The sequence below is a fragment of the Marinobacterium jannaschii DSM 6295 genome (assembly GCF_000620085.1).
Lineage (GTDB): Bacteria > Pseudomonadota > Gammaproteobacteria > Pseudomonadales > Balneatricaceae > Pontibacterium > Pontibacterium jannaschii.
The window spans coordinates 1-57,671 of record NZ_KK211064.1 but is presented as its reverse complement, the minus strand read 5'-3'; the positions used below and the strand labels follow the sequence as shown (position 1 = coordinate 57,671).

Annotated in this window: 47 protein-coding genes (1 of these 47 running past the window's edge); 39 read left to right on the top strand and 8 right to left on the bottom strand. The window is 51.8% G+C overall.

What is annotated here, in order from left to right; translation table 11 throughout:
• From rsmB to glyS, 6 genes are all read left to right on the top strand, one after another.
• On the top strand, positions 1 to 468 hold the 3' portion of the coding sequence (gene rsmB, locus Q354_RS0116230; RefSeq protein ID WP_027858518.1) for a 16S rRNA (cytosine(967)-C(5))-methyltransferase RsmB. 843 nt of this gene lie to the left of the window's left edge; only the last 468 of its 1,311 coding nucleotides appear in the window; its start codon lies beyond the left edge, outside the window; it ends in the stop codon at positions 466 to 468.
• A gap of 13 nt (positions 469 to 481) precedes the next feature.
• Complete coding sequence (gene trkA / locus Q354_RS0116225) at positions 482 to 1,858, top strand: Trk system potassium transporter TrkA (protein WP_027858517.1); 1,377 nt, start codon at positions 482 to 484, stop codon at positions 1,856 to 1,858.
• Positions 1,859 to 1,873: 15 nt separating this feature from the next.
• A complete protein-coding gene (locus Q354_RS0116220; RefSeq protein WP_027858516.1) occupies positions 1,874 to 3,322 on the top strand; it encodes a TrkH family potassium uptake protein in 1,449 nt (482 codons plus the stop codon).
• 162 nt (positions 3,323 to 3,484) lie between these two features.
• Positions 3,485 to 3,931 carry a YtoQ family protein gene (locus Q354_RS0116215; protein ID WP_027858515.1) on the top strand — a complete coding sequence of 149 codons (447 nt, stop codon included), beginning with the start codon at positions 3,485 to 3,487 and terminating at the stop codon, positions 3,929 to 3,931.
• A 247-nt stretch (positions 3,932 to 4,178) separates the two neighbouring features.
• Positions 4,179 to 5,153, top strand: coding sequence for a glycine--tRNA ligase subunit alpha (glyQ, locus tag Q354_RS0116205; RefSeq protein ID WP_027858514.1), 975 nt, complete (start codon positions 4,179 to 4,181; stop codon positions 5,151 to 5,153).
• Complete coding sequence (gene glyS, locus Q354_RS0116200) at positions 5,153 to 7,231, top strand: glycine--tRNA ligase subunit beta (protein WP_027858513.1); 2,079 nt, start codon at positions 5,153 to 5,155, stop codon at positions 7,229 to 7,231. Before glyQ ends, glyS begins: the two co-directional genes overlap by 1 nt.
• Before the next feature lie 2,627 nt (positions 7,232 to 9,858).
• Here the strand turns inward: glyS and gyrB are convergent.
• The 4 genes from gyrB to dnaA are packed head-to-tail and all read right to left on the bottom strand — an operon-like array spanning position 9,859 to position 16,143.
• The gene (gyrB, locus tag Q354_RS0116195; protein ID WP_027858512.1) at positions 9,859 to 12,279 is read right to left on the bottom strand and encodes a DNA topoisomerase (ATP-hydrolyzing) subunit B; all 2,421 of its coding nucleotides are present in this window, start codon (positions 12,277 to 12,279) and stop codon (positions 9,859 to 9,861) included.
• An 18-nt stretch (positions 12,280 to 12,297) separates the two neighbouring features.
• Positions 12,298 to 13,380 carry a DNA replication/repair protein RecF gene (gene recF, locus Q354_RS0116190; RefSeq protein WP_027858511.1) on the bottom strand — a complete coding sequence of 361 codons (1,083 nt, stop codon included), beginning with the start codon at positions 13,378 to 13,380 and terminating at the stop codon, positions 12,298 to 12,300.
• Positions 13,381 to 13,437: 57 nt separating this feature from the next.
• The gene (dnaN, locus tag Q354_RS0116185) at positions 13,438 to 14,541 is read right to left on the bottom strand and encodes a DNA polymerase III subunit beta (RefSeq protein ID WP_027858510.1); all 1,104 of its coding nucleotides are present in this window, start codon (positions 14,539 to 14,541) and stop codon (positions 13,438 to 13,440) included.
• Between the two features lie 27 nt (positions 14,542 to 14,568).
• The gene (gene dnaA / locus Q354_RS0116180) at positions 14,569 to 16,143 is read right to left on the bottom strand and encodes a chromosomal replication initiator protein DnaA (protein ID WP_027858509.1); all 1,575 of its coding nucleotides are present in this window, start codon (positions 16,141 to 16,143) and stop codon (positions 14,569 to 14,571) included.
• A 466-nt stretch (positions 16,144 to 16,609) separates the two neighbouring features.
• Here dnaA and rpmH point away from each other — a divergent pair, with 466 nt between their 5' ends.
• The 5 genes from rpmH (at position 16,610) to trxC (ending at position 20,719) form a co-directional block, all read left to right on the top strand.
• Entirely contained in the window at positions 16,610 to 16,744 is a 135-nt protein-coding gene (gene rpmH, locus Q354_RS27995; protein ID WP_084332633.1) for a 50S ribosomal protein L34, read from the top strand.
• A 27-nt stretch (positions 16,745 to 16,771) separates the two neighbouring features.
• Positions 16,772 to 17,146 (top strand): ribonuclease P protein component, encoded by a 375-nt coding sequence (gene rnpA / locus Q354_RS27990; RefSeq protein WP_084332632.1) that lies wholly within the window; start codon positions 16,772 to 16,774, stop codon positions 17,144 to 17,146.
• A 13-nt stretch (positions 17,147 to 17,159) separates the two neighbouring features.
• A complete protein-coding gene (gene yidC / locus Q354_RS0116170; RefSeq protein WP_027858507.1) occupies positions 17,160 to 18,833 on the top strand; it encodes a membrane protein insertase YidC in 1,674 nt (557 codons plus the stop codon).
• Positions 18,834 to 18,902: 69 nt separating this feature from the next.
• The gene (gene mnmE, locus Q354_RS0116165; protein ID WP_027858506.1) at positions 18,903 to 20,270 is read left to right on the top strand and encodes a tRNA uridine-5-carboxymethylaminomethyl(34) synthesis GTPase MnmE; all 1,368 of its coding nucleotides are present in this window, start codon (positions 18,903 to 18,905) and stop codon (positions 20,268 to 20,270) included.
• A gap of 11 nt (positions 20,271 to 20,281) precedes the next feature.
• On the top strand, positions 20,282 to 20,719 hold the full coding sequence (gene trxC, locus Q354_RS0116160) for a thioredoxin TrxC (RefSeq protein WP_027858505.1): 438 nt from the start codon (positions 20,282 to 20,284) through the stop codon (positions 20,717 to 20,719).
• 692 nt (positions 20,720 to 21,411) lie between these two features.
• Here trxC and Q354_RS0116155 read toward each other — a convergent pair.
• A complete protein-coding gene (locus tag Q354_RS0116155) occupies positions 21,412 to 22,179 on the bottom strand; it encodes a hypothetical protein (protein ID WP_027858504.1) in 768 nt (255 codons plus the stop codon).
• An 851-nt stretch (positions 22,180 to 23,030) separates the two neighbouring features.
• Here Q354_RS0116155 and mnmG point away from each other — a divergent pair.
• The 13 genes from mnmG to Q354_RS0116085 all read left to right on the top strand — a co-directional run bounded on the left by mnmG (position 23,031) and on the right by Q354_RS0116085 (position 34,509).
• Positions 23,031 to 24,926 (top strand): tRNA uridine-5-carboxymethylaminomethyl(34) synthesis enzyme MnmG, encoded by a 1,896-nt coding sequence (mnmG, locus tag Q354_RS0116145; protein ID WP_027858503.1) that lies wholly within the window; start codon positions 23,031 to 23,033, stop codon positions 24,924 to 24,926.
• Positions 24,926 to 25,558 carry a 16S rRNA (guanine(527)-N(7))-methyltransferase RsmG gene (rsmG, locus tag Q354_RS0116140; protein WP_036230285.1) on the top strand — a complete coding sequence of 211 codons (633 nt, stop codon included), beginning with the start codon at positions 24,926 to 24,928 and terminating at the stop codon, positions 25,556 to 25,558. Before mnmG ends, rsmG begins: the two co-directional genes overlap by 1 nt.
• A 2-nt stretch (positions 25,559 to 25,560) precedes the next feature.
• Complete coding sequence (locus Q354_RS0116135; RefSeq protein ID WP_027858501.1) at positions 25,561 to 26,355, top strand: ParA family protein; 795 nt, start codon at positions 25,561 to 25,563, stop codon at positions 26,353 to 26,355.
• Position 26,356: 1 nt separating this feature from the next.
• Positions 26,357 to 27,250, top strand: coding sequence for a ParB/RepB/Spo0J family partition protein (locus Q354_RS0116130; RefSeq protein ID WP_027858500.1), 894 nt, complete (start codon positions 26,357 to 26,359; stop codon positions 27,248 to 27,250).
• Between the two features lie 209 nt (positions 27,251 to 27,459).
• Positions 27,460 to 27,873 carry an ATP synthase subunit I gene (locus tag Q354_RS27535; RefSeq protein ID WP_051560205.1) on the top strand — a complete coding sequence of 138 codons (414 nt, stop codon included), beginning with the start codon at positions 27,460 to 27,462 and terminating at the stop codon, positions 27,871 to 27,873.
• A 16-nt stretch (positions 27,874 to 27,889) separates the two neighbouring features.
• Positions 27,890 to 28,717, top strand: a complete 828-nt coding sequence (gene atpB, locus Q354_RS0116120; protein WP_027858499.1) for a F0F1 ATP synthase subunit A — start codon at positions 27,890 to 27,892, stop codon at positions 28,715 to 28,717.
• A 79-nt stretch (positions 28,718 to 28,796) separates the two neighbouring features.
• A complete protein-coding gene (gene atpE / locus Q354_RS0116115) occupies positions 28,797 to 29,036 on the top strand; it encodes a F0F1 ATP synthase subunit C (protein WP_027858498.1) in 240 nt (79 codons plus the stop codon).
• Positions 29,037 to 29,111: 75 nt separating this feature from the next.
• On the top strand, positions 29,112 to 29,582 hold the full coding sequence (locus Q354_RS0116110) for a F0F1 ATP synthase subunit B (RefSeq protein ID WP_027858497.1): 471 nt from the start codon (positions 29,112 to 29,114) through the stop codon (positions 29,580 to 29,582).
• A gap of 14 nt (positions 29,583 to 29,596) precedes the next feature.
• Positions 29,597 to 30,133, top strand: coding sequence for a F0F1 ATP synthase subunit delta (locus tag Q354_RS0116105; protein ID WP_027858496.1), 537 nt, complete (start codon positions 29,597 to 29,599; stop codon positions 30,131 to 30,133).
• A gap of 14 nt (positions 30,134 to 30,147) precedes the next feature.
• Positions 30,148 to 31,692: a F0F1 ATP synthase subunit alpha gene (gene atpA, locus Q354_RS0116100; RefSeq protein ID WP_027858495.1), complete on the top strand. Its 1,545-nt coding sequence runs from the start codon at positions 30,148 to 30,150 to the stop codon at positions 31,690 to 31,692.
• Between the two features lie 79 nt (positions 31,693 to 31,771).
• Positions 31,772 to 32,635, top strand: coding sequence for a F0F1 ATP synthase subunit gamma (atpG, locus tag Q354_RS0116095; RefSeq protein WP_027858494.1), 864 nt, complete (start codon positions 31,772 to 31,774; stop codon positions 32,633 to 32,635).
• 36 nt (positions 32,636 to 32,671) lie between these two features.
• Positions 32,672 to 34,048: a F0F1 ATP synthase subunit beta gene (atpD, locus tag Q354_RS0116090; protein ID WP_027858493.1), complete on the top strand. Its 1,377-nt coding sequence runs from the start codon at positions 32,672 to 32,674 to the stop codon at positions 34,046 to 34,048.
• Positions 34,049 to 34,083: 35 nt separating this feature from the next.
• Positions 34,084 to 34,509 (top strand): F0F1 ATP synthase subunit epsilon, encoded by a 426-nt coding sequence (locus tag Q354_RS0116085; RefSeq protein WP_027858492.1) that lies wholly within the window; start codon positions 34,084 to 34,086, stop codon positions 34,507 to 34,509.
• Positions 34,510 to 34,597: 88 nt separating this feature from the next.
• Here Q354_RS0116085 and Q354_RS0116080 read toward each other — a convergent pair whose 3' ends face one another.
• Positions 34,598 to 35,338, bottom strand: coding sequence for a TrmB family transcriptional regulator (locus Q354_RS0116080; RefSeq protein WP_027858491.1), 741 nt, complete (start codon positions 35,336 to 35,338; stop codon positions 34,598 to 34,600).
• Between the two features lie 132 nt (positions 35,339 to 35,470).
• Here Q354_RS0116080 and glmU point away from each other — a divergent pair, with 132 nt between their 5' ends.
• The 13 genes from glmU (at position 35,471) to Q354_RS0116015 (ending at position 54,604) form a co-directional block, all read left to right on the top strand.
• Positions 35,471 to 36,838 (top strand): bifunctional UDP-N-acetylglucosamine diphosphorylase/glucosamine-1-phosphate N-acetyltransferase GlmU, encoded by a 1,368-nt coding sequence (glmU, locus tag Q354_RS0116075; protein ID WP_027858490.1) that lies wholly within the window; start codon positions 35,471 to 35,473, stop codon positions 36,836 to 36,838.
• An 18-nt stretch (positions 36,839 to 36,856) separates the two neighbouring features.
• Positions 36,857 to 38,683: a glutamine--fructose-6-phosphate transaminase (isomerizing) gene (gene glmS / locus Q354_RS0116070; RefSeq protein WP_027858489.1), complete on the top strand. Its 1,827-nt coding sequence runs from the start codon at positions 36,857 to 36,859 to the stop codon at positions 38,681 to 38,683.
• 143 nt (positions 38,684 to 38,826) lie between these two features.
• Positions 38,827 to 39,657 carry a heteromeric transposase endonuclease subunit TnsA gene (locus Q354_RS0116065; protein WP_027858488.1) on the top strand — a complete coding sequence of 277 codons (831 nt, stop codon included), beginning with the start codon at positions 38,827 to 38,829 and terminating at the stop codon, positions 39,655 to 39,657.
• Entirely contained in the window at positions 39,641 to 41,722 is a 2,082-nt protein-coding gene (locus Q354_RS0116060; RefSeq protein ID WP_027858487.1) for a Mu transposase C-terminal domain-containing protein, read from the top strand. The genes Q354_RS0116065 and Q354_RS0116060 overlap by 17 nt, the downstream gene beginning before the upstream one ends.
• Positions 41,722 to 43,377, top strand: coding sequence for an AAA family ATPase (locus Q354_RS0116055; protein WP_027858486.1), 1,656 nt, complete (start codon positions 41,722 to 41,724; stop codon positions 43,375 to 43,377). Before Q354_RS0116060 ends, Q354_RS0116055 begins: the two co-directional genes overlap by 1 nt.
• 1 nt (position 43,378) lies before the next feature.
• Entirely contained in the window at positions 43,379 to 44,887 is a 1,509-nt protein-coding gene (locus tag Q354_RS0116050; protein WP_027858485.1) for a TnsD family Tn7-like transposition protein, read from the top strand.
• Positions 44,884 to 46,482, top strand: coding sequence for a Tn7-like element transposition protein TnsE (locus Q354_RS0116045; RefSeq protein ID WP_027858484.1), 1,599 nt, complete (start codon positions 44,884 to 44,886; stop codon positions 46,480 to 46,482). The genes Q354_RS0116050 and Q354_RS0116045 overlap by 4 nt, the downstream gene beginning before the upstream one ends.
• 190 nt (positions 46,483 to 46,672) lie before the next feature.
• Entirely contained in the window at positions 46,673 to 47,998 is a 1,326-nt protein-coding gene (locus Q354_RS0116040; RefSeq protein ID WP_027858483.1) for a DNA methyltransferase, read from the top strand.
• Between the two features lie 83 nt (positions 47,999 to 48,081).
• Complete coding sequence (locus Q354_RS28325) at positions 48,082 to 50,148, top strand: ATP-binding protein (protein WP_084332631.1); 2,067 nt, start codon at positions 48,082 to 48,084, stop codon at positions 50,146 to 50,148.
• A 376-nt stretch (positions 50,149 to 50,524) separates the two neighbouring features.
• On the top strand, positions 50,525 to 51,349 hold the full coding sequence (locus tag Q354_RS0116025; RefSeq protein WP_051560204.1) for a phosphate/phosphite/phosphonate ABC transporter substrate-binding protein: 825 nt from the start codon (positions 50,525 to 50,527) through the stop codon (positions 51,347 to 51,349).
• A 17-nt stretch (positions 51,350 to 51,366) separates the two neighbouring features.
• Positions 51,367 to 51,981, top strand: a complete 615-nt coding sequence (locus Q354_RS28760; protein WP_245601068.1) for a hypothetical protein — start codon at positions 51,367 to 51,369, stop codon at positions 51,979 to 51,981.
• A gap of 4 nt (positions 51,982 to 51,985) precedes the next feature.
• Positions 51,986 to 53,032 (top strand): sensor histidine kinase, encoded by a 1,047-nt coding sequence (locus Q354_RS28755; RefSeq protein WP_245601067.1) that lies wholly within the window; start codon positions 51,986 to 51,988, stop codon positions 53,030 to 53,032.
• An 81-nt stretch (positions 53,033 to 53,113) separates the two neighbouring features.
• Positions 53,114 to 54,604: an FMN-binding glutamate synthase family protein gene (locus Q354_RS0116015; protein WP_027858481.1), complete on the top strand. Its 1,491-nt coding sequence runs from the start codon at positions 53,114 to 53,116 to the stop codon at positions 54,602 to 54,604.
• 69 nt (positions 54,605 to 54,673) lie between these two features.
• Here Q354_RS0116015 and Q354_RS0116010 read toward each other — a convergent pair whose 3' ends face one another.
• A complete protein-coding gene (locus Q354_RS0116010) occupies positions 54,674 to 54,883 on the bottom strand; it encodes a PA3496 family putative envelope integrity protein (protein ID WP_027858480.1) in 210 nt (69 codons plus the stop codon).
• A 282-nt stretch (positions 54,884 to 55,165) separates the two neighbouring features.
• Positions 55,166 to 56,062 (bottom strand): MurR/RpiR family transcriptional regulator, encoded by an 897-nt coding sequence (locus Q354_RS0116005; RefSeq protein ID WP_027858479.1) that lies wholly within the window; start codon positions 56,060 to 56,062, stop codon positions 55,166 to 55,168.
• A 142-nt stretch (positions 56,063 to 56,204) separates the two neighbouring features.
• Here Q354_RS0116005 and Q354_RS0116000 point away from each other — a divergent pair, with 142 nt between their 5' ends.
• Positions 56,205 to 57,284, top strand: a complete 1,080-nt coding sequence (locus tag Q354_RS0116000) for a TRAP transporter substrate-binding protein (RefSeq protein WP_027858478.1) — start codon at positions 56,205 to 56,207, stop codon at positions 57,282 to 57,284.
• 112 nt (positions 57,285 to 57,396) lie between these two features.
• Positions 57,397 to 57,671 (top strand): transposase domain-containing protein (locus Q354_RS0115995; protein ID WP_027858477.1); only part of this gene is annotated, 275 nt, incomplete at its 3' end.

The following is a 57,671-nucleotide window of genomic DNA, read 5'->3' as shown; positions in this document are numbered from 1 at the left end:
CTGCCGCGCATCGAAGAGAACCTGCAGCGCCTCAGCCTGACGGCCACACTGCATCAGGCCGATGCCGCATCGCAGGACTGGTGGGATGGGCAGGCTTATGACCGCATACTGCTGGATGCCCCCTGTTCAGCCACCGGTGTTATTCGCCGTAACCCGGATATAAAATACCTGCGAAAAGGTGAGGATATTCAGCAGCTGAGTCAGATTCAGTGGGCGATTCTGAACAACTGCTGGCAGATGCTGAAACCGGGCGGTCGCCTGGTTTATGCCACCTGCTCGATCTTCCCGCAGGAAAATGAGCGCCTGATCAAGCGCTTTATGGCCGCCACAGCGGACGCCGTACATTGTGAGATCGACGCAGAGTGGGGAGAGCCGCGGCCATTCGGACGTCAGCTGTTCCCGCAGGATGGCGGCCATGACGGCTTCTTTTACGCAGTACTGGAGAAATCAGCGGATCAGGCTGAATAATTAAAGTGCAAGCATGAAAATCATCATTCTGGGTGCTGGCCAGGTAGGCGGCACGCTGGCAGAAAACCTCGCCAGCGAAGCAAACGATATTACCATCGTCGATACCGACACCAGCCGACTGCGCGAACTGCAGGACCGGCTCGATATCCGCACGGTGGAAGGCAAGGCCTCCTATCCCTCCGTGCTGGACCAGGCGGCCGCCCAGGATGCTGATATGCTGATCGCGGTGACCAACTCTGACGAAGTCAATATGATCGCCTGTCAGCTGGCCCAGACGCTGTACCATACCCCGACCAAGATCGCCCGCGTACGCGAGCATGACTACCTGAAGAAGAACCTCTCCATCTTCAATGACAAGGCGATCCCGGTCGACGTCCTGATCAGCCCGGAAGAGCTGGTAACACGGCATATCAAGCGTCTGATAGAACATCCGGGCGCACTGCAGGTACTCGACTTTGCCGAGGGCCAGGCCCAGCTGGTTGCGGTCCGCGCCTACTACGGTGGCCCGCTGGTGGGACGCGAGATCTCCTACCTGCGCGCCCATATGCCGGCGGTCGACACCCGCGTGGCAGCCATATTCAGGCGCGGCTCGCCGATCATCCCGAAAGGGGATACGGTGATCGAAGCCGATGACGAGGTGTTCTTTATCGCTGCGCGTAAGGATATCCGCGCCGTGATGTCGGAGATGCGCCGCCTCGACCGCCCCTACAAACGCATCATTATCGCCGGCGGCGGTAATATCGGAGCCCGCCTCGCCAGCTCGATCGAGAATGACTTTCAGGTCAAGATCATCGAGCGCAGCATGAGCCGCTGCGAGGGCCTGGCCCGACGCCTCAACAACACCATCGTGCTGCACGGCAGCGCTTCCGACAAGGACCTGCTGCTGGAAGAGAACATCGAAGACACTGATGTTTTCTGCGCCCTGACCAATGACGACGAAGCCAATATCATGGCGTCGATGCTGGCCAAGCGACTCGGCGTGCGCACGGTGATGACACTGATTAACAACCCGGCCTATGTCGATCTGGTGCAGGGTGGGGCGATCGATATCGCTATCTCGCCGCAACAGACCACCATCGGCGCGCTGCTGACCCATGTCCGCCGTGGCGACGTGGCGGCGGTACACAGCCTGCGTCGCGGTGCAGCCGAAGCCCTGGAAGCCGTGGCACACGGTGACGAGCGTTCCTCCAAGGTGGTCGGGCGGGCGATCGAGGAGATCAATCTGCCGCCGGGCTGTACCATCGGTGCCATTATCCGGAACGATGAGGTACTGATCGCCCACGATGATGTGGTGGTGGAAAACGGCGACCATGTGATCCTGTTCCTGGTCGACAAGAAACGGATCACCGATGTAGAGCGGTTGTTCCAGGTTGGACTGGCATTCTTCTAAGGCAGGACGCATCCGATGCACTACAAAGTGATCCTTCGTATTCTTGGCATCCTGCTGATGATCTTCAGCATCACCATGCTGCCACCGGTGGCAATCTCAGTTTCCTATGATGACGGCGCCACACTGGCCTTCCTGTCCGCCTTCCTGATTACCCTGATGACCGGCTTCTTTATGTGGATTCCGGTCTACCGGGTGCGGGATGACCTGCGCACCCGGGACGGCTTCCTGATCACCGTACTGTTCTGGGCCGTACTGGGACTCTTCGGGGCCTTCCCGCTGATGCTGTCGGATAACCCCCACCTCAGCGTGGTGGATGCGGTATTCGAGTCCCTGTCGGGACTGACCACCACCGGGGCCACGGTGATTACCGGTATCGACGACCTGCCGGAGTCGATCCTGTTCTACCGCCAGCAGCTGCAGTGGCTCGGCGGTATGGGGATTATCGTCCTGGCGGTGGCGATCCTGCCGATGCTGGGGATAGGGGGGATGCAGCTGTACCGCGCCGAAACGCCAGGGCCGGTGAAAGACTCCAAGCTGACACCACGTATTACCGAGACGGCCAAGGCGCTGTGGTATATCTACCTGGCCCTCACGGTGGCCTGTGCCATCGGCTACTACCTGGCGGGCATGAGCTGGTTTGATGCGATCAGTCACTCCTTTTCCACCGTGGCAATCGGCGGCTTTTCCACCCATGATGCCAGTATCGGCTACTTCGACAACCCGATGATCGAAGCGATCTGCGTGTTCTTTATGGTGATCTCGGCGGTCAACTTCAGCCTGCACTTCTTCGCCTGGCGGATGCGCTCGCTGAGTCACTACCTGCATGACCCGGAGTTTAAGTTCTATATCAGCTCGCTGCTGGCGATCTCGCTGCTGGCGGTGTTTGCCCTGATCCAGACCGATACCTACGCGCCGCTGGAGTCCGTCCGCAAAGCGGTGTTTATGGTGGTCTCGGTCGCCACTACTACCGGCTTCGCCACCGCCGACTTTGCCCACTGGCCGGTAATGCTGCCGTTCCTGCTGTTTGTCGCCGCCTTTGCCGGCGGTTGTGCCGGCTCCACCGGCGGCGGTATGAAGGTGATCAGGATCGTGCTGATCCTGAAGCAGGGCTACCGTGAGATCAAACGCCTGGTACACCCCAACGCCGTGATCCCGGTCAAGCTGGGCCGCAAGCCGATCTCGGACAAGGTACTGGAAGCGGTCTGGGGCTTCTTCTCAGTCTACCTGATTGTCTTCGTCGTAATGCTGATCATCCTGCTCGCCACCGGGCTGGATCAGGTCACCGCCTGGTCGGCGGTCGGCGCTACGCTGAATAACCTCGGCCCGGGCCTGGGTGATGTTGCCGCCCACTATGGGGATATCAATGACACTGCCAAGTGGGTGCTCTGCTTCGCCATGCTGCTGGGACGACTTGAGGTATTTACCCTGCTGGTACTGTTTACGCCGATCTTCTGGAAGCGTTAAGCTGTTCTCCGGGCGGCCTTCTGCGATGCGATTCAAGCAATGCAGCAGGCCGCCTGCACAAGCCAAGGCACCACAGAGTGCTAATTTCATCCATCGGTAAACGGCAAGCCTGTGCCAGTGCAGAGCCTTCCGGCCGATATTTTTCTGCCAAGAGATTTAACTATGCGTTATACCGTCTACCTGTCCGGCGAGATCCACACCGAATGGCGCGATCAGATCAAGCGTGCCGTGCACCAGAACGGCCTGCCGGTCGATATCCTGACGCCCAACACCGATCATGAATCCAGTGATAACTGCGGCGACGAACTGCTGGGCGCCGAACAGAGCAACTTCTGGAAGGATCACAAGGCCGCTAAGATCAACAGTATCCGCCACCTGACGGCGATCAAGCGGGCCGATATCGTGATCGTCCGTTTCGGCGATAAGTACCGTCAGTGGAATGCCGCCTTTGATGCCGGTATGGCGATCGCCCACGGCAAGTCCCTGATCGTCGAGCATGCCCCGGAGCTGACCCATCCGCTGAAAGAGATCGATGCCTGCGCCCAGGCCGTGGCCTCCAACACGGAAGAGGTGATCGAGGTACTGAAATACCTCTGCCTGGATTACTGATCCCTTACCCTGACTCAGTCAGGATAAGACGCCTCAAACGGACAGCCTCGGCTGTCCGTTTCTGTTTCTGTCAGCAGGCTTTCGGAGCAGTCCGAGCGGGCTGGCTTATCCACCTATCAAGCCGCTACAGCCCCCCGCTTGTGGCCAATTTTGGTGTATACTTTCGCTCTTATTTTCCGGAGGCTCTGCTGCATATTCTTAACACCCTGGCGGTGATGCAGCGTCTCTATCCGGCCAATTTCGTTAAATGGTGAATTCCGTGACTGACAAGGTGACTCCAGACGTAGGTACATTTCAGGGACTGATCCTTGCACTGCAGCAGTATTGGGCAGAGCAGGGTTGTGTAATCGTGCAACCACTGGATATGGAAGTAGGGGCGGGGACATTCCACCCGGCGACTTTCCTGCGTTCCATCGGCCCGGAATCCTGGCGCTCAGCTTACGTGCAGCCAAGCCGCCGTCCAACCGACGGCCGTTACGGTGAGAACCCCAACCGCCTGCAGCACTACTACCAGTTCCAGGTGGTACTGAAACCCAATCCGGACAACTTCCAGGAGCTATACCTGGGCTCTATGGCCCATATCGGTATCGATCCGCTGGTACATGATATCCGCTTCGTCGAAGACAACTGGGAATCGCCGACGCTGGGTGCCTGGGGGCTGGGTTGGGAAGTCTGGCTCAACGGCATGGAAGTGACTCAGTTCACCTACTTCCAGCAGGCCGGTGGCCTGGAATGCTACCCGGTAACCGGCGAAATCACCTACGGTCTGGAACGTATCGCCATGTATATCCAGCAGGTCGACAGCGTCTATGACCTGGTCTGGGCCCGTCACCCGGACGGTTCCGAAGTCAGCTACGGCGACGTGTTCCACCAGAATGAAGTAGAGCAGTCCACCTACAACTTCGAACATGCCGATGTCGACACCCTGTTCGGCAACTTCGACTTCCATGAGCGTGAATGTAACAAGCTGCTGGCGCTGGAAACACCGCTGCCACTGCCTGCCTACGAACAGGTTCTGAAAGCTTCACACACCTTTAACCTGCTGGATGCCCGCCACGCCATCTCTGTCACTGAACGCCAGCGCTATATCCTGCGCGTTCGTACACTGGCCCGCGATGTCGCCCAGGCTTATTTCAATGCCCGTAAAGCACTTGGCTTCCCTCTGGCAGAAGAATCAATCCGCCAGGAAGTACTGGCTGCCTGCGAGGAGGAAAACAAGTAATGGCTGCTAAAGATTTTCTGTTTGAACTGGGTACCGAAGAGCTGCCACCTAAGGCCCTGCTGACCCTGTCCAACGCACTGCAAAAAGAGATCCTGGCCGGTATCGAATCCGCACTGGGTAAAGATGCCAAAGCGCTGCTAAAAGACTCTGCGGTTAAATCCTACGCCGCACCACGTCGTCTGGCTGTACTGATCGAAAGCCTGGCCACGGAAGTTCCCGCCAGCACCTTCTTTATGCAGGGCCCACCGGCACGTATCGCCTACGATGCCGACGGTAACCCGACCAAGGCACTGGAAGGTTTCGCCAGGAAGTGCGGCACCAGCGTCGATCAGTTGGAAGAACAGGATGGAAAACTCTGCTTCCGTCAGGAAACTGCAGCCAAGCCGCTGGCCGATGCACTGCCCGCTATCATCCAGAATGCGCTGGACAAGTTGCCGATCGCCAAGCGTATGCGCTGGGGCGCCTCCCGAGCCGAGTTCGTCCGCCCGGTTAAATGGGTCGTGATGATGCTGGGTGACGAAGTGATCGAATGCGAGATCATGAGCCTGAAGGCCGGCCGTAAAACCCGCGGTCATCGCTTCCACTACAATCAGGAGATCGAGCTGATCGCACCTGCTGACTACGCGACAACGCTGAAAGAGCGTGGTTACGTGCTGGCCGACTTTGCCGAGCGCCGCGAGCTGATCCGTAGCCAGGCGCTGGCCGAAGCGGAGAAGGTCGGTGCCGAAGTAGTGATCGATTCCGGTCTGCTGGATGAAGTGACCGCCCTGAACGAGTGGCCGGTTGCACTGCTGGGTCGCTTCGAAGAGCGCTTCCTGGATGTACCTGCCCAGGCCCTGATCTCCTCTATGGCGGACCACCAGAAATACTTCCACCTGCTGAATAAGGAAGGCGAGCTGGCACCGTTCTTTATCACCATCTCCAACATCGAGTCGAAAGAGCCGCAGCAGGTGATCGAAGGTAACGAGAAGGTGATCCGTCCGCGTCTGGCCGATGCCGCCTTCTTCTTCGAGACGGATAAGAAGACCTCGCTGGAAACCCGTACCGAACAGCTGAAGAAGATCGTGTTCCAGAAAGACCTTGGAACCGTTCACGAGAAGACTGAGCGTATCGCCAAGCTGGCAGGTCTGATCGCCGAGAAAATCGGCTCCGACAAAGGCTGGGCCGAGCGTGCCGGTCTGCTGTGTAAGGCGGACCTGGTCTCTGACATGGTTCTGGAATTCCCAGAACTGCAGGGCCTGATGGGTTACCACTACGCCACCAACGATGGCGAAGCGGAAGAAGTGGCTAAGGCGCAGGACGAGCATTATATGCCTCGTTTTGCCGGCGACCAGCTGCCAACTACACAGACCGGTATGGCTGTCGCCATCGCCGACCGTCTGGATACCCTGGTCGGCCTGTTCGGTATCAACCAGCCACCAACAGGTTCTAAAGACCCGTTCGCCCTGCGTCGCGCGACGCTGGGCACCCTGCGTATCATCGTAGAGAGCGGCCTGGACCTGGACCTGCGCGAACTGTTGAAGATCGCTGCCGACAACCACAACGACCTGCCGGCGCGCGAAGGCCTGGAAGAGAAAGTCCTCGACTTTATGCTGGAGCGTTTCCGTGCCTGGTACGAAGACGCCGGCATCTCTGCCGAGGTTTTCCTAGCGGTTCTGGCCGTTAAGCCAACCAGCCCACTGGACTTCGACAAGCGCGTTAAGGCCGTTAACCACTTCCGCAGCCTGAGCGAAGCGGAAGCGCTGGCAGCCGCCAACAAGCGTGTCTCCAACATCCTCAGCAAGCAGGAAGTCAAAGGCACCCCAGCGGTCTCTGAGAGCCTGCTGCAGGATGCTGCCGAGCAGGCACTGGCCGCGGAGCTGCAGAATATCCAGCCGGGTATCGAAGCGCTGTTTGAAGCCGGTGACTACCAGGCCGCGCTGGAGAAACTGTCCGCACTGCGCAGCAGCGTCGACAACTTCTTCGAAGACGTAATGGTCATGGCCGACGACGAAGCGGTCCGCAATAACCGCCTGGCGCTGCTGAGCCAGCTGCGCAGCCTGTTCCTCGGTGTCGCCGATATCTCCATCCTGGGCTAATTAACCTTAGCTGTAGGAAGCAAAAAGCCGCTCTTCGGAGCGGCTTTTTAGTGCCTGTTTCTCGGAGGACACACCGGAGAAGCTTTTAGCTTTTAGCTTTTAGCTTTTAGCTTTTAGCTTTTAGCTTTTAGCTTCTGGCTTCTGGCTTCTGGCTTCTGGCTTCTGGCTTCTGGCTTCTGGCTTCTGGCTTCTGGCTTCTGGCTTCTGGCTTCTGGCTTCTGGCTTACCATGTTCCACGTGAAACACCTCCGGCACTATCCGAGGAGTTTTCGGAGTAGGTTGGGATAAGCCTGCGCATCCCAACACAGCATTTCCAGAATAGCTTCCGCTTACTACAGCCCCAACAATGTCTTCCAGGAAGGCCTACCAGACTCCCCAAATACATCTCGACGACGGTCAGTCCTAGGGAATCTATCTGTCATTAAAAATGACATTACCGAGTATTCGGTCAACGATCGTCCATACCGCTAGCTCAGAGACCCAACCAATCGGTAAAGGACTAGGCAGAATTCGAAGAGCCAATAGAGCAGCTAGAAGCCGGCAATCCAGCAGACCATACACGCTGCCAACCACCTATTAACCGTTGTTGGCAGCTGTACTTATAAGGAATACAAAGCGACCTGCTTACTGCGTTATATACCTGTAAAAGGATGCCTGGATTACGGAGAAGGGTAGATGGTTGCATCAAACCAAGCCTTAAAAACCTCAGGCTCATCGTTCACGATTACTAGCTGGAGGTAACGGTTTCACGTGAAACATCCATTAGATAGGTCAGCAGCAGATAAGCTCCAGGGGTCGCTTCAGGGGCGAAGGCCCAGGGGATCAAACAACATATATCCATCTAGGCTCTAGAGAACAAATTAGCCAAGCGGCTCTGGTAAAGATATTCGGCTCAGCTCTAAGTGAAGTCAGTAATGGGGGATAAGTAAAAGGAAGGGGGGAAGTTGATCTATCTTAGATCCACTGCATTAAACTAATGACAACAGAGGGGAGTTGGTCAGGTAGGTGTTTCACATGAAGCAGCGATCACGATTACCAGTTTAAGATCTATCGCTGCCATACACAGTAGCTTCAGTTAGCGTTAGACCGAGGCACTTTGACAATACCCATCTAGAGCTAACTGCACAGATCCAGAGCTCAGACTTCCCCATCGTCTACTCCGCTCCTTTACCGATCCCATAATCAGACAGCACGCTTCCCGCTCAGATAGAAGCACATAGCAGGCTCTCTCACTGCTTAGGTAGCAATCTGAACATTGCTTTAGCCAGAAGGTCGCTGTACTGATAGCACTGCCGATACCCCTCCCAACAGAAACCAGCTTCGATACTTGGCAATTAAGCCCATAACGTACCCAACCGCCAGACCTTACTCTATGGTGACTTCCTCTTCTGCATAGCCTCACTAAGTACACTAAGGCTTGGCATAGCTAGTGGCAGTACTAACCATCAGACATCGCTCGCCACAGCTTAGTCATCAGCCATATCACAGTAGGATAACTCGAACAGATAGCAGGTTAGTGCCAAAACAAATCTGTGAACCGATCAATAGGGAAAGCTTGATACGCTGCCTTGCCAGTATTGGTTTCACCTGAAACCCAACAGAGCCATCTTGAATTTTTGCTGGTCTGCCGATAGCAACAACAAGGGCCACTAAAGAGCCTTCAACGACTGAGCAATCTGTTACACCGTCGAGGTCCGTATTTTAATGATCTGAGGTGAAGGTAGTCGGGCCTGAATACGATCGCTAAGCACAGATAGAAACCGAAATAACGTGACAATCTCGTCTTCCCAAAAGAGAGGAGTTACCGCCCAACCTAACTAATAAAGCTTTCAGATCAAGCTGCCTCTCAAGTGTTTCCCAGAGATCTACTGCCCCCAAAGTGCCATCTGAAACAGACCAACAACCACAACTCTCAAACATGGCTCTTTAGCCGACGGCAACGAAGCACAGACCAAACTAAAACTGCGACATGCGCCTGTCACCAGCATTCGCCAACGTGGGAAAGCCGCATCTACCAAAACACAAAAAGCCGTCAATCTACCTAAGCGATCGATCGATTGGCACAGCTCTTTAAAGTTCTTTCAGTAAGTCTGCCAGTGTGAGCAAAGTGAGCCTGATCCAGACTAAAAGTGTCGAGCGAGGAAACTCCCTTCAAGTAGTCCCAGTATTAATGGAATTATTTTTGTAGCGCGAATTTACCTGAGAAAAGCTTGGCGAAGAACGCAGGTTAAAATCCTGGTAGGAAACCCCGAACCGCGAAAGTCCATTTTCACACTATTATTCCCACATCACAGCACTGGCTTTCAGAAAAAATTTCTGCGGCTGAGCCACCGAAAACATGCTAGAACTGCAAAGTGTTTCACGTGAAACAGCAGCAGGGAAATCGATCCTGCGGATCAAAGTAGACGGCAATAAAATCGAATCTCGCTGCTAACTAAGTTGGGATATCAGTCATCACTAGTGCGACCAACGAGCGAATAGTTAGACAAGAGGCAGGCTGAAAGCTGAGAGGAAAAGAGGGATAGGCAGGGACCAAAAGAAGGAACAACAAAAAGTAAAAAGGCGAGCCCGCTGAGGCTCGCCTTTTCAAACTCTACTGCTCCGAATATCCGAAGCGAGCTAGCGGATCAAACGTCCAGGTTAGCAACGTTCAGGGCGTTGGACTCGATGAAGTTACGGCGCGGCTCGACCTCATCACCCATCAGGGTGGTGAAGAGCTGGTCGGCGGCGATCGCGTCTTCGATAGTCACCTGCAGCATGCGACGATGCTCCGGTTCCATGGTGGTTTCGGCCAGCTGGTCAGCGTTCATCTCACCCAGTCCTTTATAGCGCTGGATAGAGTGGCCGCGACGGGACAGGCCCAGCAGCCAGTTCAGGCCATCCTCAAAGTCGTTCAGCGGCAGCGTACGCTCGCCACGCTTAAGATAAGCACCTTCTTCAAGCAGTCCACTCAACAGCTCGGACATATCGGCCATGCTGCTGTACTCTTTGGAACCGAAGAAGTCGCCACCCAGTGTGTAGTCATGCTCGACACCGTGCTGGGTCATCACGACTTTAGGTACGAACTGGCTGTGTTCTTTGTCTTCGGCCACTGCACAGCGATACTGCACGGCGTTGTCGCTCAGTTCTGCCAGAACATCATCCAGCTGGTCGCTCCACCCGGTGACAGCATCTTCGTCGCTCAGCATCGCGCTATTCATCCGGGAGATGGAGAGCAGTGACTTAAGCACCGGTGCCGGGTAGAGGCGGGAGAGGCGGTTTACCGTGGCGATGACCGTGCGGTATTGCTGTACGATCTTCTCCAGCTCAACGCCGGTGATGCCCGGGGCATCCGGATTGACATGCAGGGTGGTGCCTTCCAGCGCGCCCTGCAGCAGGTAGTTATCCAGCGCATCGTCGTCTTTCAGGTACTGCTCCTGCTTTCCTTTCTTGATCTTGTACAGCGGTGGCTGGGCAATATAGATATAGCCGCGCTCGATCAGTTCAGGCATCTGACGGAAGAAGAAGGTCAGCAGCAGGGTACGGATATGCGATCCATCCACATCCGCATCGGTCATGATGATGATGCTGTGGTAACGCAGTTTGTCCGGGTTATATTCTTCACGGCCGATACCACAGCCCAGTGCGGTGATCAGGGTGCCGACTTCTGCCGAGGAGAGCATCTTATCGAAGCGCGCTTTCTCGACGTTGAGGATCTTACCCTTCAACGGCAGGATCGCCTGGGTACGACGGTCACGTCCCTGCTTGGCAGAACCGCCAGCGGAGTCACCCTCCACTATGAACAGTTCGGACAACGCAGGATCTTTCTCCTGACAGTCGGCCAGCTTGCCGGGAAGGCCGGCGATATCCAGCGCACCTTTACGGCGCGTCATTTCACGCGCCTTACGGGCCGCTTCACGGGCACGGGCGGCATCGATCATCTTGGCGACAACCGACTTGGAGTCCTGCGGATTCTCCTGCAGGTACTCCGCCAGTTTCTCACCCATGCACTGTTCGACCGCGGTCTTCACTTCGGAAGAGACCAGCTTGTCCTTAGTCTGGGAAGAGAATTTAGGGTCCGGCACTTTGACCGAGATAATTGCCGTCAGGCCTTCACGGCAGTCGTCACCACTGGTGGCGATCTTACCGTTCTTATTGAGGCCTTCGGATTCGATGTAGTTATTCAGGCAGCGGGTCAGGGCGGTACGGAATCCGGACAGGTGGGTACCACCGTCACGCTGCGGGATATTGTTGGTAAAGCAGTGAATGCTTTCCTGGAAGCTGTCGTTCCACTGCATCGCCACTTCGACACCGACACCGTTTTCATGCATCACGGTAAAGTGAAACATGTTATTCACGGTGGTCTTATTGGTGTTGAGGAAGCCAACGAATGCACTCAGACCGCCTTCATATTCGAAGACCTCTTCACGACCGGCACGCTCATCCTTCAATACGATACGTACACCGGAGTTGAGGAAAGAGAGTTCGCGCAGGCGCTTAGCCAGCAGGTCGAACTGGAACGTCGTATTGGTGAACGTTTCTGTCGAAGGGAAGAAACGGACATGGGTACCGCTGCTTTCGGTTTCGCCGATCACTTTCAGCGGCTCGCGCGGTACACCGTGCTCATAGACCTGTTCATGTACCTTGCCATTGCGTCGCACCGTCAGGCGCAACTCGGTAGACAGCGCATTTACAACGGATACCCCGACACCGTGCAGGCCACCGGAGACCTTGTAGGAGTTGTCGTCAAACTTACCGCCGGCATGCAGTACGGTCATGATCACTTCGGCAGCGGAAACACCTTCCTCCTCGTGGATATCGGTTGGGATACCACGGCCGTTATCAGAAACCGATACGCTGTCATCCGGATGGATAACGACTTTGATTTCACTACAGTAACCAGCGAGCGCCTCATCAATAGAGTTGTCGACGATCTCGAACACCATATGGTGGAGACCCGTACCGTCATCGGTATCACCGATATACATACCCGGGCGCTTACGAACCGCGTCCAGGCCTTTCAGAACCTTAATGCTTGAGGAGTCATAATTCTGGTTGTCGTCGCTCATCAAAGTCTCCTAACTCATTTATACTCGCGACAGAGCGCCGGATTCGATTGAGAACCGAGCGACATCCGTTTGTGTCGACCATGGATACGCCAATGCGTCAGCATCGACACAGGTAATAAAACACTGATTGGAGGATTCCTCCAAAAACTCGCAGAACAGCCGGCTATGGTGGCTGTCCAGTTCGGACGGCAGGTCATCGATCAGATAGATACAGGGCCTGGAACTCATCTGATTGAACAGCGCTCCCTGGGCCAGCTTCAAGGCGCTGACCACAAGTTTCTTCTGTCCCCTGGAGAGGCGTTCGCTGGCACTGTGGCCATTGGCCTTAATACGCAGATCGGCGCGCTGCGGTCCGGCATTGGTAAAACCCTGCTGCAGCTCTCGCTGAAAAGCCTTCTCCAGAACCACGTCCAGATCCGCTTTGCGATCCCATCCCCGATAGAAGCCAAGGGCTATTTCAACGTCGGGCAGGAGGCGCTTGATGATCGCCTCGAAATGGGGTTGAAGCTGCCGCAGATAGTCGATTCTGGATGCCGTTAACTGCTCGGAATAGCTAACAAATTCACGGTCCCAAACCTGCCGCATGCGATGGTCAATTTTACCATATTTCAGCAGGCTATTCCTTTGTTTAAGTACCCGTTTAAAACTCCGCCAGCACTGAATAAAGCGGCGATCAGCATGGAACACACCCCAGTCGACAAACTGGCGCCGGATCGAGGGCGATCCCTCCAGCAACTGGAAGGTATCGGAGTTGATCACCTGTAGCGGCAACAGTCCGGCCAGGGTGGAAAGGTCGATGTTCTCACCGGCAAATCGGATATTAAGATCGCCATCCAGACGCCGTTCTACACCCAGTGGCTGTCGGTGACCGGCACTGTCCACCTGGGCATGCGCCACACACCCCGGCTGACCGGACTGGATCAGATGGCGAACCTGGCTGGTACGGAAAGAGCGGGCCAGTCCAAGCAGGTGAATCGCCTCCAGTACACTGGTTTTACCACTGCCGTTTTCACCGCAGATAATATTGATACGGGTGGAAGGCTGCATGGCGACTGCTGACAGGTTACGGACTGTCTGAATACGCAGATCGAGAATAGACATTCAGGTGGGAAGTATCGAAGGGCGGGTCACTGCGCAGCCGCAGCGACCCGGAAGAAATTACATACGCATTGGCATAACAACGTAAAGTGCACCTTCCTCATCGAAACCTTCGATCAGGGCACTGCTGTTCTGATCGCTCAGTTTGAAGCGCACCACATCGGAGTTGAGGATAGACAGTACATCCAGCAGGTAATTTACGTTGAAGCCGATCTCCAGGCTGTCGCCTTCATAATCCACTGCCACCGTTTCTTCTGCTTCTTCCTGCTCCGGGTTATTCGCCATCACCTGCAGGAAGCCATTGGACAGGGTCAGACGTACGCCGCGGTACTTCTCATTAGAGAGGATCGCAATACGGCTGAAGACCTGACGCAGTTCCTGACGATCACCCAGCATAAACTTGTCGCCGTTACGCGGGATTACACGCTGATAGTCAGGGAATTTACCGTCCACCAGTTTAGAGGTGAAGATAAAGTCTCCCACATGCGCCCGGACATGGTTGGCACCAATCACCAGGCGTACCGGGTCATCGCCCCCCTGCAGCAGTCGCGCCAGCTCAAGGATACCCTTACGCGGCACAATCACCTGGTGGTTCAGGCTGTTATCGGCCTGCACTTCGCTGACACAGGTCGCAAGACGGTGACCGTCCGTCGACACTGAGCGCAGCTGGCCATTGGCAATTTCCAGCAGCATACCATTGAGGTAGTAGCGCACATCCTGCTGTGCCATAGAGAAGCCGGTCTTATCGATCAGCTGACGCAGCTGGCTCTGCAGCATGCTCAGTTCCAGCGTCTCAGGGCTCTCCTCGACATTCGGGAACTCGGCCGCCGGCAGCGTTGACAGGGAAAAGCGGCTGCGGCCGGATTTGATGATCGCCTTCTGACCGGAAAGGGTCAGCTCGATCCGGCTCTCGTCCGGCAGAGACTTACAGATATCCATCAGCTTACGCGCTGGCACTGTCACAGAGCCTGCTTCAGCCGGCTCATCCAGCTGCACGCGCCCCACCAGTTCGACCTCCAGGTCTGTACCGGTCATCGAAAGCTGATCGCCTTCAGCCGTTAACAGGATGTTAGACAGTACCGGCAACGTCTGACGACGCTCGACGACACCAGCCACAAGCTGTAGAGGTTTGATTAGCGCTTCGCGCGAAATGACAAATCTCATCGGTTACCCACCTTTTGACCGAAACGGCTACGCTGTCAAATGACGTAGCAGGTTCTGATAATCTTCTCTGATATCCGTATCACTCTCACGTAGCTCTTTAATCTTACGACAAGCATGGAGTACTGTGGTGTGATCTCTACCGCCGAAGGCATCGCCGATTTCTGGCAGACTATGGTTAGTCAGCTCCTTCGACAAACTCATTGCCACCTGGCGTGGACGGGCAACGGAACGGCTGCGACGTTTAGACAGTAGATCGGAAACTTTTATTTTGTAGTAATCAGCAACTACCCGCTGAATGTTATCAATACTAACCTGTTTGTCCTGCAAAGCCAGCAGGTCTTTCAGGGACTCTTTGATAAACGGCGTGGTAATCGGATTACCGGTGAAATGTGCGTTGGCGATCACGCGCTTAAGGGCGCCTTCCAGCTCACGTACATTGGATCGAATTTTCTGTGCCAGGAAGAAAGCAGCATCATCCGGCAGCATTACCTGGGCCTCGTCGGCCTTCTTCATCAGGATCGCAACCCGCGTTTCCAGCTCCGGAGGCTCGATGGCCACGGTGAGTCCCCAGCCAAAACGGGATTTCAGACGTTCTTCTACACCATTAATCTCTTTCGGGTAGCGATCAGATGTCAGGATCATCTGCTGGCCGCCCTCCAGCAAGGCATTAAAGGTGTGGAAAAACTCCTCCTGGGAACGTTCTTTACCGGCAAAGAACTGAATGTCATCGATCAGCAGCGCATCGACGGAACGGTAATAGCGCTTGAAGTCGTTGATCGCATTCAGCTGTAATGCCTTAACCATGTCCGCCACAAAGCGTTCGGAATGCAGATAGACAATCTTGGCATTCGGGTTACGCTTCAGCATCTCCATACCCACCGCGTGCATCAGGTGGGTTTTACCGAGGCCAACACCACCGTATATAAACAGTGGGTTGTAAGAGCTGCCAGGATTGTCGGCAACCTGACGTGCCGCCGCCAGTGCCAACTGGTTAGACTTACCCTGAACGAAAGACTCAAAGGTAAAGGAGGCATTCAGATTGGACTGATGTCTCAGGCCACCTTCAACATCGACGGTGCGCTCCGGCATCCGCACTGCGGAGCTGGGCATCAGCACCTCGGGTTCAAGCGGCAACTGCGCCTGCGGTTCCGGCTCGGCCGGAAGCACAGAAACCTGTTCACCGGGTTGCGATGGAGTCTGGAACGGTGCCGCAGCAGCCATCCGGGCCGGCTCAGGCGCTGCCTGATGCGACATGTGCGGAGCAGCTGGCGGTGCCATCGGAGCAGGGCGGGGGGCAGGCCTTGGTGGAACCGTCCGGGGAGCAGTGCGGCTGCGAGCCGCCATTGAGCCACTGGTAACCTGTGCCACTTCAAGCCTGACGTCGGCACTGATATCGCCGCTGACCTGACAGACAATCTCCCGAATACGGGAAAGAAACTTGCCACTCACCCAGTCACGCACAAAGCGGTTGGGGGCCAGCAGGATCAGGCTGCCCTGAGAATCCGGAGATACTTTTAATGGTCGAATCCAGGTGTTGTATTGCTGAGCCGGAAACTCTTCCTGCAGACTCTGCAAACAACGATCCCAAAGTTCCATCGACATAATATAACCGGTCCTCAATTGGCAGCTGTGACTATCGGGCCAAACAAATAATTGCAGTGATTCTACCTGCTAAAACCCCACTTATCCACAATGTTTGTTAATTAATTGAAAGCTGTTTACAACTCAGGAAAGCACTGTGATTGCAGGCATAGGGAGACGAAAAAAAGCGCCCTGAAACCGACTAATTCACAGTAGCAACAGCTCATCAACCTATTATCAATAGAGTTACCAACACCCTAATCAGTTGTTATAAATAATATTAACTAACTTTTCCACAGAAAAAACAGAGCCAATAGGGCGTCCCAAGGGGCTGTTGTGCTGGAAAAATATTCAGGTTCTTTTTTCACCGAAAGTAAGAATAAGGCTTGATCAGTGCCGATATATTCCCTAGAATTTCGCGTCTATTTTTTACACACGTGGATACTCAGCCACCTAACTCAAACGTTAGACACGACTGGACTGACCAATGAAAAGAACATTTCAACCAAGCGTTCTGAAACGCAAACGTACTCACGGTTTCCGTGCCCGCATGGCTACCAAAAATGGCCGTCAGGTTCTGAACCGTCGTCGCGCTAAAGGCCGTAAGAGCCTGTCTGCCTGATCTCAGGCAGCAGGACCGGTTTTTTACATGACCGATTATGGATACCCTCGTCAGTTACGCATACTAACTGGCGGGGGTTTTCAGCGTGTATTTGATGATGTCACGCTGAAAGTCCCCGATCAGCAGATCCTCATTCTCGCCAATCACAACGGACTCGACCACCCCCGGCTCGGGTTTGTGATCTCCAAAAAAAATGTACGACGAGCGGTGCAACGTAACCGTGTTCGGCGTATCATTCGCGAGTCTTTTCGCCTTAATCAGCACGACCTTCCACCGGTGGATATAGTTATTCTGGCCCGCAAAGGCCTGGATAGTCTCGATAACGAGCAAGTTCATCGTCTGGCAAATAAGTGCTGGTCACGTATGCGAAAGAAAGCAAAGCGAGCCCATCAGCAAAAATAACGGTTATCCCGCCATGGATGTACAGCGAGTCATATTGGTTGCCGCCCTGGCACTGATCTCTTATATGCTTGTACTGCAGTGGAACGAAGATTACGGTCAGGAGCCTGCAGTGGCCCAGACCGTATCCTCAACCTCTGCCTACAGCACTTCGTCTACCGATTCTGAACTGCCTCAGTCCGATGAGGAGCAGAAAAACGCGGATATTCCCGCGGCCGGTGACAACAAAGCCCCGACAACAACTGCCCAGCTGATCACAGTACGTACTGACGTTCTGGACGTGATCATCGACCGTAAGGGCGGTGACATTATTCAGGTTGCACTGCCGGCGCATAAAGCAGTTCAGGGTGCTGAACAACCTTTCGTCCTGCTAGAACAGACACCGAACCGTACCTATGTATCACAGAGCGGTCTGGTGGGTGCAAACGGGCCGGATGCCAGCAAAGATGGCCGTCCAGCCTACAGCGTCGCGAAAAAAGAGTTCCTGCTCGACGGCCAGGAAAGCGTACAGGTTGATCTGAAACTCACCACTAAAGACGGTGTACAGATCACTAAACGCTATACCTTTAATAAAGGTTCCTACAATGTCGGCCTGGATTACATCGTCGACAACCAGTCAGGCAACAGCTGGCAGGCACGCCTGTTCGGTCAGATTAAGCGCGACCAGAGCGCCGACCCGACCTCGACAACCGATATGGGCATGCAGTCCTATCTGGGTGCCGTATTCTCTACCGCCGAAGACAACTACCAGAAAGTTGATTTCGACGATATGGATGAAGCGCAGTTCAAGCAGAAATCCCAGGATGGCTTTGTTGCCTTCGTGCAGCACTATTTCGTCAGTGCCTGGATTCCTGAGCCGGGTGCGGAATACAGCTACCAGAGCCGTAAGTCCAACGGTAACTATATCGTAGGCTTCCTGTCTCCGGACTTCACTGTAAACCCAGGTGATAGCCAGACGGTAAGTGCCCACTTCTACGCCGGTCCTAAGGATCAGGAGCAGATGCAGGCCGCTTCAGAAAACCTCAAGCTGACCGTTGATTACGGCATCCTGTGGTTTGTCGCGTCCCCGCTTTACTCCCTGCTGACCTGGATCCACGGCCTGCTGGGTAACTGGGGTCTGGCCATCATCGGCATTACCATCCTGGTTAAAGCGGCGCTGTTCCATCTGAATGCCAAGGCATTCAAATCGATGGCGAAGATGCGTAAGTTCGGCCCGGAAATGCAGCGCATGAAAGAGCTGTATGGTGACGACCGCCAGAAGATGTCCCAGGAGATGATGAAGCTGTACCAGAAGGAAAAGATCAATCCTCTGGGCGGCTGTCTGCCGATCCTGGCGCAGATGCCAATCTTCATCGCCCTGTACTGGGTACTGATGGAATCGGTAGAGCTGCGTCACGCAGAATTCCTCTACTTGGCTGACCTGTCGGCAAAAGATCCATACTTCATCCTGCCTATCCTGATGGGTGCCAGCATGTTCATTCAGCAGATGCTGAACCCGACACCGCCGGACCCGATGCAGGCTAAAGTGATGAAGATGCTGCCGATTCTGTTCACCTTCTTCTTCCTCTGGTTCCCGGCAGGTCTGACACTGTACTGGGTGATCAACAACGTACTCTCCATCGCACAGCAGTACTTGATCAATAAGCAGATCGAACGCGGTGATGAAGACGTGCCGGCGAAGAAAGCCTAAACGTTATCTATCCTGTTAAAAGGCTCCTTCGGGAGCCTTTTTTAATTTCCGCAGTTAAAATAGACCGCTATGAGCATATTAGATCAGGACACTATCGCTGCCCAGGCCACCCCACCCGGTCGTGGTGGCGTGGGCATCATCCGGCTTTCCGGCCAACAGGCACTGGCGATTGGCAAACAGGTTCTGGGACTGACACCCAAGCCGCGCTATGCCCATTACGGTGCTTTTCTCGGCCCTGAAGGAGAAGAGATCGATCAGGGTATCGCCCTCTATTTTCCCGGCCCCAACTCATTCACCGGTGAGGATGTACTGGAGCTGCAAGGCCACGGCGGCCCGGTAGTAATGGACTTCCTGCTGCGTCGGGTGCAGCAGCTGGGGGCACGACTGGCCCGTCCGGGGGAGTTTTCCGAACGAGCCTTCCTCAACGATAAGCTCGATCTGGCCCAGGCCGAAGCCATTGCCGACCTGATCGACAGCGCCTCAGAACAGGCTGCTAAGTGCGCCCTGCGCTCTCTGCAGGGCGAGTTCTCCCGCCGCATCCATGAGATGGTCGAGAGCCTGATTCAGCTGCGCATCTACGTCGAAGCGGCGATCGACTTCCCCGAAGAGGAGATCGATTTCCTGGCCGATGGCAAGGTCGCCAATGACCTGAACAGCATTATCAGCCAGCTGGAAGCCGTACAGGCAGAGGCCCGTCAGGGCAGCCTGTTGCGTGAGGGTATGAATGTGGTGATCGCCGGCCGTCCCAACGCCGGTAAGTCCTCACTACTGAATGCGCTGGCAGGCAAGGACAGTGCCATCGTCACCGATATTGCCGGTACCACCCGCGATGTCCTGCGTGAGCATATTCATATCGATGGCATGCCACTGCATATTATCGATACAGCCGGTTTGCGGGATGCGCCGGATGAAGTAGAGCGGATCGGCATCGACCGGGCCTGGCAGGAGATCAAGAGTGCCGACCGGGTACTGCTGATGGTAGACAGTACCACCACAGAAGCGGAAGACCCGGAACAGATCTGGCCTGATTTTGTCCATCAGCTGCCACAGCAGGAGAAGATCACCGTGATCCGTAACAAGGCTGAGCTGACTGGCGAGACGATCGGCCATCGCCAGAGCTTTGGCCATGACCTGATCAGCCTGTCCGCCAAGCAGGGCGAAGGGATCGAACTGTTACGCAGTCACCTGAAAGCCTGCATGGGCTTCAGCGCCACCACCGAAGGCGGTTTTATGGCGCGACGCCGCCACCTTGATGCCCTCGAACGAGCCTATGAGCTACTCGATACTGGCCGTATGCAGCTGGAAGTCAATGGTGCCGGTGAGCTTCTGGCGGAAGACCTCAGACAGGCGCAACAGGCACTTAGCGAGATCACCGGAGAGTTCAGCAGTGATGATCTGCTGGGACGTATCTTCAGTTCATTCTGTATCGGAAAGTAAGGAGAGTTCGAATGGCTATCAATATCAGTTGTCCACACTGCCAGGTGAGCAACCGTCTGCCGGAAGAACGACTGGGCGATGGCCCGAAATGTGGCAAATGCAAGCAGGTGATATTCACAGGCAAGCCGCTCGATATCACAGCAGCAAATATAAGCGCCACTCTCGCTAAGAATGATATTCCGGTACTGGTCGATTGCTGGGCCAGCTGGTGTGGTCCCTGTCAGCAGTTTGCACCGGTCTTCAACCAGGCGGCGCAGCAGTTTGAACCCCATCTTCGACTCGCCAAACTGGATACCGAAGCACAACAGGCCATTGCCGCACAGTGGCAGATCCGCTCCATTCCGACCCTGATCCTGTTCCGGCAGGGCCAAGAGGTGGCACGACTGAACGGAGCCGTTCCTCTGGCACAGCTTAAACAGTGGCTGCTGCAGCAGGGTATCAGCCTCTGATCTTAACTATCCACAACCGCTGCACCCAAGGGCCTGCTGCCAGCATATGACAGCAGGCCTTTTTTGTGGATATCAGCTCCGGTCATACCCGATGTGGATAAACAGCAACAGCGTCTGACGGCACTGAGCAGAAATACAGGGCAGGAGCGGAACCCAGACTTTCAGAGCGGACTGTGAATAAAAGGTGACGGGCAGCGAAGGTCCGGATGAAATGCTGACAGATTAAAATGATCCCTTGCTCAGTGAGACAGCAGGATCGGCTAAGCAGCGCAAATCTAAATCTAATTGATATTTATTTGCATTTAAATCTGTTACCCGATATGGTCGAGTAATCATCTCAAGGAGCATCGAACTATGGATTCCAGATTTAGCTTTCCCCTGATCTCACTGGCGGGCGCTGCCATGCTTTGCCTGATGTTACTGCCATTACCGTTCTGAGACAGAACCCTGTGCATAACTATGTGAATTATGTGTAAAAAGATGGGGGAGTAAATCCCATCATGTTATTAACACAGGGCAAGCAACCCTGGAATAAGCGCTCCATGACGGAAAATCTGATGAGAATAATCAGTAACATTATGATTACAAACAACTATTTTTATACACATTGAACCCAGATATCCAAGCCAACAGTAGCGGTTCCGCCCAGAGCTGTTCTGACTCAAACAGCCGGCCCACTGTGCATAACCTGATTACGACTGGCACCAGGGAATATCAGACAACAAGGTCGGCCACTGCCGTGCCCACCAGGTCCAGTCTCCGCCACGGGTGATTACCCTGATCCTGAGACAACTGCGATCCCGATACCTGTCCGCGTAAGCAGCCGCAACCACCTCCGGCATTAGATCGTCCCCAACCTCGAACCAGTGTAGCTGGGGAAGCCGCTGTAGCAGATGATAAAACTGCTCGGGACCGGCGATCATCGGCCGGACATTATTGATAGCCGACATCTTTTCGAAATCCAGTGGTGCAAACAGCGTCCGCACCGCGGTCACGCGATGGTCCTGCGCTGCCGTCAACATTGCCAGCGCACCACCGTCGTAAGTTCCGATCAGCTCAAAACCTATCTCTCCGTAGCGTCCTTGCAATGATGTCAGTGCCTGACGCATAGCGCGGACAGAAGCGGCCCCGAACCTGGGCTGTTCCTGATAGTAGCTGCGACACCAGCGATCACTGAAGGGGCTGTTACAGATATTTCCCAGATAGATTTTCTGTGGCGAAGGATCCGTCAGGAATAACCTGTAGGCCAGAGAGAAAGGCGCAATACGCGGTATTTCGAGGTTCCAGAATGAAAGATCTCCCTCGATATAGACCCGCAGCGCCGTTAAGGGCTGTTGCGGCGGCATCACGGCGATCCAGTCCAGATCCGCGGTTTCCAGTCGACCGGCCTCGAAGCCGAACTGATCCAGTGGGGGAGGGACCAGTAAAAGCTGTTGTGTATCCGAAGTGGAAGAGGGCATTGAAGTACTGCAGCCACTCAGTGTTATCCACAAAGAAATCGAAAAAAAACTTACCCACTGTCTGAGCAGCATTTGACTCAAAAGCTCCCTTTCACCTGAGTGGCAGACTTACGCACAGCGGTTTATCCCCGCTTTTCCACTACTTATCCACCTATTATGATTAATCCGGATTACACTTATTGACAGCTAATCAACCGAATATATAACCATCTATCTAATTGATATATATAATAAAACTATAATTACACAGGGCAGTGGATCAACCTTCCGGTATAGCCGCTGTGGATGACCTTGACAATCAGGCCTTAAAGCTTCCCATTCCCATCGTTATGATTGTGTATAGCATTTGATTCACAATCAACCCCAAGCTTACACACAGGTACCGCTGTTATCTGTACAGGGAATCAGGCCCAATCCGTTGGCAAATTCCCGTCCGGTATATCCTATGGATAAGGTGTCAGCCTGAGGTTAAGTAACCCCGGGATAACCGTGTGGACAGATTGGCCTATGGATAACCCGCCTCTTTATAGACAGCTTATACCAAGGCAGAACACCACGGGTCCGCACCTTCTTTACATAGTTTGGTTCCTGATAAATTCATGTTTTATAAGGATTTTATTAGGATAGACACAGAAAGGGGCAAGCCTATTAATAACAAACAATAACAAAAGATCTTTATATATATTCTTCTTATATATTTTTATCAGGTTAGACAGAGAGAAAGTCATTCAGTCTGACACTGTACAAATTTTGTACCATTCCCTCGTTGCTTAGAGAGAGGTATAATCAGCTCCCTTTTTGTTCTCTCCCGATTCCGGGAAGTCTTCTGAATTTATAAACGAGGTAGAGGCGTGGATTACCCAAGCCGATTTGACGTCATCGTCATTGGTGGTGGTCATGCAGGAACCGAGGCTGCCCTGGCAGCTGCACGCATGGGCGCACAGACATTACTGCTGACTCACAACATCGAAACACTCGGGCAGATGTCATGTAATCCGGCTATCGGTGGTATTGGCAAAAGTCATCTGGTGAAAGAAGTTGATGCACTCGATGGTGCCATGGCACGGGCAACAGACCGCGGTGGTATTCAGTTCAGGGTTCTGAACTCACGCAAAGGCCCGGCCGTCAGAGCAACCCGGGCTCAGGCTGACCGGATTCTCTACAAGGCGGCAATCCGACATATCCTTGAAAATCAGGAGAACCTGGTTTTATTCCAGCAATCTGCCGACGACCTGATTATCGAGGGCGATCGCATCAGGGGAGTGGTGACCCAGACCGGTATCCGTTTTCATGCCGAGTCGGTCATTTTGACAGCAGGCACCTTCCTCGCCGGTAAAATCCATATCGGACTGGAAAACCATGCGGCAGGTAGGGCGGGAGACCCTCCTTCTGTCGCGCTGGCTGATCGTTTGCGTGAGCTTCCCCTGCGCGTTGAACGCCTGAAGACCGGAACGCCTCCGCGTATCGACGCTCGCAGCGTTGACTTCTCACTGATGCAGGAACAGCCCGGAGATACGCCGACGCCGTTGATGTCCTACATGGGATCAGCAGCGGAGCAGCCGCAGCAGATCAGTTGCTACATCACTCACACCAATGAACGTACCCATGAGATTCTGCGCAGCGGCCTTGACCGCTCGCCACTCTATACCGGGGTGATCGATGGTGCCGGTCCGCGTTACTGCCCCTCCGTCGAAGATAAGATCATGCGCTTCGCGGACAAGAACCAGCATCAGGTGTTTGTCGAACCGGAAGGTTTAACCACCCATGAGCTTTATCCCAACGGCATATCAACCAGCCTGCCGTTTGATATTCAGCTGGCCGCGGTACGTTCGATCCGGGGTTTTGAAAATGCCCATATCACCCGTCCGGGCTATGCCATCGAGTACGATTTCTTCAATCCCCAGGATCTGAAACATACGCTGGAAACCAAACATATCAGCGGCCTGTTTTTCGCCGGTCAGATCAACGGTACCACCGGCTATGAAGAAGCGGCAGCCCAGGGATTACTCGCGGGTTACAATGCGGCGGCCCGGGCCCAGGGCAAAGAAGCCTGGTACCCACGCCGCGATGAAGCCTATATCGGCGTACTGGTGGATGACCTGATTACTCTGGGCACTTCTGAGCCCTACCGGATGTTTACCAGCCGTGCCGAATACCGCCTGATCCTGCGTGAAGACAATGCTGACCTGCGCCTGACTGAGAAAGGTTATCAGCTGGGACTGGTCGGCGAAGCGCGCTGGCGCCAGTTCTGCGAAAAACGTGAACAGATCGAACGCGAACAACAGCGTCTGCAAGAGACCTGGATTCAGCCGGCCACTGAAGCCGCCGAGCAGCTGAATGCAAAGCTGAAGACGCCGCTGAGCCGGGAATATAATCTGGCGGATCTGCTGAAGCGGCCGGAACTGAGCTATCCGGATGTCGCGGCCCTGAAGGGGGAGGCAGTGGAAAATCCCCAGGTCGCTGAACAGGTTGAGATCCAGTTTAAATATGCCGGCTATATCGATCGCCAGAAAGATGAGATCGAGCAGCTGCGACGCCAGGAAAATACGCCGCTGCCAGCCGATTTCAATTACCAGCAGGTAAGTGGTCTGTCGAATGAACTGACCAGCAAGCTGGAAGAGATTCGCCCGGCAACCATTGCCCAGGCTTCACGTATTCAGGGCATGACGCCGGCTGCGCTGTCATTGCTGCTGGTCAATCTTAAAAAACGTCAATTGGCAGACAAACAGCAGAAGGCAACAGGTTAATGACGCTGGATCCAACACTGGCAACACAACTGACCCGGGGCATCTCCCGGATGAACCTCGACATCAGTCAGCAGCAGATCGACAAGCTGCTGGATTACCTGGCGCTGCTGATCAAGTGGAATAAGGCCTATAACCTGACTGCGGTGCGTGACCCGCAGGAGATGGTCAGCCGTCACCTGCTGGATAGCCTGTCGATACTGCCATTCGTTTCGGAGCTGCCGATTATCGACGTTGGCAGCGGGCCGGGCCTGCCGGGAATTCCTCTGGCGATCTGTCGACCCGAGCTGGCGGTGACTACACTCGACAGTAACGGTAAAAAGACCCGCTTCCAGAATCAGGTCAAGCTGGAACTCGGGCTCGAGAACCTGACCGTGGTACATACCCGCCTGGAAGAGTACCGGGTTGAGCCATTCCAGCAGGTGATCTCCCGCGCTTTTGCTTCACTGCAGCAAATGATCCAGTGGACCGGTCCACTGTGCCATCAGGATGGTGTTTTTCTTGCAATGAAAGGACTGTATCCTGACAGCGAGCTGGCAGAACTGCCTGCCGGCTACGAGCTGAAACAATGCCACCCTCTGGATGTTCCTGAAACAGAAGGGGAGCGGCATCTGCTGATTCTTGGGAGAATCTGACCGTGGCTAAAATCCTGACGATCACCAACCAGAAGGGTGGTGTGGGTAAAACGACCACCTGCGTAAATCTGGCTGCCTCGCTGGCTGTTACGAAAAAGCGGGTGCTGCTGATCGATATGGATCCACAGGGTAACGCCACAATGGGAAGTGGTGTGGATAAACATACACTGGAAGGATCCGTTTACGAACTGCTGACCGATCAGGCCAGTGCGGTCGAGACTCGTATCAGTAATTGTCCGGCCGGTTATGACCTGATCGGTTCCAATGGTGACCTGACCGCTGCTGAAGTCGAACTGTTGCAGATGCCGCGGCGGGAGTTCCGGCTGAAGATGGCACTGCAGCCGATTATCGAAGAGTATGAATATGTGCTGATCGATAATCCGCCGTCACTCAATCTGCTCACCGTCAATGCGCTGGCAGCCAGCAGTGGCGTTATTATTCCTATGCAATGCGAATACTACGCCCTGGAAGGTATCTCCGCCCTGGTGGGGACTATTAATAAGATCAATCAGCGCCTGAATCCTGAGCTTAAGATCGAAGGCATACTGCGTACCATGTTTGATCCGCGCATGAGCCTGACAAAAGATGTCTCTGATCACCTGCTGGAGTATTTCGGGGAAAAGGTCTATCGCACCGTCATTCCCCGCAATGTACGCCTGGCTGAAGCGCCCAGCCATGGCCTGCCGGCGCTGCTTTATGATAAAAATTCCCGCGGCGCTGTTGCCTACCTGGCGCTGGCCGGTGAACTGATTCGCCGCAGCCGCCAGGCGAAAAACGAAGTATTACAGGAAGCTTAAGATGGCAGTGAAGAAACGAGGCCTGGGACGGGGCCTGGATGCACTTTTGTCCGGAGTCGAGGATACAGCGCCTGAACTGTCGACCCCCATCGCGGCAGATAGCGCCGCTGAAGTGCGTGACGGTGCCCTGGTACACCTCGATCTTGACTGTATTCAGCGTGGTAAATACCAGCCTCGCCGTGACCTTGAGCCTCAGGCACTGGAAGAGCTGAGCGACTCGATTAAAGTCCAGGGGGTGATGCAGCCCATTGTGGTCAGGCCCGTGGCAGAAGGTCAGTATGAGATCATCGCCGGTGAACGTCGCTGGCGGGCAAGCCAGATGGCCGGGCTGACGGATATCCCGGCGGTGGTAAGGGATGTCCCTGATGAAGCGGCCATCGCCATGGCGCTGATCGAAAATATACAGCGTGAGAACCTTAATCCCATCGAAGAAGCACTGGCGCTGCAACGACTGCAGAGTGAGTTTGAACTGACCCAGCTTGAAGTGGCACAGGCGGTGGGGAAATCCCGTTCGGCGGTAACCAATCTGCTGCGCCTGCTCAACCTGCAGCAGGACGTGCGTAAACTGCTTGAGTATGGCGATCTGGAGATGGGACATGCCCGGGCCCTGTTGGCTCTGGACGAAAGTCAGATCGATGCCGCCCGCCAGGTGGTTGCCAAAGGGATGTCTGTGCGCCAGACCGAAGCTTTTGTGAAAAAGATCCAGGCTGCCAAAAGCAACCCGGCGCCGGAGAAGCCAGCTCCACGGGCTGACTTCAAAGAGTGGGAGAATTCACTGTCGAAGCAGTTAGCGACGCAGGTGAAAATCAGTGAGAACGCCAAAGGCAAAGGTAAAATAACGATTGCCTATGAAAATGCTGAAATGCTGGAAGTCCTGCTGAGGCAGCTGAGCTGAAGCGCTTTGGCACCTCGCTGTGCAGCCCTGAAATCGGATTGGTAGGACGCTTGTCGCAAACCGTTTTACCCTCACTTTACTACATTAGTGCAAATACCTATTTAGCTGGTTGTTTCGCCTCCAGTTAGCTCATATAATCTGCACGCTATTCGGATGCTTATGCGCTGAATAGGGGCAGAAAACTGAGGTCAGTCGGGTTGTATCGGGAAATGGGTAGAAAACAGCCGAAACAGGGTGCCCATAGTCGGGCAGCACGTAAGCAGGTGTTTAAAGTTCTACTCTGGCAGGGAATCTTAATCCTGCTAATTAGTGGTGGACTTACCCTGGTGGGAGAAAAAGAGGCTTATTCAGCTCTGAGTGGTGGTCTTATCTACCTGATTCCCAATCTCTATTTTGCCTCTCGCGCTTTGTCCGATGGCAAAGGGGCGAGTGCTAAAGGCGCACTGGCCCAGATGTACATAAGTGAAATATGGAAAATGGCGATAACTATCCTGCTTTTTGCAGCGGTATTTATCCTGGTTCGCCCTGTGAGCCCATTTTCCTTATTTGGCACTTTTATGCTGATGCACCTGATTTACTGGGTGACACAGATAAAGGCTAACAACCGGTTCCTGAAACTTTGAACGAGAGAAACTGAGAATGGCAAGTGGAAGTGGAACGCAAACATCCTCAGAGTATATAACTCACCACCTTACCAACCTGACCTTCGGTAACCATCCCGATAACGGCTGGTCTATCGCACATGGCGCGCATGAAGCGGCTGAAATGGGCTTTTGGGCAATCAACCTGGACACTATGTTCTGGTCTGTTGCACTGGGTCTTTTGTTCTGCTGGTTCTTCCGCAAAGTTGCTAAGAATGTGACCTCCGATGTACCTGGCGGTGCCCAGAACTTTGTCGAAACAGTGATCGAGTTCGTTGATGATAATGTCAAGGGTATCTTCCATTACAAAAATGCTCTGATTGCACCTTTGTCGCTGACAATCTTCGTCTGGGTTTTCCTGATGAATGCGATGGACCTGGTGCCAGTTGACTGGATTCCGTTTATTGCCAGCCAGATGGGTGTGGAATACATGAAAGTCGTACCTACGACTGACGTGAACGCAACCCTGGGTATGGCCTTCACCGTGTTTGGTCTGATTATCTTCTTCAGCATCAAACAGAAAGGTGTTAGCGGCTTCCTGGCTGAGCTGTCTTTCCAGCCGCTGGGTAAATGGCTGCTGCCTTTTAACCTGTTCCTGGAACTGGTTGGCCTGCTGGCTAAACCGATCTCTCTTGCACTGCGACTGTTCGGTAACATGTACGCGGGTGAGATGGTATTTATTCTGATCGCACTGCTGCCTTTCTGGGTACAGTGGGCACTGTCCGTGCCTTGGGCGATCTTCCACATTCTGGTTATCACGCTGCAGGCGTTTATCTTCATGGTGCTGACAATCGTCTATCTGGCGATGGCACATGACGATCACTGATCTGACGCGTCTTAATCTGATAAACAAGTTTTTCTTAAACCTCAAACTTTTAGTTAATTAAATTACTGGAGAAACAACGATGGAAATGGGTACTGCTTTGCTGTACATCGCTGCTGCACTGATGATGGGTCTGTCTGCAATTGGCGCCGCTGTTGGTATCGGCATGCTGGGTGGTAAGTTCCTGGATGGTGCTGCACGTCAGCCTGAACTGGTTCCACTGCTTCGCTCTCAGTTCTTCATCGTAATGGGTCTGGTTGACGCTGTACCTATGATCGGTGTTGGTCTGGGCATGTACATCCTGTTCGCTGTTGCCGGCTAATAAAGTAGATATGTAACCTCCTCCCTCTGAGGCGAGGAGCTACTTGTTTGTACGACAACTGCGAGGGTTAATGGCGTGAATATCAATCTCACCATCATTGGTCAGGTCATCGCGTTCGCAATTTTTGTTTGGTTCTGCATGAAGTACGTATGGCCGCCTATTACGGCCGCACTGGCAGAACGTAAGCAGAAGATTGCTGAAGGCCTGGACGCTGCTGATCGTGCTGAGCGCGACCTGCAGCTGGCTAAAGAGAAGGCCGCTGCTGATCTGCGTAAGAGCAAAGAAGAAGCAGCCGCCATCATTGAGCAGGCTAACAAGCGTGCTAACCAGATCATCGACGAAGCCAAAGAACAGGCTTCCGACGAAGCTGGTCGCGTTAAAACTGCTGCTCAGGCGGAACTGGATCAGGAAATCAATCAGGCTCGTGAACAGCTGCGCTCTCAGGTAGCGGCGCTGGCACTGGCTGGTGCTGAAAAAGTTCTGGAAGCTTCCATCGACGAAAAAGCACACGGCAAGCTTGTTGAAAAACTGGCCGCTGAGCTTTAAGCGAGGAATAAACGATGGCTGAAGTCAACACCGTCGCTCGACCTTACACCAAGGCTGCTTTTGAGTTTGCCGCGGATAAGGGAAGCCTCGATCAGTGGTCCGTAATGCTTAACCTGGCTGCTGCTGCGGTACAGGATGAGACTGTAGCCCGTGTACTGGGTACACCGTCTCTGACTGATGCGCAGAAAGCAGAAGTTATGGTTGATCTGTGCGGAGAAAAGGCTGACGAAGCGGGTATTAACTTCCTTAAGCTGCTGGCAGATAACAAACGTCTGTCGGTTTTGCCGGAAGTTGCTTCTCAGTTCGACAAGCTGAAAGCGAGCCGCGAGCAGTCACTGGATATTGAAGTGACTACCGCTTTCGCCTTGGCAGACGAGCAGGAACAGAAACTTACTCAGGCACTGAGCAAAAAACTAGGTTGCGAAGTGTCACTCATTGCTCAGGTAGATAAATCTATCCTGGGTGGTGTAGTAGTACGCACCGATGACCTGGTGATCGACGGCTCCGTTCGCGCGCGACTCGCGAAGTTGGCCGAAGCGATGAATTCCTGAGGGGAATAAAAAGCATGCAGCAACTGAATCCATCTGAGATCAGCGAGATTCTCAAGAAGCGCATCGAAAAGCTGGATGTGTCTTCAGAAGCCCGTAATGAGGGCACTGTAGTCAGCGTGTCTGATGGTATCGTAACCATCCACGGCCTGGCTGATGTAATGTACGGGGAAATGATCGAATTCCCTGGTGGCGTTTACGGTATGGCTCTTAACCTGGAGCGTGATTCCGTAGGTGCTGTAGTACTGGGTACTGCTTCAGGCCTGGCAGAAGGCGCAACTGCACGTTGCACCGGCCGTATCCTTGAAGTACCTGTTGGTCCGGAACTTTGTGGTCGCGTTGTCGATTCACTGGGTAACCCGATCGACGGCAAAGGCCCGATCGAAGCTAAACTGACAGACGCTGTTGAAAAAGTAGCGCCTGGCGTAATCGAACGTAAGTCTGTAGATCAGCCTGTACAGATCGGTTACAAAGCAGTAGACGCAATGGTACCTGTTGGTCGTGGTCAGCGTGAGCTGGTTATCGGCGACCGTCAGACTGGTAAAACTGCCCTGGCAATTGATGCGATCATCAACCAGAAAGGCACTGGCGTAAAATGTGTATACGTCGCTGTTGGTCAGAAGCAGTCTACTATTGCAAACGTAGTACGTAAGCTGGAAGAGCACGGCGCAATGGATCACACCATTGTTGTTGCTGCCGGTGCTTCAGACCCTGCTTCTATGCAGTACCTGGCGCCTTACTCCGGTTGTACTATGGGCGAATACTTCCGTGACCGCGGTGAAGACGCGCTGATCATCTATGATGATCTGACAAAACAGGCATGGGCATATCGTCAGATCTCCCTGCTGTTGCGCCGTCCGCCAGGTCGTGAAGCTTACCCGGGTGACGTTTTCTACCTACACTCCCGTCTGCTGGAGCGTTCTGCGCGTGTAAACGCCGAATACGTAGAAAAATTCACTAACGGTGAAGTGAAAGGCCAGACAGGTTCCCTGACTGCACTGCCGATCATCGAAACCCAGGGTGGCGACGTATCTGCGTTCGTACCAACTAACGTTATCTCCATCACTGATGGCCAGATCTTCCTGGAAACTGACCTGTTCAATGCGGGTATCCGTCCGGCGATCAACGCCGGTCTGTCCGTATCCCGTGTAGGTGGTTCTGCTCAGACTAAGATCATCAAGAAGCTGGGTGGCGGTATTCGTCTGGCTCTGGCTCAGTACCGTGAACTGGCTGCATTCGCACAGTTCGCTTCTGACCTGGACGACGCTACGCGTAACCAGCTGGAGCATGGTCAGGCTGTAACCGAGCTGATGAAGCAGAAGCAGTACGCGCCTATGTCCGTCGCTGAGATGGGCCTGAGCTTGTACTCTGCCAACGAAGGTTACCTGAAAGACGTTGACCTGAAGAAAATCGGTGCATTCGAAGAAGCCCTGATCGCTTACTTCAAGTCTGAGTATGCAGACCTGATGGCGAAAGTGGACGAGTCCGGCAGTTACAACGATGAAATTGCTGCTCAGTTCAAGGCTGGCATCGAGAAGTTCAAGTCTACACAGACCTGGTAATCACTTCGTGTGATTGAGGTGGTCTGCACGCAGATGCTGTGCAGACCTCAGCAAAATATTAGGTCAAAGGTAAGAACTTATGGCAGTCGGCAAAGAGATAAAGACGAAGATTGCGAGTATCGGTGGTACGCGTAAGATTACCAGCGCCATGGAAATGGTAGCTGCATCTAAAATGCGCCGTGCCCAGGACCGTATGCAGGCTTCCCGCCCGTACTCTCAGAGTATCCGTGGCGTGATCCAGCATCTGGCTAAGTCCAACCCCGAATACACGCATCTGTATCTGCAAGAACGTGAAGTCAAGCGAGTTGGCTTTATCGTGGTTGCGACTGACCGCGGCCTTTGTGGTGGCTTGAACGTAAACGAGTTCAAAGCAACTACGCAGGCGATGAAAGAGTTCGCGGATCAGGGCGTAGAGATTGATATCTGTGCGCTGGGCTCCAAAGCAGTGACTTTTTTCCAGAGCTTCGGTGGCAATGTAGTAGCCGCTAAGACCCATTTGGGTGAAGCACCGGAAGTAGCGGACCTGATTGGTTCCGTTAAGGTCATGCTGGATGCCTACGACGAAGGTAAGCTGGACCAGTTGTTCCTGGTATCCAACTCCTTTGTAAACACCATGACTCAGAAGCCAGCTGTCGAGCAGCTGCTTCCGCTCAAGGCAGACGATGATGATACGCGTCTCAACCATCACTGGGACTACATCTACGAACCTGAAGCAAAAGAGCTGTTGAACGGCTTGCTGTCACGTTACGTAGAGTCCCTGGTCTTCCAGGCCGTGGTTGAGAACAATGCCTGTGAACAGGCAGCACGGATGTTGGCGATGAAGAACGCCACAGACAATGCTGGCGACCTTATTGATGAGCTGCAATTGGTTTATAACAAAGCTCGTCAGGCTGCGATTACTCAGGAAATCTCTGAGATCGTTAGTGGTGCTGCTGCTGTATAACAGTGAACAGGTTCAAAAGATTAAGAGGATCCGAACATGAGTAGCGGACGTATTGTTCAGATTATCGGCGCGGTAATCGACGTGGAATTCCCACGTGACTCCGTACCGAAGGTCTACGACGCACTGACCGTTGATAACGCCGGTCTGACACTGGAAGTTCAGCAGCAGCTGGGTGATGGTGTTGTACGTGCGATTGCTATGGGCCAGACCGAAGGTCTGAACCGTGGCCTGGAAGTTGCCAACACTGGCGCTCCGATTTCTGTACCTGTTGGTCAGGGTACTCTGGGACGCATCATGGACGTTCTGGGTAACCCGATCGATGAAGCCGGTCCAATCGATGCTGAAGGTTCAGCACCGATTCACCGTAAAGCCCCTGATTACGCTGACCAGTCTGCCGGTATCGACATCCTGGAAACAGGTATCAAGGTAATCGACCTGATCATGCCTATCGCCAAAGGTGGTAAGGTTGGTCTGTTCGGTGGTGCGGGTGTAGGTAAAACCGTAACCCTGATGGAGCTGATCCGTAACATCGCGATCGAGCACTCCGGTTTCTCTGTATTCGCCGGTGTAGGTGAGCGTACTCGTGAGGGTAACGACTTCTACCACGAAATGCAGGAATCCAACGTACTGGATAAAGTAGCCCTGGTATACGGCCAGATGAATGAGCCACCGGGCAACCGTCTGCGTGTAGCTCTGACCGGTCTGACTATGGCAGAGCACTTCCGTGACGAAGGCCGTGACGTACTGATGTTCGTAGACAACATCTACCGTTACACCCTGGCGGGTACTGAGGTATCTGCACTGCTGGGTCGTATGCCTTCCGCGGTAGGTTATCAGCCTACTCTGGCTGAAGAGATGGGTGTACTGCAGGAGCGTATCGCTTCTACCAAGACTGGTTCCATCACGTCCTTCCAGGCGGTATACGTACCGGCGGATGACTTGACTGACCCGTCTCCGGCAACCACCTTCGCTCACCTTGACGCGACTCTGGTACTGTCCCGTAACATCGCCGAGCTGGGTATCTACCCTGCGGTAGATCCACTGGACTCTACTTCCCGTCTGCTGGACCCTCTGGTAATCGGTAACGATCACTACGATACAGCACGTGGCGTACAGGCTGTACTGCAGCGTTATAAAGAGCTGAAAGATATCATCGCGATCCTGGGTATGGACGAACTGTCTGATGAAGACAAGCAGACCGTAGACCGTGCTCGTAAGATTCAGCGCTTCCTGTCTCAGCCGTTCTTCGTAGCTGAAATCTTTACCGGCGCACCAGGTAAGTACGTACCGGTTAAAGAGACGATTGCCAGCTTCAAAGGCATCCTGGCCGGTGAATACGACCAGCTGCCAGAGCAGGCCTTCTACATGGTAGGCGGCATCGAAGAAGCGATCGAGAAAGCTAAGAGCCTGTAATCGTTCCTAGCGGAAACCTTTAAGAGGTAATAAACATGGCTATGACTGTTCACTGCGATATCGTCAGCGCTGAAGAAGAGATCTTCTCTGGTCTGATCGAATTCGTATCCGCAACAGGTAGCCTGGGTGACCTGGGTGTATATCCAGGTCACGCTCCGCTTCTGACGGAACTGAAACCAGGCCCTGTCGAGCTTCGCAAGCAGGGCGGCGAAGATGATGTCTTCTACGTTTCCGGCGGCTTCCTTGAAGTACAACCGCACAAGGTTATTGTGCTTGCAGACACTGCGCTGCGAGCGGCTGACCTGAACGAAGCGGCTGCAATGGAAGTTCAGAAACAGGCTCAGCAGGCGATGGCGAATAAAACTTCCGAGTTTGAATACTCGAAAGCCGCCTCTCAGCTGGCTGAAGCTGTTGCACAGCTGCGTACCCTGCAGCAGGTTCGCAAGAAAGTTGCTCGTTAATTACAACGTGCAGACAAAAAAGGCAGCCCTCAGGCTGCCTTTTTTATTGCTTCTGTGGCCGGGCTGGCATCGTCGGCTCTAGCGCCTATCAGAGCAACCCCCACAGGGTATCAAAGACGATCTGCTGTGCCGTTGCGACTTCCTTTGACTGAATGACCACTGCCGTGGGGTAGTTTTCTGAAGCCAGCGAGATAATGGCACATTTCGGCGGATAGACCGCAATATAGGCCGCGTCGACTTTCCCCTCCGTTCTGATCCACTTTCGTTCTGACAGTGCGGCATCCTCACCGCCGTCACCGATGGCAATCACCTTAACCTCGATACCTTTCTGTACCCGCTGCAGGGTAAAGTTGGGAAAGGGGCGATAGAGGTGGGCACGGATTGGTTTAGAGGAGAACACCGCATACTGTTTCTTGTCCTGGGAAGAAACGGTGTTCAGGATGTCACGCAATACCCACTCGATGCCTTCGTCGCCCTCATAAAACTGTACATTGGCGCTGCTGAAATCCGGCCTCAGGTGATTTAATCCTGGAATGACCGACTCTTTCAGGTTATCAATCGCCGAATCCAGCGCTGAACGGCGGGCTTCCGCCAGTTGCAGCAGCACCTCGGGTTCTCTGGGCGAGAAGTATCGCCGCTTGCCTTTAGGCAGGTAGGTAACGACACCTTTCTGCTGTAATTCCTTTAAAGTTTCATAGCTTGTGCCACGATTTATACCGGCCTTTTCGGCGATATTACGAATCGAAGCGGGGCCAAGGCTCAGTAAGGCTTTGTATATACTGACTTCTCTTGGCGATAGGCCAAGCTGATCAAAAATATCATTACTCATAGTTGTCAATTTATCTATGACAAGTGGTATTGCATAAGATAGTGGTTCCTATAAAGTTCGTCCAATCTGTTTATTTTGTGTATTTATCTTTTCTAATTTACACGGTCTCACGACCAAGGAATGTCTGACAAAATGTCTGTAGATGTCGTTATTCTTGCTGCAGGACAGGGCAGTCGCATGAAGTCCGCGCTGCCTAAGGTTCTGCATGCAGTGGGCGGTAAGCCCATGGTACAGCACGTAATTGATAATGCTTCAGCACTGGAAAGTGCATCCGTACATGTTGTGGTGGGCCATGGTGCCGACCAGGTTAAGGCGACCCTGGAAGGACAGGCGGTCTCTTTTGCCCTGCAGGCGGAACAGCTGGGCACCGGTCATGCCGTCGCGCAGGCGCTGCCTCAGGTTGCCGCGGATAGTGTGGTACTGGTGCTATATGGTGATGTACCGCTGACAAAGACCGAGACGATGGCGGAGTTGGTTGATATTGCCGCAGGCGGCAACCTCGGCCTGCTGACTGTCGATCTGCAGGATCCGACCGGCTATGGTCGTATCGTACGGAATGAGGGCGACGAAGTTGTCGCGATCGTTGAGCACAAAGACGCCAGCGATGCGCAGAAAGCGATTCGCGAAGTGAATACCGGTATTCTGGCGGTCTCAGCTGCCAAGCTGAACGACTGGCTGCCACAACTGTCCAGCGAAAATGCTCAGGGTGAATATTACCTGACAGACATAATCGCGATGGCTGCGCAGCAGGGTGTTTCTATTCAGGCGATCCAGCCGGAGACCGAGCAGGAAGTGCAGGGCGTCAACAACCGTGTCCAGCTGGCAGAGCTGGAGCGCTGGTACCAGTTACGCCGTGCTGAAACGCTGATGCTATCCGGTGCTACCCTGGCAGACCCTGCCCGCATTGATGTGCGTGGAGAGGTCGAGCTGGGCACCGATATACGTATCGATGTGAATGTAGTGCTGGAAGGTAACGTCCGTATCGGCAGCAACGTTGTGATCGAATCCAACTGTGTTATCCGCAACAGTGCCATCGGCGATGGTACGGTGATCAAGGCCAACTCCGTGCTTGAAGATGCTGTGGTTGGAGAACAGTGTGATATCGGTCCTTTTGCCCGCCTGCGTCCGGCCACGGTGCTGGCTGACAAGGCTAAGGTCGGTAACTTTGTCGAGACTAAGAAGGTCACTATCGGCGAAGGTTCCAAGGTAAACCACCTGACCTACATTGGTGATGCCGTGATCGGTAAGGACGTCAATGTGGGTGCCGGTACTATCACCTGTAACTACGATGGCGTGAATAAGTCGCTGACAGAGATCGGTGATGGTGCATTTATCGGCTCCAACAGCTCGCTGGTTGCACCCGTTAAGGTAGGTGCCGGTGCTACCGTGGGCGCAGGTTCAACGGTGACCAAGGAAGTGGCCGACAACGAGCTGGCAGTAGCCCGTGGTAAGCAAATCAATATTAAAGGCTGGCAGCGTCCGGTTAAGCGCAGTAAGTAAGGGAAGGGATAACGAATAATGTGTGGAATTGTAGGTGCCGTTGCGGCACGTCCTGTTGCTGAGATCTTGCTGGAAGGCCTGCGTCGTCTGGAATATCGTGGTTATGACTCTGCCGGTATGGCAGTGAGTAATGGTAATACTACAGAGCGCCTGCGTCGTACCGGCAAGGTACAGGCATTGGCAGATGCGCTGGCTGAGAACCCGCTGTCAGGCCATCTGGGTATCGCGCATACCCGTTGGGCGACACATGGTAAGCCGACCGAGAACAACGCCCACCCTCATATGTCAGGGGATCGCCTGGCGATTGTTCACAACGGTATTATCGAAAACTTCGAAGTCCTGAAAGCGGCACTGATCAAGCAGGGCTTCCGGTTTACCTCTGACACCGATACCGAAGTGGTTGCGCACCTGCTGCAGGCTGAACTGAATGGCGGCAGCGCTATCCTTGACGCGGTGAATACAGTTGTGGCGAAGCTTGAAGGCGCTTTTGCCCTGGGTGTAATCCAGATGGATAATCCGGGACAGATGATCGCTGCACGTAAAGGCAGCCCGCTGGTGGTTGGCGTCGGTATCGGCGAGAACTTTATTGCCTCCGATCAGTTGGCCCTGTTGCAGGTGACCGATCGCTTTATGTTTCTGGATGAAGGCGATGTCGCCCGTATCAGCTGTGACGGAATCGAAGTCTGGGATCAGGCGGGTGCGTCTGTCGAGCGTGATGTTGTGCGCTACGAGCATAGTGTTTCCTCTGCCGATAAAGGCGAGTATAAGCACTACATGATGAAAGAGATCTACGAGCAGCCAAAGGTTCTGGCCGCCGCGATGGAGGGTCGCCTGAGCAATGGCCGTCTGCTGGAGCAGGCGTTTGGTGCCGGAGCTTCAGAGATCTTTGATCAGGTGAAACAGGTCCAGATTATCGCCTGTGGTACCAGTTATCATGCCGGCATGGTCGCCAAGTACTGGATTGAAGACCTGGTGGGCATTCCCTGTAATGTGGAAGTGGCCAGTGAATACCGCTACCGTCCGGTGGTGTTGCCGGAAGGCACCCTGTTTATCAGTGTCTCCCAGTCCGGTGAGACGGCTGATACCCTGGCGGCGCTACGCGAGATTAAGGATCGCGTGCTGGCCAGCCTGACCATCTGCAACGTGCCGGGCAGCTCTCTGGTACGTGAATCTGACCTCTGCCTGATGACCAATGCCGGGCCTGAGATCGGCGTCGCATCCACCAAGGCGTTTACGACACAGCTGGTAGGCCTGTTGCTGACTACACTGGCGCTGGGCCGCCGTCATAACCTGAGCGAAGAGAAAGAGACTGAAATCGTAGCTGCGCTGCAACAACTGCCGGAACTGACCCGCCAGGTGCTGGAGATGGATAAGGATATCGAGCTGATGTCTCAGTCGTTTGCTGAGAAGCATCACAGCTTGTTCCTCGGCCGCGGCCCTATGTACCCGGTGGTGATGGAAGGCGCTCTGAAGCTTAAAGAGATCTCTTATATTCACGCTGAGTCCTATCCGGCCGGTGAGCTGAAGCATGGCCCGCTGGCGCTGGTCGACAAGGATATGCCGGTCGTTACGGTAGCTCCCCGCAACGGTATGCTGGATAAGCTGAAAGCCAACCTGCAGGAAGTCCGTGCCCGCGGTGGCGAGCTGTTTGTCTTTGCCGGCTGTAGCGAACAAGTGAAGCCAGAAGAGGGTATGGCGGTACTGCATATGCCTGAAGTCCCCGCGATCCTTGAACCGATCGTCTTCACTGTACCGCTACAGCTGCTGTCCTATCATGTAGCAGTGCTGAAAGGCACCGATGTGGATCAGCCGCGTAACCTGGCAAAATCGGTGACGGTTGAATAAGTTACGCCCGACCTGAATAAACCGGTGTCGGTGAGTAATAAAGTATCATACTAAGCAATAAAGTATCATACTGAGTAATAAAGTTGCATACTGGAACCGTCGTGCCTATGCTCGTTTTATGAGCAAGGTTCGGCGGTTTTTTTATGAAGTCACAAAAGAATGGGCTTACAGAGGCCCGGCTAGCAAAGATGGTCAAGGAAGGCCGTGGCATAGGTCAGCATTCTGACTACAAGCCCTGGCTAACAGTTCGGGATCTACCCTCCTTGGGACGAGTCCACCGTGTCTTTGGACATAAGTCCAAGCGCACACATCACCTGTTATCAGATCTCGAGTTATCTGTCTTTTTGATGCTGGAATGGCATAGCGAAGTTACCCAAATTCGAGAGCAATTCCCGTTAGAAAGAGATATTACCCGCCGACTCGCTGCAGATGCGGGTATAAAGCACCCCAAGGTTGCGGGTGTTGATCAGTACATGTCATCTGACTTTCTAGTCGATTCAAGTAATGCGAAAGAGCCTAGATTTGTCCTACAAGTGAAGTATAGGGATGCATTGAATGATCGTCGGACTGTGGAAAAGCTTGAGCTAGAACGTAGATATTGGCATGAGAAAGCGTTGCCTTGGTATCTGATCACGGAAGCAGAAGTGCCTGCTGTGGTTGCGACAAACATTAAGTGGCTTTATCCAGCACAGCGAGAAGAGGAAGAGAGTACGGAGATAGATCTTCAGCAGATAAAGTTTTACGCCCATCATCTCGAAAGAAATCGGGATAAAACAGTTATCTCTATCTGTAAGGCATTGGATACAGCCTACGATCTACCGCTCGGAGAGTCTCTCCACGAAGTGAGGCAATTGCTGGCTAAGCGTTATTTCACCTTCGATTTGTTTATTCCAACCACCAAACTTAAGGCTTCGGATCTAAAACTCGGAGAGCTAAATTTTATCCGGGAGGTGTATCTTGTTTCGAATCAATGATGTGCTTCAGTTCGGTGACCGCCGATATCGTGTTCTGCAACTGCTTGGCGAGCACCTCGTCTGGATCGATATAGATGATGAATCAGCTTTTCCCGAGATTGCGATAGTTGAAGAATTGATTGAGGCTATCGATCAAGAGAACCTTCAACGGCTGGAGGATCCTTATAAGGACCTGGCTTTTGAGTCCCCTCTGGAGGGAAGCGTTGCTAGAAGCAAACGCGATAGTAACTTCACTCTGATAAAGCCACTAGTTGAACTGCCTGATTTCTTTGAGCCGAAAAGCCGTGGGGCTATTATAAATCGCATTCTCGCCGAAAAGGGTTCGACCAAGCAGACATTGTATCGTCTGGTTAGGAGATTTTGGCAGCGTGGCCAAGTACCGAATGCTCTGTTGCCTGACTACAAAAATTCTGGTGGGAAAGGTAAAAGGCGTCATGCCAAGGATAAGAAGCTTGGGCGCCCACGTAAAGATGCGCCTGGAGTTGGCGCTAAATTAGACGAGTTCACGGAACGCTTGTTTCGTATCGCTATCGATCGCTATTTGCTTATAGATAAAGGGCATTCGTTCCTCTATGCGCATCGCCGCTTTGAATCTATGTATCGCAATTACTTTCCAGATACTTCGGAGTCTGAGCTACCTAGTAACTGGCAAATGCTGCACTTCTACAAGCGCGAGTATCAACAACCAGAAACCCTCAAAAAGCGAGTTTCTAGCATTGAGTACAACAAGGATATTAGGCCTTTGCACAGTAAGGCAAATACGCAAGTGCTTGGCCCAGGCTCTCGTTATGAAATCGATGCCACCGTCGCCGATATTTATGTCGTTTCTGACAGTGATCGCGGGAATATTGTTGGTCGACCAGTAGTGTATATGGTAATCGATGTATTTAGCCGCATGATTGCAGGCTTCTACATTGGATTTGAAACGCCCTCTTATGTAGCTGCAATGCAAGCACTGTATATGGCGGCCTCAGATAAAACGGCCTATTGCAGTGCATTAGAGTTCGACATCGAGCCGGAGGATTGGCCAAGTGTTGGATTACCTGACGCCGTTTTAGCCGACAGAGGGGAATTGTTAGGACACCAAGTTGAGAATCTAGAGAGTAGTTTCTCGGTAAGGATAGAAAATACACCGCCTTATCGGGGAGATGCTAAAGGCATAGTGGAACGGAACTTTAGGACGATCCAGGCTTCGTTCGGTCATTTCGTACCTGGTTATGTTTCTGGCACTACGGTGAAAAAGCGAGGAGGCAGGGATTACCGCTTAGATGCCAAGTTGACGGTGAGAGACTTTACCCAAATCATTCTCTCGAGCGTGCTTTACCACAACCAATACGCCGTATTGGACAAGTACGATAGAGATGCCGACATGCCTTCAGATCTTCCCAATACGCCTATAGAGCTCTGGAATTGGGGATTGCAGAATAGAACCGGGCGCCTAAGTCAGGCTGATTCAGATGCAATTCGAATCGCGTTACTACCTAAAAAAAGGGCAACCTTGTCAGAGCAAGGTGCCTGTTTGTTTGGTCTTTACTACACATCGTCAGAATTATTGCAGAAAGGCTGGATGCATCGAGGTAAGAGTGTAAAACGCCCTGGTGCTATAGACGCAGCTTATGATCCTCTAGTTGCAGATAGAATCTACCTCTTTCCTGAAAGGGGGTCTATTAAGTATTGGGTCTGTAATCTGGCCGATGTATCTAGGGAGTTTAGAGGGGCCTCATTCTGGGATGTTTGGTTGATAAGAGATGAGCAGAAGAAGACATCCGCCAGGGCAAAAATTCAGTCGAAAGCGAAGAAGCGTCAACATGAGGAATTCGTCATTGATAAGATTGCCCAAGCCGAGAAATCTGCCCCAGATACATCGAGTTTATCTAACGCTCAACGAATCCGTGCTATCAACGAAAATAAACAGAAGGAAAAGACTAGGGAAAGGAAAGAGATGGCGCATCGTCCTGCCATAGAGCATAGCGAAAAGCCTGGCGAGGTAGTAAGAATCGACCGCTCGGAACCAGATCTAGACTATCCGGACTATATCGACGAACTTTTTGGGGAAGATGACTGATGCCTCTCCCTGAAAACTTCGTTGAGGCTGTCTATATTGATCCAGGTATCGAGCGTTACCGTGGTAATCCTTTGATAGAGGCTCTTCCACCAATCATGGACTTGCAAGACCTCAAGGTTCAGTTGAGTGGAAGGGTTATCTTCAATCCGCAAGACTGCTTCGAAAAGGCGCATATTCGTGCTCACCAGATCAGTATGCTTTTAGATGACTTCTTTCAACCCTTATCAACTCATAAGCAGTTGGAAGAGAAGGTGTCTGTCATGATTCGGGGAGGCTACGTTGGTCGCAATATAGCGGATGGCTCCCTGAATAGAAAGATGCAGGAAGGCTACCAAAGGATTATGTCGGGAGCCTCTAACAGTTTTCAATTTGCACAGTCCAAATCGACGGCCAAAAGTTTATCTCTGATTGGTTGCTCTGGTAGTGGTAAGAGCTCGACCATAAACCGAATCCTGGCTACCTACCCGCAGGCTATTTATCACCAAGAATACAATTTCGTTCAACTCACTTACCTGAGAATAGAGTGCCCTTCAGATGGTTCGTTGAAGAGCCTTTGCTTGAACTTTTTCCGTGAGGTTGATCGCACTCTTCATACTAGTTACGAAGAGAAATATGCACGGAAACGCCATAGCACAGAAGTTCTGCTTTCCCTGATGGGTCAGGTGGCGACACAGCGGGCATTAGGCATACTCGTCATCGATGAGATTCAGCGCCTGACCCTTAAGCGTTCAGTAAGTAAGGAAGCGATGCTGGAATTCTTCGTAGCCTTGGTAAACGTGATTGGGGTTCCCGTAGTGATGGTGGGTACCCCGAAGGCTCGACCCATATTTGAAATGGAGCTCCAGTCTGGTCGACGGAGTGCAGGGTTTGGTTCTCTCTTTTGGGGGCCTATGCAAAAGGGTCTGGCCAGGGTTGATCCGCAGACCGGTAAAGTAAGAAAAACTGAGTGGCAGGCTTTTACCGATAAGTTATGGCAATACCAATGGTTGACCAAAAAAGATGAAGTGTTAACTGAAGAGATTCGAGATTGCTGGTTTGAACTGTCCGTGGGTGTGCTTGATATCGTCGTTAAGCTATTTGTACTTGCTCAAATGCGTGCTATTGCCACTGGAGTGGAGCGAATAACAGCGAAACTGCTTCGTACAGTTTACGATCAGGAGCTGAAGCCGGTACATCCTATGCTTGATGCATTGCGGCAAGACAAACCGGAGCTTATCGTTCAGTACTCTGACCTTCAGATGCCAGAAATTGATAAGCGGCTTATAGAATTAAAGAAACAGATCGACGAGAAGCAAGCAGAGAAGGAAAGCACTCCAGCTTTCAATGGCAATGAAAAGGCTTTGCGCCTCTACAGTATGTTACAGGCTATGGAGTGCGAAACTAGCTTGCTGCATCCCCTAATTGAAAAAGTCTTCAGAGAATATCCGAATCTTTCCCTGCCGGAATTGAGTCGGGTCGTACTTGATTGGTATTCAGAAACGCCTGTTCAGGATAAGCCAAAGACAGTGAATATAAAACCGGCTGAATGGCATACGCTTCCGTCTGACGATTTGAGATTTAAGTTTTCCCAAGCGGATAAGGGATGTCTTTACGAAGACCTCAAATACGGTCAGGACTTGTTTGATGTGCCGAGCTGGATGAAAAGAGTGGGATAACATGTTGGGTTTCCCCCTGCCTTATCGTGATGAACTGCTCTATAGCACGATCGCGAGGTATGGGGTTCAATGCGGCATTACATCTGCCAAGGAACTAGTTCGAGATGTCTTTGGCGACAGCAAAATCATTGCTACCTCCGATCTCCCGGGACACCTGAAATTTATAGAGGCGTTATATCCGAAAGAACTTGGAGTAACAGGGGCCGAGCTGCTGTACAAGCATACGCTGTTTCCTGTCTATGCCCCATTTGTGGGGGAAGAAAGACGGAACCGCCTCCTCAATGAGCTCTTAACGCATCGAAAGAATACTGTTTATCTAACTGCAGGTATTGCGGCTTCTCGCATTAAGCAGCCCCGTTTTCTGAGATATTGTCCAGGATGTTTTAACAATCAGATGCTCATGCATGGGGAATATTATTGGCGTAGAACTTGGCAAGTTCTTGGGGCTGAAAGCTGCCCGGAACACGGTCAACTAGTCGACTCTAAATTACTTCGTCATGATACCAGGAGGCACTCCTTCCTAGCTGCTGATGGAGAGATTTGCCCTCAGGTTGGGCAGCAGCGAGGGGCTTGGCAAAGTGACCTACTGGCAATCAGCATAAGCGACCTACTAAATATTGGAGCAACCCCCGTACCTGAACTCCTCCAATGGGGGATCTTGTATAGGAGATTGGCTGTCGACCACCACTTTAATAGGGGCAATCAGATACGCCATGATTTGGTGAGAGATCTGATCGTTCAGTTTTGGGGAGCCGATTGGCTAGCACGATACGGACTTTTACAAGAAGCGGGAGAGTCTTTCTGGCTGAAAGATATGTTCAGGAAGCATCGTAAGGCGTTTAGCTATCTCGAGCATCTGGTGGTATTGCATGCCCTACTGGAGCCAGGATGGTCTATATCGGACATTGTTCAGCTTGCGGCTCGAACTACATCTGTTAAGAAGACTGCGAGCAAACGGCCTATGACTACTAATCGTAGACGGGTAAACGAATACCGTAGTTGGTGGCTTTCAGCCGTTGCAAAGCAAGGTGTTAAGCAAGCTCGCTCGAACGGAATTGGTCATGTCTACGCATGGTTATACCGTCACGACTACGTCTGGTTAATGGAAACGAACAGAAAGCATAAAAAAATAAAACTAGGCCCCCTGCTCAGAGCGGATTGGTACAAGCGAGATAGATATACTGTTAAGAAATTATTCGTAATCCGTGACCAAAGCGAACAGCAGCTGTACACTCCTAGAAAATCGAGGAACTGGTACCTGAACACGCTGGGGCACAAAGCCAGTATCGAAAAGCATTTAGCTAAGATGCCTTTGTGTCGTATGTTCTTCGAGCGCTATTGCGAAAGTATATTTGAATACCAAATTAGAAGAATAACTCGCACCTTTATTCGCTTCTCGAAAGCAGGAAAGTCACCAAAACGTTGGCAGGTGCTAAGGTGCTCGGGATTGAGCGAAGAGCGGCTTACGAAGCCCGCTTACCTGTTCTTAAAGGAGATACTCGGAGTTTGAAAGGAAGCATCTACTTGAAAGGATTCAAGGACGATACCTGGATCAATGGTATCGGTGATCTATTCCGCAGAACTGATGGAACTAGGTGGGGCGTTAACCTAAGTATTTATCCCAGCAGGGAAAGCGGGCGGGATGCTACATCTTTATCCAATGCGCCTGTACTGGTTCGCAAGAAGATAATTAACCAAACCAGCGAATATTCCCTCACACGATACGAAAAAAGCTTCTCGGTAACTTCGACTAATGATTGGTTGGTTGAAAGTCTTGGGAATTGCCCTGCCCTGGAAAGAAGGCTTCCTATCGAGCGCCAGCAGTATTGTTTTGTGTTCCCGCTACCCGATGGAACTAAACTCTACCTTCCTCAATTTGAGCTGGCGAGAGCACTGTTTTTCCACAATGGCTACTTGGCCCGTACTTCACTGCTACATGATGCTTTAAGCAATGAGTTTTCAGTAGAGTTTGGAGAGACTGGAAGGGCCATTATTAATGTTCTGGATACCTGCAACTGCCCAGTAGACCTATTCAATGATTATGGCTATCGCAGAGTACTCGCCTGGATATTAATTGATGCGGATGCGAGAGCCTCCTTTGAGAGCATCGGCAATCTCCAGATGCTTGATGGGTATTCTGTAGGACAGTATAGAAGATGGACCTTTCAGTTCGCACCTCCCCCTTTGGAAGGAGCGAGATTGCATGTAAAAGGTCACTTTGATCCGGAAAGTAGAGCCTTGCTCGTATACGAGATCAATGGAATAAGAGAAATACCCTCCAACTTACCAGACAATATCGAGTTCTTTAGTCCCAAGTTTTATTCGCAAGTGGCGGGTAAAGGTCATAAGGTTGGTGATGGAGCAGATAGGCCCTCTGGTCATAACGTAGATGACTCGGTTGAAGCAAGCCAAGAAAACAGGCCTGTCTTGATTGGCGATATCTCAACGGAATTCTCGTTAGCACGGGCAGTAGAGACATCGAAAATAAGCCAAAAGAGACGACCGATAGGCTTAGGAGGTGATCATGAAGGGGAGCTCTCTGAAGCCTCTCGTGATGTTAGCACCGAAGAGCAAGGGCCTAATGGTGATTTACCGAGTGCTGAATGGGACAATCTGGATGAGCAGACAGACGATGCCCACCTCTATTTGAACAAATTTACCAGCTACTTCGAGATGCTGAAGTTGCTTCAGAATAATCATGGCTGTCAGATCATTCAGTATCCGCTTAGAAAGCTGCCTTCTATTGGGAGGTGCAAGAAGCATATTCTGAAGTCTGATGGAAACCCTAGGTGTTTCTCCGTAACCCGAGTCAATACCAGCAATGGGACCTATGTTCTGTTAGAGGTTGATACATCTGACTCTAAAGAAGCACTGTCGACTAGAGTGATTAATGCTAGAGCTATAAGTAACTTAGAAGAGAGCATATCTGAAATTGAGAAGAGGCTGTTAAAGGCATCTTTATCATGGCCAACGGAGTTCTTAGATAGCCTGTTCGGAACCAAGAATCACTTTGGGATACCACATCAAAAATCAGGTAATGATGGAGTATTAACAGTTGAAGATGTACAAAAGTGGGCCCTGAGGTTCTCGATAAAAATTGTATGAGCTGTATCGGAAAAGCTATTAATAATAGTAAATATTAATATTCTACCGAATATGAAATCCCATATTTTACTAATTAAAACAATGAGATAGGATTGAATGATTCTTTCGCTCACACCTGGTACGTACCTTCCTACACTGTTATCATTGTAAGCTTCAAATCCCCATCGATCATAAAAATGAGCTATTGATAGTGAATGCACATAAGAAGGATCTAGATCTCCAGAGTAGGATAAGCGCGTATACACTGGAAGATGAAGAGTACTGGTCATTTAGAGGACGATCTGTACGGCATCACTGCCATGACTTGATACAATATCCTGCAATGATGATACCTGAAATGCAGGGGGAACTTATTGATGCGGTTCTAGAGGAAGATCAAAGCATCCGTAGAGTACTAGATCCGTTTGTTGGCTCCGGCACTACACTAGGGGAAGCTATGTGTAGAGGTTTGGACTTTCTGGGGATAGATATCAATCCACTTGCTGTTTTAGCTTGTGAGGTAAAGAGTGGGCCTCTTTATATTGAAAAGTTAAAGGATAAATCTGAAAAAATATTAGATACAATAAAGAACGATTTATCTGATGAAGTATCTGTGGAATTTAGCGGAATAGATAAATGGTTTACCTTTACCGCAAAGGTAGAGCTAAGTGTTATTCATCGAGCTATAAAAAAAGAGCCCTCAAAGTGGGCAAGAAAAGTATTTTGGCTCTCAATGAGTAGCACCGTACGGGCCGTATGTAATTCTAGAAGCTCTACATATAAGTTGCATATAAAGTCAGATGATCAAATAGAAACGATCCCATCTGCGATAGAGGTTTTTGAAAAAAGGCTTCGAAAGAATATAGAAAGAATAGAGGCACAAAAGAAAATATTAAAAGAAAGAAATGTGCTCAAGATGGCTTCATCAATTAGTAATATTGTTATTAAAAACACAGATGCTTCTGGAAAAATAAGAACTCCTTATAAGTATGACTTATTAGTTAGTTCACCTCCCTATGGCGATAACCAGACTACGGTTACATATGGACAGTTTTCTTACTTACCACTGATGTGGATAGATTTGAATGATATTGATAACCTAAGAAAAAATGACTTCTTGGCTCATCAGAACGCCATTGACTCTATGAGTCTTGGAGGATCTATTAAGGATGCAAAAGAGAAATATAGCGAACTAAGATACAAGTCTGAATCTTTGTGTAGTTGTATAAGTGAAATTGAGGAAGTAAATCCACATAATATAAAAAAATTGACATCATTTGTATATGATTTAGATAAAGCATTAGTAAACTCATTAAGTATGTTACGGGACGATGCTTATATGATATGGACTTTGGGTAATAGAAGAGTTTCAAACATTGAAGTCCCATTAGATCGTATAATGAGAGAGTTACTTGAGTTCGAAGGGTGTCATTTTGTTCATAAGGTTGAGAGAAAAATACCGACAAAGCGAATGGCTGTCAGAAATAAAATAGCGTCGACGATGGGGAAAGAGTCCATTCTTATTATGCGAAAATAATAGGAGTGGTAGTTTTGATTTTATAGATTCTGATCTTTATATTTGGAAAAGATTAGAAGTTTTTTAGAATAAGGAGGTTTTAAATGTCAACTACTTCACTGCGATTTAGTGGAAACCTAATAGAAGAGCTATCGCAAAAAATACCATCGTCACTGTTTGCATTAAATGAACTGATTAAGAATGCATACGACGCATTTTCACCTGATGTCACGATTAAATTATCTCAATCAAAGCAAACAATATCGATCTGTGATCATGGAAATGGGATGGGAATGGAAGAAATTGATTCACTATTCCACATTTCGAAAAGTTCGAAGAGTTATGGTCATGAAGTGGAGCAAGATGGTATAAAACGGCTTACTCAAGGATCAAAGGGTCTTGGTTTCCTTTCTGCTTTTAAGTTTGGTGACAAAGTTGAATGGGTAACTAGTAAGAATGGAACTCGTAGTAAGTTTTCGGTCTCTAAGTCAGAGCTAGTTGCGAAAGATGATGTTTCTGGAACTGAAATCTCGGTAACTACAGACTTATACGAAAAAAGTGGAACAACAATCACAGTATTCTCAGAAAACGGTGAGCTTGATGAGCTGTTATCAGATTTATCTGATAGTAGAGTAATCGAGAAGTTGGCAGCAGCAATTGTAGATGACACCTTCAATATTAAAATAGAAATTGAGAATCAAGAACAGATAGTTTCTACTGATAGCCTTAAGTCTTTTCAGAAGGAGAAAGAAGACTGTCAGCTGTTTTATGTTGACTATGACTCATCAAAAAATGAAGTAGACTTTTATCACAAAGGTGAATGTATTCGCTCTTTTGATTTCTCTTTAAGTCGATTGGATTACTTAGTTAATGTTAAACTAGTAATATTTAATTTTCCTAACGGAAAGAATTCTAAAACCATATCTCCATTAAATAAGAGAGTTCATGATAGTGCTCTTTATCCTCTGGTGTATGTAAACAGAAATCTTTTTAATAACATTACTGTATTTGATCCTGAGCTGCTAAGGAAGAAAAGAACAGAAGATACTTTACCTCAGATAATAGGCAGAGTTAGTGTGACGAGTCATAGTGAAGGTATCGATTTTAATTCAGATAGAACAAATTTTGTAGATAGCAGCTTGACAAGGTGTCTAATTAAAGACTTGGAGAGCCTTAATAGATTGATTCAAACTGAAGGGTCTAGGTTAAAGAGGGAGTTAAGAAAAGGGAAAGTAGTTCCCACAGGAAAAGCTTTTCCCAATAAAAGCTCTGATAATAAAAGAAATGGAGTTGCGTCGATATTTATTGATAGGCAAAGGGCAGTGAGGTTTGATATACCATCAGATCAGATAGACTTGGAGAGCTTTCTATTTCAAGTTAAAGACAGTTCAGGTGCGACTGTAGAAAATTCAGAAGTAGAAATTACCGTTGATGGAGAAATATCAAGTAGCCGAGTGCTTCCCTCAATCGAAGAGCCTTGTAAAAAGAAGATTATATTTAAATACGTTGATAATGTAACTGGGGTTGTTTCCAGGGATATTATCATTGATTTTGAGCAAAAATTTTCAAACCTCTCTGGTGCCGTTCATGAAAAGTCCCTTTTTAAAATAAAGTCAGGGTCCGAGTATGTTGTTCGAATGGAAACAGTGTCTGATATTATAAATGCTATAGATAAAGCATACTCATCTAGGTGTAAAGAAGATTACTTACCACTAATTGCTTGCTCGATTAGATCAATATTTGAAATCTCTTCAGATAAATTATCTAAGCGTCAATCACAGTGGTTTTCTAACTTCGATTTAAATAAGTGTGAAAATTCAGTTAAAAAAGAGCTGAGGGATCAGCTGTTAAAAGATGTTGTTGGCATAATAATTCTGCTGAAAAAAAATCCGAAACTTGTAACTGAGATAAGTAGAGCAACAGGTATATCCTACTCAACTCTAAATAACTCTCTAGATGTAGATGACTTTAAGGTTTCAGTTAAGAAGTCACATATTGGAGCTCATCAGTCGACCCGATTCTTATCGAAGCCTAAAGTAGAAGCTAGCGCAGATAATTGTGGACTCTTTGCCGCAATATGTGATGTTTTAATTAATCTTGACCGCAGTATAGTAAGCGAAATTAGTATTAAAAAAGTAGATGAGTCAGATTTGAATAAATATTTAGGTTGATGACTTTCGAGATGGTGTGAGGAAGGGTGTTCATAGCTCTGTATCAGACAATAGCAGTCACACCACACAAGGAGTGTCAGTGCAGACCATATTAGTATGATACTTTATTACTTGAGGAGCGTGTAACGATTAAGGTTAAAGTAACTTCAGTATGATACTTTATTTTGTAGAGGGATTGTCTTGGTTACCGTGGAATGCTGCTTGAGGCTATCCTAAGTATGATACTTTATTACTCTCCCACAACCGGAGCCTGTTGAGCTCCGGTTTTTTTTACCTGTAATTCAGTCGTACCGGTCACTTATCGGGGGGAGGGTACCGGTGGTATTTCCGGTTGAATGATCCATACTGTCTGGACGTAAATCGAGAGGGAACTCTGATGCTCAAGCCTCTGTTACTGACAGTCGGTATAAGTCTGATACCGGGTATCGTTGATGCGGAAACCCTGACACTGGGAGTTGTTCCACAGCAGTCGGCAAAGAAGCTGGCACGGCTTTGGACCCCGGTACTTATCTATCTGAGCGAAAAGAGCGGACACCAGATCAGGTTTGCCACCGCCAAGGATATCCCCACCTTCGAAAAGCGACTGGCGAATAGCCAGTATGATCTCTCCTATATGAACCCCTACCACTACACGGTCTTCCACCGCAGCCCGGGTTATGTCGCCTTTGCCAATCAGAAAGATAAGAAAATCAAAGGCATAATGGTAGTGGCTAAGGACAGCGAGGTGAGTTCTCTGCAGCAACTGGAGGGACAGGGGCTGGCATTTCCATCTCCGGCAGCCTTTGCGGCCAGTGTACTGCCAAGGGCGAGACTGAATCAGGACCGGATCAGTGTCCGTTCCCGCTATGTCGGCTCTCACGACTCTGTCTATCTGGGCGTTGCCCGGGGCTTCTTTACAGCGGGCGGCGGCGTGATGCGCACATTTAACAATACCGCGCCGGAAGTCCGAGACAAGCTCAGAGTGCTCTGGACTACGGATACCTATACGCCCCATGCTTTTGCCGCTCATCCCCGGGTGTCCTCCGAAACCGTTGCCCAGGTCCGGCAGGCGATGCTGGACATGACCGCTGACCCTGAAGGCCTGGCACTGCTTAAGTCACTCAACTTCAAAGGATTTCAGCGCGCCAGCAATGAGGACTGGGATGATGTCCGCAGTCTGGGATTGGATCTGCTGGACGGGCTCATCCGCAATAAACAGTAAACGGCTCAGGAGTCAGGATGTCTCTACGCTGGAAAACGATCCTGGGCATTGCCCTGATTGAAGCGTTGTTGCTGATCTTACTGATCACCACGGCATTGGAGTATATGCGCTCGACCAATAGTGAGGGACTGGTCAAGCGTGCCCATACCGCCGCATCCCTTTTTGCCACCACGACGAAAGATGCTGTTCTGTCCTATGACCTGGCATCGCTGGATGCATTTGTCACTGAAGTGATGGGGAATCCCGACCTGCTGTATGCCCGGGTACTCGATTCCGAGGGCCGGGTGCTGGCTCAGGGAGGTGATCAGGCGTTACTGGAAAAGGCATTTATGGCCGACCACAGTATGCAGATTGTAAAGGATGGGGTCTTTGATACCTATGCAGAGATCAGCGAAGCCGGTGTGATCTATGGCCGTGTTGAGATCGGCCTCAGTACTGAGGAAATTGTCGCCGCACTAAACGAGATCACCCAATGGAGTCTGCTGATTGCAGGCGCAGAAATGCTTCTGGTGGCGCTGTTCTCCTATATTCTGGGTGCCTACCTGACCCGGCAGCTGGTAGGGCTGCAAGCTGCTGCCCGGCGCATTAGAGAGGATGATCTGGACATAAGAATGCCGGAGGGGGGGGCGTGATGAAGTGGCCGATGTTGCCCGCGCGTTCAACCTGATGGTGGATAGCCTGAGAAGCAGCCGGCAGAAACGCGATGATTACGAGGCACAGCTAAAGGAGCTTAACCGCTCGCTGGAAGCGCGTGTTGAGCAACGTACGGAACAGCTAAGGTCGCGTAACCGGGCCCTGGTTGAAGCCAATGAACAGATTCGCCTGACCCAGGGGCAGCTGCTGCAGTCAGAAAAGATGGCATCTATCGGACAGTTGGCTGCCGGTGTTGCCCATGAGATCAATAATCCTATGGGTTATGTAATGGGTAATCTCCATAGCCTGAAAAGCTATATGGCAAGCTATCAGCGCCTGCTGGCTGAGTATCGCCGCCTTGCCAGCTGCACTGAATGTGACTCTGCGGAGTTCAAGGCATTACAGGCGGAGATCGCAGCACTGGAACACTCGCTCGATATTGAATTTATCGATGAAGACTGCGTTGTCCTGCTGGAGGAATCGATTGAAGGTATGGAGCGGGTCAAGTCAATAGTTCAGGGGCTTCGGGATTTTGCGCGTGAGGACAGCGAACAGTTTGAGATGGCTGATCTCAACAACTGTATCGAGTCGACCCTTAAAATCGCCAACAGCCAGATTCAGTCCAACAGCCAGATAGAAACGAAACTCAAGCCCCTGCCTGCACTGAAATGTAATATCGGACAGCTGGGGCAGGTGCTGCTGAACCTGCTGGTCAATGCCTCTCAGGCAATCGATAAACCCGTGGGTGTCATCCGTGTCAGCAGCGAAGTCCGCGACGGCCTGATACGCATTAGCGTCGAAGATAACGGCCGGGGTATTAAAGCAGAGCATCTGCACAAGCTTTTTGACCCGTTCTTCACCACCAAGGCGGTTGGAGAAGGTACCGGCCTCGGACTGTCGATCTCCTACGGCATCATGCAGGAGCATGGCGGTCGTATACAGGTTGCCAGTCAGTTGGGGCAGGGGTCATGCTTTGTACTGGAGTTGCCCCTGTGTATCACCGATAAAATCCCCGATATGAAGTTTTCTGCGCCGGATCCTAATTCCTGAAGGAATTCACGTTAGGATATGGGGCTGAATCAGCCCCGTGCCACGCACCGGAGCTAACAGAGAACGTACAGAGGGATATCGATGTCAGATCCGGTAAGCAGCTTCGCTATTAACTTTGTCGCCATCTTTGGCGGCGTACTTCTGTTGTTACTGGTCTCTGTACTGGTGCTGGCATTGGTGATCTACCAGCTCGATAAGCACCAGACCCATCATGCCATTCGGCGCAACTACCCGCTGGTGGGGCGGTTTCGCTACTGGTTTGAGCACCTCGGTGAGTTTCTCCGGCAGTACTTCTTTGCCATGGACCGCGAAGAGATGCCCTTTAACCGCGCGCAACGCAGCTGGGTCTATCGGGCGGCCAAGAACCTGGATAATACGGTCGCCTTTGGTTCCAGCCGTGACCTCCGTGTTCCCGGTACCTATTACTTTCTGAACTGCCCTTTCCCTACCCTGAAGGAGGATGCGGCCCCCTCCCGGCCGCTGGTAATCGGAGCCGGCTGTCGCCAGCCCTACCGGGCCGCATCCTTTTTTAATATATCCGGCATGAGCTACGGCGCACTTTCCCGGGTTGCCGTGGAGTCGCTGGCCGCCGGGGCACGGCAGGCCGGCTGCTGGATGAATACAGGGGAGGGCGGGGTATCACCCTTCCACCTTCAGGCCGGTTGCGACATCGTCTATCAGATTGGTACCGCGAAGTATGGCGTACGTGATGAAGAGGGACTGTTGTGCGATGCAAAGCTGCGTGAAAAGGCGGCCCTTGAGCAGGTGAAGATGTTTGAGATCAAGCTGTCCCAGGGGGCAAAACCGGGCAAAGGCGGTATTCTTCCGGCTGAGAAAGTCAGTGCCGAAATTGCGGCCATTCGGGGAATTCCCGAAGGACAGGCTTCGATCAGCCCCAACCGTCATCCGGATATAGCTTCAATCGATGACTTGCTGGATATGCTGATGCGCGTCCGGGAAGTAAGCGGAAAACCCTGCGGTTTCAAGCTGGTACTGGGAACGACAGACTGGCTGGATGAGTTCTGCGCCGCGATTATCCGGCGTGGTGCCGAGAGCGCGCCGGACTTTATCACTCTGGACAGTTCAGATGGCGGTACGGGCGCGGCACCGATGCCATTGATGGACAGTGTTGGTTTGCCTCTGAAGGAAAGCCTGCCGCTGCTGGTTAACAAGCTGCAGGCGAACGGGTTGCGAGACCGAATACGTATTGTTGCCTCGGGTAAGCTGATCAACCCCACCGATGTTGCCGCGGCTATCTGTATGGGGGCTGATTTCGTTGTCAGTGCGCGCGGCTTTATGTTCTCGCTGGGGTGTATACAGGCGCTGCAGTGTAATAAGAATACCTGCCCGACTGGCATTACGACGCACCAGCCGGAGTTGCAACGTGGCCTGGTCGCTGCCGATAAGGCGCAAAGAGTCGCCAGCTACCATCAGCATATAGTGCATGAGGTTGAGATGATCGCCCATTCCTGTGGCGTGACAGAGCCTCGCGGACTGGATCGCCAGCATGCAGCGATCGTGCTGGAGGGGGGACGTTCAGTGCCCCTCAATATCCTCTATCCGCAGGACTGAGTCGCCGGCTATCCCGGACGCATCTCTCAATCTGCTGACCTGTTTCCCGGTGACATGACCGGGAGACGGCTAGTCGTCTAGATCGTCTAACCAGTCATCTTCGACACTGCGGACCAGTTCTTTCTCTTCGTAGTGTCGTTCGATGGCACGGCGGGCTTCAAGTGCACGGCGGGTTGCGTGCTGCTTGCGATTGATTTTCGCTTCATCCTCGAAGCCAACCATCAGGTCGAAAATCTCGGTCTGGATATCGTTAAGATTCTGTTCTTTTCTAATCAACATAATTCCAACTCCCGGACAATCGAAGTTGTCAGAGTGCCTTCAATGGGGGCTGGAACAGGGTCCCATTGAAAATTCTCTGAGACAGCCTCGTTAACTTTGTATATTAAAGCTGATCAAATTTCAATCAGTTTGGAGGCGGACTAAAGCTTAAGGGAGAAGGATGAAGAAAAAATGAAAGCGGTGTCCGATATGCGGATGGAGGCATACTGGCGCTGCAAGGTGTTGTCGGATTCAGGCATGCCAGTGCTGTTCAGCACTGGGAGTGGTGACAATAGCGGTTGCTCAGCTATTGTCGTTATGCAGCGGATGGCGCCGGATAGGCGGACGCTTATCGTTCTGGCGCAATGAGCGCAGGCTGCGCTTGATGGTCTTGAGGTGGTCCAGCAGGCCCGGTCCCAGTTTCATCGCCACGCCAACGGCCAGTACATCGATTACCACCAGATGCATGACGCGGGAGGACATCAGCGTACTGAGATCCTTATCTTCCTCGACATCGATATGGATCGGGATGGTCGCCAGCTCAGCCAGCGGGGTGTTGCCCGGGCAGAGTGATATCACGGTTGCGCCGGTATCCTTGACCAGCTTAACAGTGTGCAGCAGATCCTTGGTGCGGCCGGTCTGGGAGATTGCCACCACGACATCGCCCTCGCGCAGGGTGACTGCGGAGATGGTCTGCATATGCGGGTCAGAGTAGGACGCGGCAGATACCTTGAGGCGGTGAAACTTATGCTGGGCGTCGGTACACACCGGTGCCGAGGCGCCGAAGCCGTAAAACTCGACCCGGGAGGCGTTGGCCAGAACCGCAATTGCCTCTTCCAGGGTGTTGGAATCCAGCTGTTCGCGGATATTGATCAGGTTGCCGATCATCGAGTCGAAAATTTTCTGCTGAAACTCGGTGACGGTATCTTTGCTGTTGAGGGAGAACTGTTCGAAATTCGGATTGGAGGCCACACCCTGTGCCAGTGTGAGCTTAAAATCCTGGAAGCCGTCATAGTTCAGGGCACGACAAAAGCGAACCACGGTGGGTTCACTGACACTGGCTTCAGAGGCAAGGTCAACAATACGCATATGGATGACGTCATTGGGGTTAGCCAGAACGTAATCTGCGACCTTTTGCTCCGATTTGCGCAGTTTGGGCCGTGCATCGGCGATAGACTTCAGCAGGTTGAAGGAGTTCAAAGCTCATCCTCATACACAACAAACGTCGAAAGTATAACAACCTTAAGCTGTCGAGCGACAGAACCCATCGCAAATTGCGGGGAATTTGGCCCCATGCTATGTTCATTCGGGCTGAAATAACAACAAAAGAGGGACTTGTCTCGTGAAACGTCGTCAATTTCTGAAGGGGGCCGGTGCTGCTGCGGTAGCTGCGGGGGCTATGACCTCCACAACGGCTCAGGCTGCACCTGAATTTAAATGGAAAATGGTAACCACCTGGCCGAAGAACTTCCCGGGCCTGGGTACCGGAGCCAACTACCTTGCCAAGCTGATCAATGAGATGAGCGGTGGCCGTATCAAGGTAAAAGTCTACGGCGCCAAAGAGCTGGTGGGCGCGCTGGAGATCTTCGATGCGGTTTCCCGTGGTACGGCTGAGATGGGGCATGGTGCCGCCTACTACTGGAAAGGCAAGAGCCGTGCTGCACAGTTTTTCGCGGCGGTACCGTTTGGTCTGACGGCTCAGGAGATGAACTCCTGGCTGTACCACGGCGGCGGTATGGAGCTGTGGGAAGAGATCTATGCCGAGTTTGGCCTGGTGCCGGGCGCAGCCGGTAACACCGGTGTGCAGATGGGCGGCTGGTTCAATAAAGAGATCAACAATGTAGCTGACCTCGAAGGCCTGAAAATGCGTATCCCGGGCCTCGGTGGTGAAGTACTGAAGCGCGCTGGCGGTACACCGGTGTTGCTGCCGGGTGGGGAGATCTTCCCGTCACTGCAGTCCGGGGCGATCGATGCGACGGAGTGGGTCGGGCCATACAATGACCTGGCGTTTGGTCTGCATAAAGCGGCTAAATACTACTACTATCCGGGCTGGCATGAGCCGGGTACTACGCTTGAGTGTTTCGTCAATAAAGAAGCGCTGGAAGCGTTGCCGAAGGACCTGCAGGTGATCGTGCGTAACGCCATCCGCGTAGCCAACCAGGATATGCTGGCAGACTTTACCGCCAAGAATAACCGTGCGCTGGAGCAGCTGGTAACCCAGCACAAGGTTGAGCTGCGTAAATACCCGGATGAAGTGCTGGAGAAACTGAAAGCGCTGTCTGACGAGGTTGTGGCTGAGGAAGCGGCGAAAGATCCGAAAACCAAGAAAGTGTTCGAGTCCTTCGTTCAGTTCCGCGATCAGGCGGTTAAGTGGCACGGCGTCTCCGAACAGGCTTACCTTAACGCCCGTACCCTTTCCTGATTACCCTTGGGGTAATAAAAAAGCAGGCTTCTCAGCCCAATGCTGTTCACTTAAGCCAAAAACGGCATAATTGAATAAAATCCAGCATCCCTGTCGGTTGCTGGATTTTTTTATGCCCCTACACCAAACCTTGCTTGAGATTGATGAGCTGCACCAGTTCTCAGATCAAAGCACCTTCACTCAGAACATCCCGATTGAATGGATAGAGTCAGCGCTGACCCTGACTGACAAGGCGAGTATTCGCCGACGACGTCTACCGTCTGATCAGGTTCTATGGATGGTCTTGGGTATGGCACTCTTTCGTGATGAACCCATCGGTGATGTTGCCCGGCGTCTCAATATCTGTGCCCAAGGGTTAGCAAACGAGAACCTGTTGGCACGAAGTGG

Coding starts and splice junctions, on each gene's coding strand:
- mnmE (WP_027858506.1), top strand. CDS start 18,903: ATGAGCATATTAGATCAGGACACTATCGCTGCCCAGGCCACCCCACCC.
- Q354_RS0116130 (WP_027858500.1), top strand. CDS start 26,357: ATGGCAGTGAAGAAACGAGGCCTGGGACGGGGCCTGGATGCACTTTTG.
- Q354_RS0116055 (WP_027858486.1), top strand. CDS start 41,722: ATGCCTCTCCCTGAAAACTTCGTTGAGGCTGTCTATATTGATCCAGGT.
- Q354_RS28325 (WP_084332631.1), top strand. CDS start 48,082: ATGTCAACTACTTCACTGCGATTTAGTGGAAACCTAATAGAAGAGCTA.
- Q354_RS0116215 (WP_027858515.1), top strand. CDS start 3,485: ATGCGTTATACCGTCTACCTGTCCGGCGAGATCCACACCGAATGGCGC.
- rnpA (WP_084332632.1), top strand. CDS start 16,772: ATGACCGATTATGGATACCCTCGTCAGTTACGCATACTAACTGGCGGG.
- Q354_RS0116085 (WP_027858492.1), top strand. CDS start 34,084: ATGGCTATGACTGTTCACTGCGATATCGTCAGCGCTGAAGAAGAGATC.
- glmS (WP_027858489.1), top strand. CDS start 36,857: ATGTGTGGAATTGTAGGTGCCGTTGCGGCACGTCCTGTTGCTGAGATC.
- atpB (WP_027858499.1), top strand. CDS start 27,890: ATGGCAAGTGGAAGTGGAACGCAAACATCCTCAGAGTATATAACTCAC.
- recF (WP_027858511.1), bottom strand. CDS start 13,380: ATGTCTATTCTCGATCTGCGTATTCAGACAGTCCGTAACCTGTCAGCA.
- glyS (WP_027858513.1), top strand. CDS start 5,153: ATGGCTGCTAAAGATTTTCTGTTTGAACTGGGTACCGAAGAGCTGCCA.
- atpA (WP_027858495.1), top strand. CDS start 30,148: ATGCAGCAACTGAATCCATCTGAGATCAGCGAGATTCTCAAGAAGCGC.
- glyQ (WP_027858514.1), top strand. CDS start 4,179: ATGGTGAATTCCGTGACTGACAAGGTGACTCCAGACGTAGGTACATTT.
- Q354_RS0116065 (WP_027858488.1), top strand. CDS start 38,827: ATGAAGTCACAAAAGAATGGGCTTACAGAGGCCCGGCTAGCAAAGATG.
- Q354_RS0116015 (WP_027858481.1), top strand. CDS start 53,114: ATGTCAGATCCGGTAAGCAGCTTCGCTATTAACTTTGTCGCCATCTTT.
- Q354_RS0116220 (WP_027858516.1), top strand. CDS start 1,874: ATGCACTACAAAGTGATCCTTCGTATTCTTGGCATCCTGCTGATGATC.
- trkA (WP_027858517.1), top strand. CDS start 482: ATGAAAATCATCATTCTGGGTGCTGGCCAGGTAGGCGGCACGCTGGCA.
- Q354_RS0116025 (WP_051560204.1), top strand. CDS start 50,525: ATGCTCAAGCCTCTGTTACTGACAGTCGGTATAAGTCTGATACCGGGT.
- trxC (WP_027858505.1), top strand. CDS start 20,282: ATGGCTATCAATATCAGTTGTCCACACTGCCAGGTGAGCAACCGTCTG.
- Q354_RS28760 (WP_245601068.1), top strand. CDS start 51,367: ATGTCTCTACGCTGGAAAACGATCCTGGGCATTGCCCTGATTGAAGCG.
- rsmG (WP_036230285.1), top strand. CDS start 24,926: ATGACGCTGGATCCAACACTGGCAACACAACTGACCCGGGGCATCTCC.
- Q354_RS0116010 (WP_027858480.1), bottom strand. CDS start 54,883: ATGTTGATTAGAAAAGAACAGAATCTTAACGATATCCAGACCGAGATT.
- Q354_RS0116155 (WP_027858504.1), bottom strand. CDS start 22,179: ATGCCCTCTTCCACTTCGGATACACAACAGCTTTTACTGGTCCCTCCC.
- dnaN (WP_027858510.1), bottom strand. CDS start 14,541: ATGAGATTTGTCATTTCGCGCGAAGCGCTAATCAAACCTCTACAGCTT.
- dnaA (WP_027858509.1), bottom strand. CDS start 16,143: ATGTCGATGGAACTTTGGGATCGTTGTTTGCAGAGTCTGCAGGAAGAG.
- Q354_RS0116105 (WP_027858496.1), top strand. CDS start 29,597: ATGGCTGAAGTCAACACCGTCGCTCGACCTTACACCAAGGCTGCTTTT.
- gyrB (WP_027858512.1), bottom strand. CDS start 12,279: ATGAGCGACGACAACCAGAATTATGACTCCTCAAGCATTAAGGTTCTG.
- yidC (WP_027858507.1), top strand. CDS start 17,160: ATGGATGTACAGCGAGTCATATTGGTTGCCGCCCTGGCACTGATCTCT.
- atpG (WP_027858494.1), top strand. CDS start 31,772: ATGGCAGTCGGCAAAGAGATAAAGACGAAGATTGCGAGTATCGGTGGT.
- Q354_RS27535 (WP_051560205.1), top strand. CDS start 27,460: ATGGGTAGAAAACAGCCGAAACAGGGTGCCCATAGTCGGGCAGCACGT.
- atpE (WP_027858498.1), top strand. CDS start 28,797: ATGGAAATGGGTACTGCTTTGCTGTACATCGCTGCTGCACTGATGATG.
- Q354_RS0116080 (WP_027858491.1), bottom strand. CDS start 35,338: ATGAGTAATGATATTTTTGATCAGCTTGGCCTATCGCCAAGAGAAGTC.
- rpmH (WP_084332633.1), top strand. CDS start 16,610: ATGAAAAGAACATTTCAACCAAGCGTTCTGAAACGCAAACGTACTCAC.
- atpD (WP_027858493.1), top strand. CDS start 32,672: ATGAGTAGCGGACGTATTGTTCAGATTATCGGCGCGGTAATCGACGTG.
- glmU (WP_027858490.1), top strand. CDS start 35,471: ATGTCTGTAGATGTCGTTATTCTTGCTGCAGGACAGGGCAGTCGCATG.
- Q354_RS0116050 (WP_027858485.1), top strand. CDS start 43,379: ATGTTGGGTTTCCCCCTGCCTTATCGTGATGAACTGCTCTATAGCACG.